Raw genomic sequence first — 51403 nt, 5'->3', positions numbered from 1 at the left:
CGCAGGCGCTGGCCGCCGTGCCGGACGCCCCGCCGGTGCTGTCGGTGCGCGGCCATGTGCATCTGCTGGAGCGCCCTGCCATCGCCATCGTCGGCGCCCGCAACGCCTCGGCCAATGGCCGCACGCTGGCCGAAAGGCTGGCACGCGACCTGGGCGAGGCCGGCTATCTCGTCGCATCCGGCCTGGCGCGCGGCATTGATGCGGCGGCACATCGCGGCGCCCTGCCCCAGGCCACGGCGGCGGTGGTGGCCGGCGGCATCGACGTGATCTATCCGGAGGAGAATGCCGGCCTGTATGAGGAAATCTGGCAACAGGGGCTGCTGGTCGCCGAATCCCCGCCCGGCACGCAGCCGACGGCGCGGCATTTCCCGCGCCGCAACCGCATCATCTCCGGCCTGTCCTACGGCATTGTGGTGGTCGAGGCGGCGGAGAAATCCGGCTCCCTCATCACCGCGCGCTTTGCCGGCGAACAGGGGCGCGAGGTGATGGCCGTGCCCGGCTCGCCGCTCGATCCGCGCTGCCGGGGTGCGAACCGGCTGATCCGCCAGGGTGCGACGCTGGTGGAGAGTGCGGCCGACATTATCGAGGCGATGGCCCCGATGCTGCGCCGGCCGCTGGGCGAGCGCGAGCCCGACCTGTTCGACCTGCCGCCGGTTGCCGGCGCGGGCGACGGAACGGTCGCCAAAGCCCGTGAACAAGTCCTTGAACTCCTAGGGCCTTCCGCCGTCGCTGTTGACGAACTGATCCGCCAATGCCAATTGTCAGCATCGATCGTCCTGACGATCCTGCTTGAACTTGACCTCGCGGGACGGCTGGAACGTCATCCGGGCAACCAGGTCTCGTTGCGGTTCACGACCGACTGAAAACGGGATGTGAGCCAGTGCCGGCCCGACCCGTAAACGAGAAGAGGCTACGCGGCCCTGTCATGAATCTTGTCATTGTCGAATCTCCCGCGAAAGCCAAGACGATCAACAAGTATCTCGGTGGCGACTACAAGGTCCTGGCCAGCTTCGGCCATATCCGCGACCTGCCGCCGAAGGATGGGTCGGTCGATCCGGAGCGCGATTTCCAGATGATCTGGGAAGTCGATGGGCGCTCCGAAAAGCATGTGAAGGAAATCCTGAAGGAGGTGAAGGGCGCTGACCGCGTGTTCCTCGCCACTGACCCGGACCGCGAGGGCGAGGCGATCTCCTGGCATGTGAAGGAGGTGTTGGAGCAGCGCAAGGCGCTGAAGGGCGTCGAGGTGAAGCGCGTCACCTTCAACGAGATCACCAAGAATGCCGTGCTGGAGGCGATGGCCAACCCCCGCGAGCTGAACCGCGAGATGGTGGACGCCTATCTGGCGCGCCGCGCGCTGGACTATCTGGTGGGCTTCACCCTGTCGCCGGTGCTGTGGCGCAAGCTTCCGGGCAGCCGCTCGGCGGGCCGCGTGCAGTCGGTCGCGCTGCGGCTGATCTGCGAGCGCGAGGCCGAGATCGAGATCTTCCGGCCGCAGGAATACTGGTCGGTCGCCGCCGAGATGACGACGAAGGCCGGCGACAGATTCACCGCCAGCCTGACGCAGCTGGACGGCAAGAAGCTCGGCAAGATGGAGCTGAAGGACCAGGCCGCCGCCGCGCGGGCTGTCGCCGCCATTGAGGCAGGCCAGGGCCGCTATGCCGTCGCCGAGCTGGAGAAGAAGACGGTCAAGCGGCACCCGCAGCCGCCCTTCACCACCTCGACCCTGCAGCAGGAAGCCTCGCGCAAGCTGGGCTTCTCCGCCAGCCGCACCATGCAGGTCGCGCAGCGCCTCTATGAGGGCGTGGATATCGGCGGCGAGACGGTCGGCCTCATCACCTATATGCGCACCGACGGCGTGCAGATCAGCCGCGAGGCGGTGGGCGCCGCCCGCAGCCTGATCGGCCGCGACTATGGCGACAAATACGTCCCCGAGGTGCCGCGCGCCTATTCCACCAAGGCGAAGAACGCCCAGGAGGCGCATGAGGCGGTGCGCCCGACGGACCTGTTCCGCCGGCCGAAGGATGTCGCCCGCACGCTGGAAGGCGACCAGCTGAAACTGTACGAGCTGATCTGGAAGCGCACCGTCGCCAGCCAGATGGAAAGCGCCCTGCTGGACCAGACGGCGGCGGACATCACGACGCCGGACGGCAAGGTCACGCTGCGCGCCACCGGCTCCATCGTCGCCTTCGACGGCTTCCTGACGCTCTATCAGGAAAGCCGGGACGAGCCGGCCGAGGACGATGAAAGCCGCCTGCTGCCGCCGATGGCGAAGGGCGATGCGATGGGCCTGGGCACGGTCACGCCGAGCCAGCATTTCACCCAGCCACCGCCGCGCTATTCCGAGGCCAGCCTGGTGAAGAAGCTGGAGGAGCTGGGCATCGGCCGCCCCTCCACCTATGCCAGCATCCTGCAGGTGCTGCAGGACCGCGACTATGTGCGGCTCGACAAGCGCCGCTTCGTGCCGGAAGACCGTGGCCGGATGGTGACCGCCTTCCTGTCGAACTTCTTCGAGCGCTACGTCCAGTACAATTTCACCGCCGAGCTGGAGAACCAGCTCGACGACATTTCCGGCGGACGCATCGACTACAAGCAGGTGCTGCGCGACTTCTGGAACCATTTCCACAGCGCCATCGACGGCACCAGGGAACTGACCATCACCCAGGTGCTGGATGCGCTGGACGCCGATCTGGGGCCGCATTTCTTCCCCGACAATGGTGACGGCAAGAACCCGCGCGCCTGCCCGACCTGCGGCACCGGACGGCTGGGGTTGAAGCTGGGCCGCAATGGCGGCTTCATCGGCTGCTCCAACTATCCGGAATGTCGCTACACACGGCCGCTGGCGGTACCGGGCGATGGCGACGGCGCCGAGGGTGGCCTGCCCGATGGCGGCACGCGGGAACTGGGCAGCGAGCCCGGCACCGGCCTGCCGGTCACCGTGCGCAAGGGCCCCTATGGCTATTACATCCAGCTGGGCGAGGCGGTGAGCAAGGAGGAGAAGCCGAAGCGCGTCTCCCTGCCCAAGGGCGTCTCGCCCGCCGATATCGACCTGCAGCGCGCGCTGTCGCTGCTTTCTCTGCCACGGGAGATCGGCGCCGACCCGGAATCGGGCGAGGCGATCAGCGCCGGCATCGGGCGTTTCGGCCCCTATGTGAAGCGCGGCTCGACCTATGTGAACATCCCCAAGGACGAGGATGTGCTGACCATCGGCATGAACCGCGCGATGGACCTGCTGGCCACCAAGAAGGGCAGTGCGGCCAAGGCGCTGGGCGAACATCCGGAGACCGGCAAGCCGATCACCCTGCACAAGGGCCGCTTCGGCCCCTATGTGCAGCATGACGGGGTGCGCGCCAACCTGAAGAAGGACATGGACTCCGACGCCGTATCCCTCGACCAGGCCATTGAGCTGCTGGCTGCCAAGGGTCCGGCGAAGGGCGCCAAGGGGGGCGCCAAGGGCAAGAAGGCGGCACCGAAAAAGGCCGCCGCCAAGAAAGCCCCCGCTGCGAAGAAGGCCGCGCCAAAGAAGGCTGCGGCAAAGAAGGCTGCGGCAAAGAAGGCACCGGCAAAAACAGCGGCCGCAAAAAAGAAAGCTGATGCCGCCGGCGATGAGGGGCAGTCTCCGCCCTGGAAGGCCGACTAGGTGGCGAAGAAACCGCACGCCTCTTTCCCCACGCGCGAGCAGATCGCCACCTTCATCCGTGAAAGCCCGGTGCCGGTCGGCAAGCGCGAGGTGGCGCGGGCCTTCAGCATCACCGGCAATGACCGGATGCTGCTGAAGAAGGTGCTGCGCGAACTGGAATCGGACGGCACCATCGACCGGGGCCGCAAGCGCAAGGTGGCGAAGCCCGGCAGCCTGCCCGAGATCGCCGTGGTCGAGGTGACGGAGATCGATTCCGATGGCGAGCCGGTCGGCGTGCCGGCCGTCTGGAAGGAGCCCGGCAAGCCGCCGCGCATCCTGCTGGCGCCGGACCGGCCGGGCAGCCCGTCCGTCGCCACCGGCGAGCGGGTGCTGGCGCGGCTGCGCCGCGTTGGCCCGAACCTCTATGAAGGCCGCGTCATCCGCAAGCTTGGCGGGCCGGCCAACCGGGTGCTGGGCGTCTATGATCTTTCCGGCGATGGCGGCGTGCTGCGCCCGACCGACCGCAAGCACCGCCAGGAATACCGCATCGAAAAGCGCGACGCCGCCGGCGCCAAGCCGGGCGACCTGATGCTGGCGGAGATCATCCGCGCGCCGCGCCTGGGGCTGCACAGCGCCAAGGTGATCGAGCTGCTGGGCTCGACCGGCAATCCGCGCTCGATCAGCCTGATCTCGATTTACACCAACGACATCCCGACGGAATTTCCGGCCGCCGCGCTGGAACAGGCGGAAAAGGCGAAGCCGGTCGCACTCGGCAAGCGCAAGGATCTGCGCGGCATTCCGCTGGTCACCATCGACGGTGCGGATGCGCGCGACTTCGACGACGCGGTGTTCGCCGAGTCCGACCCCGACCCGGCCAATCCCGGCGGCTGGCACCTGATGGTCGCCATCGCCGATGTGGCGCATTATGTCCGTCCCGCCGACGCGCTGGACAAGAGTGCCTTCGAGCGCGGCAATTCGGTCTATTTTCCCGACCGGGTGGTGCCGATGCTGCCGGAGGCGCTGTCCAACGATCTGTGCTCGCTGCGCCCGCACGAGGACCGCGCCTGCATGGCTGTCCATATGTGGGTCGATGCGAAGGGCCGGAAGCTGAAGCACCGGTTCGTGCGCGGGCTGATGCGCTCCGCCGCCCGGCTGACCTACGAGCAGGCACAGGCGGCCATGGACGGCCGCCCGGACGAGACGACGGCCCCGCTGCTGGACAGCGTGCTGAAGCCGCTCTACGGCGCCTACAAGGCGCTGGACGAGGCACGGCGGGCACGCGGCACGCTGGAGCTGGACCTCGCCGAACGGCAGGTGGTGCTGGGCGAGGATGGCAGGGTGGCAGCGATCCGTCTGCGCGACCGCTTCGACAGCCACAAGCTGATCGAGGAATTCATGATCCTCGCCAATGTCTGCGCGGCGGAGACCATCGAGAGCCTACGCCTGCCCTGCATGTACCGCGTCCATGACGAACCGGACCCGGAAAAGCTGGAGGGGCTGCGCGAGGTGCTGCACGGCATCGAGGTGAACCTCGCCCGGGGCCAGGTCATGACGCCGAAGCAGTTCAACGGCATCCTGCGGCAGGTGAAGGGCGGCCCGAACGAGCAGATGGTGAACCAGCTCGTGCTGCGTTCCCAGGCGCAGGCGGTCTATAGCCCGGACAATCTGGGGCATTTCGGCCTGGCCCTGCAGCGCTACGCGCATTTCACCTCGCCGATCCGGCGCTATTCCGACTTGCTGGTGCACCGCGCGCTGATCCGCGGCCTGAAGCTCGGCACCGGCGCCCTGTCCGACGAGGAACTGCCGCGCTTCAACGAGATGGGCGAGCATATCTCGATCACCGAACGCCGCGCCGCGCATGCCGAGCGTGACGCCATCGACCGTTTCGTCACCGCCTTCATGGCCGACCGGGTGGGCGCCAGCTTCGAGGGCCGGATCAATGGCGTGACGCGCTTCGGCCTGTTCGTCACGCTGGACGAGACCGGGGCGGACGGCTTCATCCCGATCCGCACCCTGCCGGCGGATTATTACGATCATGACGAGGCGCATCACCGGCTGATCGGCCGGGCACGCGGGCTGACGCTGACCATGGGCGACCGGGTCGAGGTGCGGCTGGCGGAGGCTGATCAGGTGACCGGTGGCCTGCTGTTCGAGCTGCTGGGCGGCGGCACCCAAGGCGCTGCCGGCGGCCCGCTGACCGGCAAAAAATCCGTTCGCAAGCTGCAGCGCGGCAAACCACCCGCCGCGCGTGGCAAGGGCGGCCGGCAGGGTGGCAAGAAGGCACCGAAACGCGGGCGGTAGGAAAGCGCGGAAGGGCTTTTACAGAAAGCTTCCCTCTCCCCTTGCGGGAGAGGGTTGCGCAGCCTTGGCGAGGCGAAGCCGAGACTAGGCGAAGCTGGGTGAGGGGTGCCGCACCGGCAGAGCCGCCCCCTCACCCGGTTCGCTGACGCTCACCACCCTCTCCCGCAAGGGGAGAGGGTTAGAGAGTTCCCCTCGCTCTATAGCCGTCACCCCCGCACTTGTTGCCCAAGGGCGCATCGGGGGTCCAGGGTTCAGCTTACTGGATCAGTGCCGGAGCGAACGGAAGCCTGGATTCCCGGGACAAGCCCGGGAATGACGGTCTGAGAGAAGCAATCGCCGAGATATAAACCTTTAAGCCCGCTCAATGCGCCATGAAGACCGGGATTTCGGCGTTTGCCAGGATATGGCTGGTGGCGCCGCCGAAGATCATCTGGCGCACGCGGCTCTGCGTGTAGCCGCCCTTCACCAGCAGGTCGGCACCTGCTGCCATCGCCTCGCGCAGCATCACCTCGCCGGCCGGCTTGTCCGGGTTCAGGATGTCCTTGTGCTCGGCGGCGATGCCCTTGCGGGTGAGGTACTGTGCCAGCTCCGCCCCGGTTGGGCCGGGCACCATGGCGCCCTCGACCGACAGCACGACGACTTTCTTCGCCGCCTTCAGGAAGGCATCGGCGAAGGCGATGGTGCGCGCCGTCTCCGTGCTGCCGTTCCAGGCGATCACGACGGTCTCGCCCAGCGCCTGCGGGGCCGAGGGCGGGGCGATCAGCAGCGGCCGCCCGCTGTCGAACAACCCGGCCTCCAGCGTACTCATGCGCGGCGTGGACGTGTCGCGGGCGGGCCGGCCAACGACGATCACATCGAACAGGCGACCGCGATTGCCAACCACGGCATCGCCGGGTGCGCCCTGCTCGTTCCAGCTCGCCGTGACGTCTTCCATCGCGGTCAGCGGCTCCACCAGCGTGATGCCGTGATCCTTCATGAAGCCGGTGAACTTGTCCTTGCAACGCTGCGCGCGGGTCGCCTCGTCGCGCTCGAAATCCTCGACCAGATGCGCGGTCGCGCCGACGAACCCGTCAGGGCCGACGGCCACCACCTCCAGCAGGGCGCGGCGGATCGGCATGCCCTCGATGCTGCCGGCAAAGCGCTTCGCCGTCAGGAAGGCGCACTGCAGCATGGAGGGGAGCAGTGCACTATCCTCGATCGGCACCAGAATATTGCGGAAGGTCATGTCGCCGCTCCTTTATTGTTTTGGTCCGTTCCCCGGCCATTCCCCACATGGAATCCCCACATGGGGTTAGGGGAAGCATATCGCCATTCGTCCGACGCATCACCGGAGAATTCGCCACATGCATGCGCGCATACTCCCGACAGCGGTTGCATGGCGCGCCGGCCTGACGCACCATGCGGCCACTTTCCTCGGCATGGCGCCTCCCGGCGCCGCCCGCCGTTCCATCACCAAGCAAGGGATACGCGACATGAGCATCAAGCGCCTCCAGGCCGGCCCGCGGATGAGCCAGGCCGTCATTCATAACAACACCGTCTATCTCGCCGGCCAGGTCGCCATTGATGCGCCGGGCAAGTCGGTCACCGAGCAGACCAAGAACATCCTGGACCGCATCGACGCGCTGCTGGCCGAGGCCGGCACCGACAAGACGAAGCTGCTGTCCGCCACCATCTGGCTGACCGACATGCGTTTCTTCAATGAGATGAACGCGGTTTGGGATGCCTGGGTTGCACAGGGCAACACTCCGGCGCGCGCCTGCGTGGAATCCAACCTCGCCACCCCGGATTTCTGGGTCGAGATCGGCGTCGTCGCCGCCGTCTGACGGCAGTGAAAACGGCGGTGCGGCAGTTCTTTGGATTCTGCCGCACCGCCCTTCTTAACAGGGGCGCTTGACAGGGGCGGACGATCTCTCTTATATCGCCGCTTCCCACCGGCGGGGCCGTAGCTCAGTTGGGAGAGCGCTAGAATCGCACTCTAGAGGTCAGGGGTTCGACTCCCCTCGGCTCCACCATTTTCCCGCACCATCGCTATCAGCCGACGCTGGCCTTTGCGCCAGGCGGAGAATCTGCGCCATTCGGCACCGGTGGCCGGGCCGACGCAGCGGCCCCATCGCCCGATTTCGTCCCTGGTGACGCCGGTGTGGCGCCGGACTTTTCCCGGGCATCGGTCGACAGCACGCCGATCTCGCCGGCGATCTCGCCGCCATCCTCGATCTCCACACGGCCATAGCGGACCTTGCCGGTGATCTTGCCGGTGGAGCGTACCAGCAGCCTTTCGCGCGCGGTCAGGCTGCCCTCGAAGCGTCCCGCGATCTCCGCCGTTTCCACCGTCGCCTCGCCGTCGAACAGGCCCGCCTCCGACACCTGGATCATGCGGCTGTTCATCGACGCCTCGACCCGGCCTTCGACGACCAGCGTGTCGCAGGCGGTGATTTCCCCCTTCAGCTGGATATTCCGGCCGACGATCAGCCGGCTGCCCTCCTCCTCATTGTCGGCGGACGAACCGCCGAAGGGCTTCGGGATGGCCGGCGGTCGGCGATCCGGTACCGGCATGTAACCGCCCGTCGGGCTGGCGGGCTTCCTGTTTTCCATGGTTGTTGCCTTCTGTGTCGGGGCGGATGAGGTGGTCGGGGTGGGGCTCTGAGCCTCTTGCCTTCCGTCGGAATCGTTCTTGTCTTCCGTCTTGCGACGGCGCAGCGCATCCAGCATGTCACTTCCCTCTCTCGCATGATGATGTCCTGCCGCCGCCCGGCCATTGTTTGGGCGAACTGCCGGCCCGTGCGGCGCATGACCTGTCCCGGATAGGCCTCCGGCATGGCAGGGATAAGGGGGTGGCACGGCAAGTTTGTGGCCGGCTGCCGCAGCCCTGTCACAATGCGCGGTACCCCAATCTATTTGGCTAAGTCTTTGTTAAGAAATACCGTCTATTGTCCCTTTCATGTATGATTCCGGGCAGAGTCCCGGTGCCATTGATTTGTGCCCGCGGTCGGGCGAAAGGGTCCTCGTGTGACGGAGTCGGTATCGATATATCCGGTGACGCATCTGGATGAATTGGCGAGCCAGAACGCCCTGCTGCGCAACCAGCTGCAGGCCGTGGAAAACCGGCTGCGCGACTTTCTGGATGTGGTCGCGGACTGGATCTACGAGACCGACGCACAGCACCGGTTCACGATGATCTCCAGCCGCGGCCTGGAGGTACTGGGCCTGCCGCCGGAGCAGGTCTATGGCCGTTCCGTCTTCGACGTCCTGAACGCGGCCTTCGACCTGCCGCTCTGGCAGCGCCAGCTGGCGACGGCCAATGCCCACGAGCCGTTCCGCGACTTCAATTTCCTGTATATCGACCCGAAGGGCGAACGGCATTTCATCCGCGCCAACGGCAACCCGCGCTTCGACGCGCAAGGCCGGTTTACCGGCTATCGCGGCGTCTGCACGGATGTCACCGACACCGCGCGCTCACAGGCCGTATCGGACCGCAATGCCGCGATGCTGCGGGCCACTTTCGACCATATGGCGGAGGGCATCGCCATCATCGATGGCGACATGCGGGTGACCAGCTTCAACAAGCGGTTCCTTGAGCTTCTGGACCTGACACCGGAACAGTTCGCCATCGGCGACCCGTTCGAAAAGCTGGTGCGCCTGAATGCCGAACGCGGCGAGCACGGCAGCGGCGAGATCGACGCCATCGTCGCCAAACGGGTGGCGAGCGTACGCGAGGCGAAGGCGCGAATCTTCGTGCGCCGGCGGCCGAACGGCACGGTGCTGGAAATCCGCGATACGCCGCTACCCGATGGCGGCTTCGTGACGCTCTATACCGACATCACGGAACGCTACCGCATCGAGCAGAACCTGAAGCTGAGCGAGGAGCGCTTCCAGGATTTCGCGCAGTGCAGCGCGGACTGGTTCTGGGAAACCGACATGACCCAGACCTATACCTTCCTGGAGTTCCGCCGGCTGACCGGACCATTCGCCGAACGCAACTGGTCGAAGGAAACGCTGCTGGGACACAGCCGGCACGACCTGCTGGCCTCCATTGACGCAGACACCGACTTCGTCGGGAAGGTGCAGGCGCATATGGATCGCGGGGAGGCGTTCCAGGACCTGGAATATTCCTTCCTGGGGTCGGATGGCGCGCGCTATTGGGTCCAGGCCTCGGGCGTGCCGATCCGCGATGAGGCGGGCACAATCACCGGCTATCGCGGGGTTGGCCGCGACATCACCGGCCGCAAGCGCGACGAGGCCCTGCGCGATGCCAGCGAACACCGCTACCGCGTGATCTCCGAGCTGACCTCCGACCTGGTCTATTCCTATCGCATAGACCCGGACGGTACGGCCAATCTGGAATGGCACGCAGGCTCGCTGGGCGGCGAGAATTTCATCCCCCTGGCCGACAAGGTACCGGACGTCTGGTGGGGCAACCACGCCCATCCGGAAGATATCGGCATGCTGCGCCAGCGCCGGCAGCGCATCATGGAAGGGCATCCCGCCACCGACGAATTCCGCATTATCGACCCCAGCGGCGTCATGCGCTGGCTGCGTGTCTATGCCCGACCCGACATCGACCCGGACAGCGGCCGTGTCATCCGTCTGATCGGCGGCGCCACCGACATTACCGAACGCAAGCTGGCCGAGCAGGCCCTGCGGCGCAGCGAGGAGCGGCACGCGCTGCTGCTCGCCGGAGCGAATGAGGGCGTCTATGAATGGGTGCAGAGCCAGGGCGACGTGCTGTTTGTCTCGTCGCGCTTCCGGGAGGTGGCGGGCATCCTCGGCGACGAGGCGGTGATCCCCCGGGCACACTGGCTGGAGCGCGTGCATGACGAAGACCTGCCGCGCTACCGCCATGCCTGGGAGGCGCATCTGGCGGGCGTCAATCAGCGCTTCTCCTGCGAATACCGGATTCACGGCGACGATGGCGTCATCCGCTGGGTACATGACCGCGGCGCCGGGCTGCGCGGGCCGGAGGGTGTCTATCGCACGGTCGGCGCGCTGACCAATGTCACCGCCCGCAAGATGACCGAGATCCAGCTCTACGAGGCCAAGGACCGCGCCGAGACCGCCAGCCGTGCCAAGTCAGAGTTCCTGGCCAATATGAGCCATGAGCTGCGCACGCCGCTGAACGCGGTGATCGGTTTCTCGGAAATCCTGCGCGACGAGCTGTTCGGGCCGTTGGGCGATTCGCGCTACCGGGAATATGCAACCGACATCAATGACAGCGGCAATCACCTGCTGCGTATCATCAACGACATCCTCGACCTGTCCAAGGCCGAGGCCGGCAAGATCGACATGATCGACGAGGTGGTTGATTTGTCGGAGCTGTTCGCATCCTGCACGCGACTTCTGCAACCGCGCCTGCAGGGTGCCGAGCTGACGCTTGAGCAGTCGCTGCCGGCGGATACGCCCGGCCTGCGGGGCGACCGTCAGCGGCTGCGGCAGATTTTGCTGAACCTGCTGTCCAATGCGATCAAGTTCACCGGGCCGGGTGGCACGGTGACGCTGTCCGCTCAGCTTGAGGCGGGCGGGATTGTCATGAAGGTCGCCGATACCGGCGTCGGCATGAGCGAAGCCGACCTGAAGAAGGCGATGCTGCCCTTCACCCAGATCGACAGCAGCCTGCACCGCAAATATGACGGCACCGGCCTTGGCCTGCCGTTGACAAAGTCCATGGTTGAGCTGCATGGCGGCAGCATGGTGCTGGACAGCACCCCGGGCACCGGCACCACCGTTACCGTCCGCTTCCCGGCGGAACGCACCTTCGTGCCCGCCGCCCAGAACTGAGGAAACCTCTAGAGCGTCGCCACCAGCGGCCGTGATGTCGGGGAAGCCCCCTGCCCTGCCTGGCGGGCGGTGACCGTCACCTTCACTTCCATATCGATGAAGTCGCTGGCGGCACCGAAGAAGGAGCCCTGCAGCGGAACCGCCTGGGACGGATCACGCGCCACCGCGACGCGGATCAGGTTGGCGCCGCCGATCAGCCCGTTCGTCGGGTCGAACTCCACCCAGCCGGCACCCGGCAGATAGACCTGGACCCAGGCATGCGTCTCGCCGGCGCCGACCATGGACTCGCTGCCGCCATCCAGGACCGGATCATAGAGATAGCCGGAGACGAACCGGGCAGCGAGGCCGAGGCTGCGTACCGCTTCCATCATCAGCAGCGCGAAGTCCCGGCAGCTGCCGCTACCCTTGCGCAGCGTCTCCAGCGGCGGCTGGGTGCCGAGATCGTAGCGCCGTGCGTAGGAGAATCGCGCATTGATCGCCGAATTCATCGCGATCAGCATATCGTAGGTGTGGGTTTCGCCTTCCCGGTTCAGGAACTGGCGGGCCCACTCCAGCACTTCATGCTCCGGATCCTCGTAATGCCGCTCCAGCGTGCGGCCGAGATCCGCCATCTCCTCCCCCGAATAGGTGAAGGGGAAAATCCGCGCATAGGGCGCCAGCGTCAGGTCCGGATAATCGCCGCCATAATGCTCCAGCGTGATGGTGCTCACGAATTCCAGCGTGTCCGCCATGTCGGAGAAGGAGGCAATCGCGATGGAATTGTTGAACACATCGTGCAGCCAGCGGATTTCCGCCGGTGGCGTGATCTTGATGCCGGTCGAGATCAGCCGGATATCATGGCTGTCCCGCGGGCGGAACATCAGCCGGTGCTCGCCGAACCGCACGGGACGCGCGTAGCGATAGATGGTGCTGTGCTCGACAGTGAGATGTTGCATGCGGGCGTCGCCAATGGGTGGTGGATAAATGCGTCAGCCGCTATGAATGGTAGGGTTAGCCTATTCCCCCTACTACATAAAGAAAAAACGGCACTTCACGCCTCCGGCTCGGCATTTCCGGGCCGGATCAGGCGGATAATAATCCTGGCTACTTTAAAGAAGTGTAAATCCCGGGGCGCCACTACAAGCAAAAAAGCGAAGGGCGCCGGCAAGCCGGCGCCCTCCTGCATTTTTTATGAAGCAAAGACAGCGATCAGGCCGCCTTCACCATGTTGCGCAGCACATAGTGCAGGATACCGCCATTGCGGAAATACTCGACCTCGTCGGCGGTATCGATCCGGCACAGTGCGGTGATCTGCTTCGTGCGCCCATCGGCGTAGCGGATCGTCACCGGCACATCCATGCGCGGGCTGATGCCCGTGCCGATGCCCGAAATGTCGATGATCTCGTCGCCGGTCAGGCCCAGGGTCTTGCGGGTGTCACCATCCTTGAACTGCAGCGGCAGCACGCCCATGCCGACCAGGTTCGAGCGGTGGATACGCTCGAAGCTCTCCGCCAGCACAGCCTTGATGCCCAGCAGGTTGGTACCCTTCGCCGCCCAGTCGCGCGACGAGCCGGTGCCGTATTCCTTGCCGGCCACCACGACCAGCGGCGTGCCCTCGGCCTGGTACTTCATCGAGGCGTCGTAGATCGACATGACCTCGCCCGAGGGCACATATTTGGCGAAACCGCCCTGCGTGTTGCCGGCCGCCTCGTTCTTCAGGCGGATATTGGCGAAGGTGCCGCGCATCATCACCTCGTGATTGCCGCGCCGCGCGCCGTAGGAGTTGAACTCCGCCGGCGGGACGCCATGCTCCATGAGGTAGCTGCCGCCCGGGCTGTCCTTCTTGATCGACCCCGCCGGCGAGATGTGGTCGGTGGTGATCGAATCGCCCAGCAGCGCCAGCACGCGGGCGCCGGAGACGTTGGAGAAACCGCCTTCCACAGTCTTCGACATGCCCTTGAAGTAGGGCGGGTTCTTCACATAGGTGGAGCGGTCATCCCAGCTGTAGGTCAGGCTTTCCGGCGTATCGATGGCCTGCCACTGTTCGGGACCCTGGAAGACGTTCGCATAGCGCCGCTTGAACATCTCGGCGGTCAGCGACTTCTCCATCGCGTCCTGGATTTCCTTGTTCGACGGCCAGATGTCCTTCAGGTACACCGGCTTGCCATCCGACCCGGTGCCCAGCGGCTCCGTGGTCAGGTCCAGCTTCATCGTGCCGGCCAGCGCGTAAGCGACGACCAGCGGCGGCGAGGCGAGGTAGTTTGCCTTCACCTGCGGGTGCACGCGGCCCTCGAAGTTACGGTTGCCGGACAGGACGGAGCAGACCAGCAGGTCGCCCTCATCCACGGCATTCGCAATCGGCTCCGGCAGGGGGCCGGAATTGCCGATACAGGTGGTGCAGCCATAGCCGACCAGGTTGAAGCCCACCTGGTCCAGCGACTTCTGCAGGCCAGCGGCCTCCAGATAGTCGGTCACCACCTGGGAGCCCGGCGCCAGCGAGGTCTTCACCCACGGCTTCGCCTTCAGGCCCTTCGCAAGCGCCTTCTGGGCGACGAGGCCGGCGGCGATCAGCACCGACGGGTTCGAGGTGTTGGTGCAGCTGGTGATTGCGGCGATGACCACGCGGCCATCCTCCAGCTTGTAGTCGGCACCCTTCACCGGCACCTGCTTGCCGCTGGCGCCGATTTCCGCCATCGCCTTGCCGAAGGAAGCCGCCGCGTCGGACAGCAGCACGCGGTCCTGCGGGCGCTTCGGGCCGGCCAGCGAGGGCTGCACCGTGTCCAGATCCAGCTCCATCGAATCGGTGAAGACCGGATCGGGCGACTTCTCGTCGCGCCACATACCCTGCGCCTTGGCATAGGCCTCGACCAGCTTCACGCGCTTGTCGTCGCGGCCGGTGAAGGCAAGGTAGCGCAGCGCTTCCTTGTCGATCGGGAAGAAGCCGCAGGTGGCGCCATATTCCGGCGCCATGTTGGCGATGGTGGCACGGTCGGCCAGCGACAGATTGTCGAGGCCCGGACCATAGAACTCCACGAACTTGCCGACCACGCCCCGGGCACGCAGCATCTGGGTGATGGTCAGCACCAGGTCGGTCGCGGTCATGCCCTCGCGCAGCTTGCCGGTCAGCTTGAAGCCGACGACTTCCGGGATCAGCATGGACACCGGCTGGCCCAGCATGGCCGCCTCGGCCTCGATGCCGCCCACGCCCCAGCCCAGCACGGCCAGGCCATTCACCATGGTGGTGTGGCTGTCGGTGCCGACCAGCGTGTCGGGATAGGCGACGGTGCGGTTGCCGTCCTTGCCGGTCCACACGACCTGCGAGAGATATTCCAGGTTCACCTGATGGCAGATGCCGGTGCCCGGCGGCACCACGCGGAAATTGTCGAACGCCTTCTGGCCCCAGCGCAGGAAGGCATAGCGCTCGCCATTGCGCTGGAACTCGTGATCGACGTTCTCCTCGAAGGAGGTCATCGTGCCGAAATTATCCACCATCACCGAATGGTCGATGACCAGATCGACCGGCGAGAGCGGGTTGATGGTGCGCGGATCGCCGCCCATCGCGGCAACGGCGTCGCGCATCGCGGCCAGATCGACCACTGCCGGCACGCCGGTGAAGTCCTGCATCAGCACGCGGGCCGGGCGGTAGGCGATCTCGCGCGTGGACTTCCGCTCCTTCAGCCAGGCGCCCATGGCCATCACGTCATCGACCGTGACGGTACGGCCATCCTCGTAGCGCAGCAGGTTCTCCAGCAGAACCTTCAGCGACATCGGCAGGCGGGAAACATCGCCCAGCCCGGCCTTCTGGGCCGCTTCGATGCTGTAATATTCGTACTCGTCGCCATCAACCACCAGGGTACGGCGGGTTTTCAGCGTGTCGGTGCCTGTCACGGTCGCGATTCTCCATGGCTGCGGATCGGGGCGGATGACGGCATAGAATACCGCTTCCGCGATCCTTTGCGTAGCGTCGGGCGAGACATTAACGGACTGTCCGGCAGAGTCCAGCCGAACGCGACGGGATTACGCGCTACCGGTACTGTTTTGGCGGCATTCCCGCAAGTCCGTTATGCGCGAAATCGCGTATTCCGATATCGGGTCGGCATCCCTGAAGGAGCGTTCGGCCCCTTCAGGGGCCAGGCTCTGCGCTAATGGCGCGTCAGTCGGGTGATTTCGTCCTTGAGCCTCAGCTTTTCTTTCTTCAGCGAGGCGATGGCATTGTCGTCGGGAAACGGTCGGCTGGCTTCGGATTGGAGCGTGTTGTCGATCTGCTGATGCTTGACCTTCAGGGCGTCGATCCGGCTATCGGCTGTTGCCATATCCAACCTCCTTGGTTCGCAGGAACTCTACAAACTCGACGTGGGTATGGTACGCCTCCTGTGCAAGCGTCACAATCGGGCTTTCCGCCCTATTCGGCAGGCTGGACCCGGGCACGGTTCCGCGCTAGGTGATGACCATGGAAAGCTCCTTGGAAAAGCCTCTCGAAAAGCAGCGCCTCATCGTCGGTATTTCGGGCGCATCCGGTGTCCTCTACGGCATCCGGCTGCTGCATCTGCTGCGCGACCATCCGGTCGAGACGCATCTGGTGATGTCCCGGTCAGCGGAGATCACACTGGCGCACGAGACCGACTGGAAGCTGCGCGACGTCCAGGCGCTGGCCAATTACTGGCACCCGCAGGAGGATATCGGCGCGGCGATTTCCAGCGGCTCCTTCCGCACGCTGGGCATGGTGGTCGCCCCCTGCTCGGTAAAGACGCTGGCGGAGATCGCCAGCGGCGTCACCTCGGGCCTTTTGACCCGCGCCGCCGATGTGGTGCTGAAGGAACGCCGCCGGCTGGTGCTGATGGTGCGCGAAACGCCGCTGACCGCCGTGCACCTGCGCAACATGCTGACCGTGACCGAGATGGGCGGGATCATCGCGCCGCCGGTCCCGGCCTTCTATGCCAGGCCGGAGAACATCGGGGCCATGGTCGATCACAGCGTCGGCCGCGTGCTCGACCTGTTCGGTCTGGAGGTCGGCGCTGTCCGCCGCTGGGGCGAGGTGCCGTCCGATGAGAAGCCGCGGCGCCACCGCAAGGGCGTGTAAGTACCCAGAAACGACCCAGAAAACGAAAAAGGCCGCCCGGAAGGCGGCCTTTCATCGAAAGCGCGGATGGACGCGCTTACTTGATCTTCGATTCGCGGAACACGACGTGCTTGCGCACCTTCGGATCGTACTTCTTCAGTTCCAGCTTACCCGTCATGGTGCGCGGATTCTTCTTCGCAACGTAGAAGAAGCCCGTGTCGGCGCTGCTGACGAGCTTGATGAGCAGAGTGTTCGACTTCGCCATGACGGCAGATCCCATTTCGCTTGGGTTGCGTGAGAGGCCGAGAACATACAGGCCGGAAACTTCCTGTCAAGCCTTATACAGCGTGATAGCGCGGCTCAATCCGCCTTCAGCGCCACCGCCATGACCGACATGTCGCGCATGCGGCCCAGCAGTTCGCCATCGCGCAGCAGCAGCCGGGCGACATCCATGTCGATCTTCTCGTTATGCGCCGGCTTCGAGGGGCAGGCCTCGCGCAATTCCTGCTGGCGCCGGGAATCCAGTTCCGAGACCACCCGGCGCGCAACCAGCAGATTGGCCGGGCGCACCGCACCGCGTCGGAGGTCGCTGATCACCTGCGCCGGATCGTCGGTATAGCTGGCGGTGCAGACCGACGGCAGCACGCCATAATCAGACAAGGCATAGCCGGACGGCGCGAAGAGTTTGGCCCAGGTCAGCATCATCTCGCCATCATTAGGCAGGCGGACAACGGTCTGCACCGAGCCCTTGCCGAAGGAGCGCGAGCCGATGAGCACCGCCCGCCCACTATCCTGCAGGGCGGCGGCCACCACTTCCGAGGCGGAGGCGGAGGCCCCGTTGATCAGCACCACCAGCGGCAGCCCCTGCGCAATGTCGTCGCTGCGCGCGTCATAGCGCTGCAGGCTGTGCGGATGCCGGCCGCGGGTCGAGACGATCTGGCCATTGGAGATAAACAGGTCGGCCACTGACACCGCCTGATCGAGCAGACCGCCCGGATTGCCGCGCAGGTCGAGGATCACGCCGGACAGATTTGCCCCGGCGGAACGCCAGGCCTCCGCCATCTCGCGGCTCAGGCTCGACGCGGTATCCTGGTTGAAACCGTGCAGCTTGATGATCGCAATATCATCGACCCGCTCTAGGCTGACCGTGGTCGGCACGATACGGGCACGGCGCAGCGTGACATGCAGCGTATCGACCGTGGCATCGGCGCCATGGCCGCGCGGCCGCGCCAGCCCCAGATCGACCGGGCTGTGAATGCCGCCGCGCAGGTGCCGGACCACGTCATGCACACTCATGCCCTCGGTCGGCAGGCCATCGATCCTGGTGATCCGGTCGCCGGCCCGCAGCCCTGCCTGGTCGGCCGGGGTGTCCTTCATCACATTGGCGATGGTGATCTGGCTGTCGTCCGGCAGCAGCGAGATACCGATACCGCCGAAGCCTTCGCGCTGGGCCCGGTTATCGAGCGCGGTCGTGTAGTCGGCATAGCGCGAGAACCGGTCGAGGTCCTTCAGGCTGGCCTCGAACACCGTGCGGTAGAGCCGCTCCGGTTCCACCTTAGCCAGTTCCGGAGAGGATGAGCGGCCGGCCAGGATAACGGCGGCGGTCAGCATCCCCCAGCGCACAGAATCATTTTCCGGCGGCACCGGGAATTCGCCGATCACCGCCCGCCCGACAGTCAGCTGCAACCGGTCGTTCAGCGGTGTGACGGCAAAGCTGGGGTCGAGCTGGGTCAGGCCCTGCATGCCATGCACGGCCAGGCTGCCGAGATCGACCGGCTCCAGATAATATTCGCCGATATTGTCGTAGCCGGCGGTAAAGACGCGCGCGGCGTCGCGGGCCAGGAAATCGCGCGGCGGCTCCGCCATATGCGCCGGCCCGGCGCAGGAATTGGTCAGCAGAAGCACGGTCGAAACGACCGCCATCATCTTCACGCGCCTAAAGCATCCGACCATCAAAACACAGCCTCATGGGCATCCAACAACCGTCAGCCGGCTGACCCTCGGATCGGGCCGCACCGGCCGCATGACCACCAAGCAAGAAGCAAGCCACCTGAAAAGGCTATATTCGCCATAGTCAGGCGCCTGCACGCGGCTTCCTAATATTGTTCGCGCAAACCAGACCGGATGGCCAGAGGATTCCTGCATTTACCGCAAAAACCACAGCCTCGCGCAGACGGGGGTGCTCATTCCGCCTCTGCCAGGGCCATGAGGGCGCCCTCATCCTCCGCCTCGATGACCCGGCGCGCGATGTCGTAGGAAAATCCTGCCCGGGCCAGGGCGGCAAGGTCGCGGTCACGGTAGTCTGCACGCACGCTGGCTGCACGATAGACACCAAGCCGCCGTCTCCGCACGAGGGCGATGGCGGCCTGCATCTCCGCATCGCCTTCCACCCGTTCGTCCAGCTCCTCCAGCGCTGCATCAACGGTGTCCGCCGCCACCCCCTTCTGGGCCAGGCTCAGCCTGATCTTGCGCGCCGATGCGCCTCGCCGGTGCAGGCTGGTGGTGCGCGCCTCGGCATAGGCCTTGTCATCCAGCAGGCCGGCGCGGCGATAGCGGGCGATCAGATCGTCGATCCAGCCCGCCGCCGCCTCGCGGTCGATATCCTCATGATGACGGGCCGCCCGCTCCACCTTGCGCAGCAGCACCCGGCGCAGATTTTCCGCCGAGCTCGCGAAGCGCTCCAGATAATGCAGGGCGGCACGCTCCAGCGAGGCAGGGCTGGGCTTGCGGGGAATTTTCCGGGCCGGCCTGTTCGGCTTGGGGGCGCTGTCGGTCATGCCGCCATGCTGCCATCTTCCTTCTGCTCCGGCCAGATGGCGACGGCAGGACGGGTTGTCCCGCACGGCCGGAAGGACTATTTCTGCGCCTCCGTCTCTGTCGGACCCGCAACCGAGAGCCAGCATGCCGCATCCTGCTCCGCACCAAATCACCCCCAGCAGCGCACCCAAGGGAGTTGCCCCGAGGGCCATCGGCCGCGTCAACTGGCTCGGCCTGTGGACGCTGTACCAGAAGGAGGTGCGGCGCTTCCTGAAGGTGTTCGTGCAAACGGTGGCGGCGCCGATGGTGACCTCGCTACTGTTCCTGCTGGTCTTCACCCTGGCGCTGGGCCGGGGCGACATGGTCATCGGCGGCGTCCCCTACTCCGAATTCCTGGCGCCGGGCCTGATCATGATGGCGATTGCCCAGAATGCCTTTGCCAACACCAGCTCCTCCCTCGTCGTCGCCAAGGTGCAGGGCAACATCGTCGATACGCTAATGCCGCCGCTGGGGCCGGCAGAACTGACCGCCGGCTATGCGCTGGGCGGTGTGACGCGCGGGCTGGCCGTGGGCTGCTCGACCCTGCTGGCGATGTGGCTGTTCGTACCGGTGAGTGTCGCGCATCCGGCCTATGTGCTGTTCCATGCGCTGTCCGCCGCCCTGCTGCTGTCGCTGCTGGGCATCATCGGCGGCATCTGGGCGGACAAGTTCGACCATATCGCCGCCGTCACCAACTTCGTGATCGTGCCGCTGACCTTCCTGTCCGGCACCTTCTATTCGACCGAGCGGCTGCCCGGCATCTGGTACGAGCTGGCCCATGTGAACCCGTTCTTCTTCATGATCGACGGCTTCCGCTATGGCTTCATCGACCATGCCGACGCCCCGCCGCTGGTCGGCATTGCGGTCATGACGGGCTGCAACCTCGTGCTGCTGGCGATCAGCTACGCGATGCTGAAAAGCGGCTACAAGCTGAAAGCTTGAGCGCTACCTAATAAAGCAACGCAACTGTAATTGACATGGGCGGGGCGGGCGCGGATACTCGCGCCCTTTCGCGAAATTCCGTCGCGCTGCAACCCTTTTACCGATGGGAAGGGATAAATCGATGCTTCCTGCCGTCATGCCCACATACAACCGGCTTGACCTCAGCTTTACGCATGGCAAGGGGGCGTATCTGTACGCGACGGATGGCCGACGATATCTCGACTTTGCCGCCGGCATTGCCGTCAACTCGCTGGGCCACTGTCACCCGCATCTGGTGAAGGCGCTGCAGGCGCAGGCCGAGAAGCTGTGGCATGTCTCCAACCTGTACCGCGTGCCGGAGCAGGAGAAGCTCGCCCAGCGGCTGGTGGATTCGACCTTCGCCGACACCGTGTTCTTCGGCAATTCCGGCGCCGAGGCGATGGAGTGCGCGATCAAGGTCGCGCGCAAATACCATTCCGCCAATGGCCAGCCGGAGCGCGTGCGCATCATCGCCGTCGAGGGAGCCTTCCACGGCCGCACCCTGACGACGCTGGCCGCCGCCGGGAACAAGAAGTATCTGGACGGCTTCGGCCCGGTCGCTGGCGGTTTCGACCATGTGCCGTTCGGCAACATGAACGAGCTGCGCAACGCCATCACCCCGGAGACCGGCGCCATCATCGTGGAGCCGGTGCAGGGCGAAGGCGGCATCCGCCCGGCGGCGCTGGATTATCTGCGCCAGCTGCGCGCCGTGGCCGACGAATACGGCCTGCTGCTGATCTTCGACGAGGTACAGTGCGGCGTCGGCCGGACCGGCAAGCTGTTCGCCCATGAATGGGCCGGTGTCGCCCCAGACATCATGGGTGTCGCCAAGGGCATCGGCGGCGGCTTCCCGATGGGCGCCTGCCTTGCCAACGAGAAGGCGGCCAAGGGCATGACCTATGGCACGCACGGCTCCACCTTCGGCGGCAATCCGCTGGCGATGGCGGTCGGCAATGCGGTCATGGATGTGGTGAACGACCCGGCCTTCCTGGCCCAGGTGGAGCGCGTCGGCCGCGATTTCTGGACCCGCCTGGAAGGGCTGGTCGCCAGCCACCCCACCGTCTTCGCGGAGGTGCGCGGCGCCGGCCTGATGCTTGGGCTGAAATGCGTGATGCCGAACGGCGACGTACAGACCGCCTTCCGCGAGCAAGGCATGCTGACCGTCGGCGCCGCCGACAATGTGCTGCGCCTGCTGCCGCCGCTGACCATCGGCGATACCGAGGTCGGCGAGGCGATGGAGATGATGGAAAAGGCCGCCCGCAAGCTGGCGGGCTGAGGACCGGACGATGAACAAGCTGTTGACCCAACCAAAGCACTTTCTCGACCTAGACCTGATCGACACTGGCACCCTGCGGCAGATCCTGGACAGCGGCCGTGCCATGAAAGAAGCGCTGAAGGCCGGCGAGGAAGCCGACAAGCCGCTGGCCGGCAAGACGCTGGCGATGATCTTCGAGAAGCCATCGACCCGGACCCGCGTGTCCTTCGAGGTCGGCATGAAGCAGCTGGGCGGCGATGTCGTCCTGCTGAACACCGCAGACATCCAGTCCTCGCGTGGCGAGACCATGGCCGATACGGCGCGCGTGCTGTCGCGCTATGTCGATGCGATCATGATCCGCACTTTCAGCCCGGCGATCCTGCAGGAGCTGGCGGATAATGCCAGCGTGCCGGTCATCAACGGGCTGACCGACCGCAGCCACCCCTGCCAGATCATGGCCGATGTGATGACCTTCGAGGAGCATCGCGGGCCGATCAAGGGCAAGGTCGTGGCCTGGAGCGGCGACGGCAACAATGTCGCCGCCTCCTGGATTCATGCCGCCGCACGATTCGATTTCGAGCTGCGCATCGCCTGCCCGGAAATGCTGACCCCAGACGCCGGCCTGATCGAGTGGGCCCGCGCGCAGGGTGCACGAATCACCGTTACCCACGATGCCGAGAAGGCGGTCGCGGGGGCGGATTGCGTGGTCACCGATACCTGGGTGTCGATGGGCGACGCGGATGCGGGCAGCCGGCACAATATGCTGAAGCCCTACCAGGTGAATGCGGAGTTGATGCGCCACGCCAAGCCGGAGGCCATCTTCATGCACTGCCTGCCCGCCCATCGCGGCGAGGAGGTCTCGGCGGAGGTCATCGACGGGCCGCAATCCGTGGTCTGGGATGAGGCGGAAAACCGGTTGCACGGCCAGAAGGGCATCCTGCGCTGGTGCCTGACGTGACGGCATATGCCGGCGGCGGCCTGCGCGGCGTCACCGACGACATGCTGCTGCCGTTCCAGATCGAATCGCTGGGCCTGCGCGGTCGCATGGCGCGGCTGGGCGGTGAAGTCGATGCCGTGCTGCAGCGGCACGACTACCCCGAGCCGGTCGCCCGCATGCTGGGCGAGGCGCTGGCGCTGGCGGTGCTGCTGGCCGGCGCGCTGAAATATGACGGCGTCTTCACCCTGCAGATCCAGAGCGACGGGCCGATCAGCCTGCTGGTGGCCGACGTCACCTCGGATGGGCATCTTCGTGGCTATGCGCAGTTCGACGCCGAGCGATTCGCCTCGGCGGCAGCGGCACGCGCACAAAGCGGCGCCGGCATCGAACGATCGGTACCGGGTTTGCTGGGGGCGGGCTACCTCGCCTTCACGGTCGATCAGGGCGCGCATACCGACCGCTATCAGGGCATCGTCGAACTGACGGGCGCCACGCTAGCCGATTGCGCCCATACCTATTTCCGCGATTCCGAGCAGATCGAGACCTGCCTGAAAACCGCCTGCGAGCGCGTCGCCCTGCCCGGTGGCGGCAGCGTATGGCGCGCGGCCGGGCTGATGGTACAGCGCATGCCGGCCGAGGGCGGCAGCGCCAGTGAGGCCGACCGCATCTGGCAGTCGCTGACCGAGGATGAGGCGGAGGATGGCTGGCGCCGCATCGTCATCCTGACCAGTTCCGCCCGGAACGAGGAGTTGCTGGCCCCGGAGCTGTCGCCGCATGAGTTGCTGTTCCGGCTGTTCCACGAGGATGGCGTGCGGGTATTCGAGCCGCATGCCGTGACTGACCGCTGCCGCTGTTCGCGCGAGCGGGTCGATGCCGTGCTCAGCGCCCAGCCGCGTGCCGAGCTGGACGATATGAAGGAACCGGACGGCGCCGTGGTCGTTACCTGTCAGTTCTGCAATCGCGCGTACCGGTACGACGATTCCGATCTGGATGCTCTGGCAGACGCGACCCGGCACTAGCGTGCCTCACGGCGCATCTTGCCAGAACAGGGCCGCCACCCCATTGTTGGCCCAACGCGCGCCGGAGAGGTTCCCCGCAACCACGCCCGATGCCGCGCAGATGCCCGCGAATCTCTGAGGAATCCGCCATGTTCCGCCCCACCCTGTCACGCTCCCTTGCCTTCTCCTCCATGGGCTTCCTGGCCCTGGTGCTGGCCGCCTGCGCCACGCCCGACCCGGCGCCGCGCTATGCCGACATCACCTTCCAGGGCGGGCAGAAGATCGGGCTGGATGTCGGCTCCATCGAGGTGGTGAACGAATATCGCGAGCCGCTGTCGCGCCCGCATGTGGAGCATCTGGTGCCGGTCAATCCCGGTCGCACGATGGAACGCTGGGCGAGCGACCGGCTGACGGCCTCCGGCACTCAGTTCAACCGGGCGGTGCTGCGCGTGAAGGAAGCCAGCATCGTCGAGGAGAAGCTGCGCACCACCACCGGCCTGCGCGGCACCTTCACCAACGAGCAGGCGGAGCGCTACACGGCGACCGCTGAAGCGGTGCTGGAAATCCTCGACAACCGCGGATCGCGGATCGGCATGGCGGAGGCGCGCGTCCAGCGCAGCCGCACCGTGCCGGAGGACATCACGCTGAACGACCGCGAACGCGCCTGGTACGAGCTGACCGAGACCACCCTGCGCGATCTAGACGCCACGCTGACCCGCAACGTCCAGACCCATCTCGGCCGATTCCTGCGTTAGAGCCGGGGTGCGCTAAAGATGGGCGGTGATGTCCATCCGCTGATGCAAGATGCGGACGAGTTCTAAACGCTGTTCCGCAGGTTTTGTGTAGAACAGCACATGCGAACCGACCCGAAGTTTCCAGTAGCCGGGCCGGATCGCAGAGACGTCGCTGCCGATCAGCGCCCCTTCTGAGAGGCGCTGGCAACACTCGGCAATCTGCCGGACATAGGCGTCGGCCTGTGCCTCGCCCCATCGTCCGTTCGTGAACCGCCAGATATCCGCCAGATCCCGCCGCGCCCTCGGCGTCAGGACATAAGCCATACCGGCCTATCGGTCCTGCCGCCGGTCGGCGAGAAACGCCTCGATATCCAGCGGCGCGGCAACACCGCTTTCCTCCCCCTCCATGAGGGCGGCCCGAAGTGCGGCAAGGCCGGCCTCGCGCTCTTCCAGCAAGCGCAGGCCGGCGCGAATGACATCGCTTGCGGAACCGTACCGGCCTTCATCGACCTGGCGGTCAACGAAAGCCGCGAAATGCGGCCCGAGAGATACCGATGTATTGCGGGACATGGCAGTAGCCTCCTGATTGACAGCAGAGTACCAGAATTTGGTACTCTGCTCAATTCTCAGGGCTCAATTCTCAGGCTGCTAAAGCGCCAGCGCGTCCTCGGCCGGGGTGTAGGGCAGCTTCAGCGCGTCGGCGACGGCCTTGTAGGTGACCCGCCCCGTATGGATGTTCAGGCCGTTGCGCAGATGGACGTCGTCCGCCAGCGCCTTGCGGTAGCCCTTGTCGGCCAGCGCCAGCGCGAAGGGCAGGGTCGCGTTGTTCAGCGCCACGGTGGAGGTGCGGGCAACGGCACCCGGCATGTTGGTGACGCAGTAATGCACCACCTCATCCACAACATAGGTCGGCTCGGCATGGCTGGTCGGGCGCGAGGTCTCGAAGCAGCCGCCCTGGTCGATGGAGATGTCCACCAGCACGGAGCCGCGCTTCATCCGCTTCACCATGTCGGCGGTCACCAGCTTGGGCGCCGCCGCCCCCGGCACCAGCGCCGCGCCGATGACAAGGTCGCTGGACAGCACATGCTGCTCGATGGCGTCGCGGGTGGCGAAGATGGTGTGCAGTTCGGAGCCGAAGCGCTCGTCAAGCTGGTAGAGCCGGTCGAGGCTCTTGTCGATGACCACGACATGCGCCTCCATGCCCATTGCCATGCGCGCCGCATTGGTGCCGGCAACACCGCCGCCCAGCACGGTCACCTTGGCCGCCGGCACGCCCGGCACGCCGCCCAGCAACACGCCCGCACCGCCACGCTCCTTCTCCAGGCAGTGTGCGCCGACCTGGATCGACATGCGCCCGGCAACCTCGCTCATCGGCGACAGCAGCGGCAGGCCGCCGCGCTGGTTGGTCACCGTCTCATAGGCGATGGCGATGCAGCCGGACTCCATCAGCCCTTTTGTCTGCTCGGGATCGGGCGCCAGATGCAGGTAGGTGAACAGCACCTGCCCCTCACGCAGCATCTTGTATTCGGCGGGCTGCGGCTCCTTCACCTTCACGATCATGTCGGCCTTGGCGAAGATGTCCGCAGCACTGCCGGCGATGCTGGCGCCCGCCGCCTCGTAATCCGCATCGTCGAAGCCGATGCCGTGCCCGGCCATGGTCTCGACCATCACCTGATGGCCATGCTCGACCAGTTCGCGCACCGAGGCCGGCACCAGCCCGACCCGGTATTCGTGGATTTTCACCTCTTTCGGCACACCGACAAGCATGGCAGGCAGCTCCCTTGTTCTGACTTATTTGTAAGGATCAGTTACAGGTTATGGGTAGCATTCCGGCTGCTGAATGCCAAGGGCAGCGTTCGATAGAGCATGCAACCCTTTGCTTAGAGACTTCCCCCGAGACGCCCCCCGATACGACCCAGGCAGGCCGTCGCCACCGCATCGATAAGCGCCTCCGCATCCAGCCCGTGCACGCGGTAGAGATCGGGCAGATCGGCGGACTGGCCGAACTTGGTAACGCCAAGCGCATGCACAGGACGCCCTGCCGCCGCGCCAATCCAGGACAGCGCCGCCGGATGACTGTCATGCGCCGTGACCAGCGCTGCCGCCGGCGCCTGTGCCAGCAGCCTGTCGAGATGCGTCGGCTGTACCTTCTGGCCCTTGCGGCGCGCCTCAGTCTGCCGGTTCCAGTCGCTGTAGAGCCGGTCCGGCGAGGTGACGGCCAGCACGCCGAGGCCCGGCATGTCCTCGGCCAGCGCAGAGTGCGCCTCCATGATTTCCGGCGCCACCGCGCCGCAATAGACCAGGGCCACCTCCGAGTCCGGCGACGGTTCGACCAGCCAGTAGGCGCCGGCCACCACCTGTGCTGCGAAATCCGCATCGAGGCTGCGCTGCGGCTGCTCCAGCCCTCGGGTCGAGAGCCGCAGATAGAGCGAGCCGCCATCCGCCGCCTGCATATGGCCGAAGCCCCAGCGCATCACCGCCGCCAGCTCGTCGGCATAGGCCGGCTCGAAATAGGTCAGGCCCGGCTGGCCCATGCCGATCAGCGGCGTGGAGATCGACTGGTGCGCCCCGCCCTCCGGCGCCAGGGTGATGCCCGACGGGGTGGAGACGAGCATGAAGCGCGCATCCTGGTAGCAGGCATAGTTCAGCGCATCGAGGCCGCGCGCGATGAACGGGTCATACAGCGTGCCGACCGGCAGCAGCTTCTCGCCGAACAGCGGCCCGGCAAGGCCAAGTGCGGCCAGCATGATGAACAGATTGTTCTCGGCGATGCCCAGCTCGATATGCTGGCCGGTCAGCGAGCGCGCCCATTTCTGCGCCGAGACCACCTTTTCCGCGCGGAAGATGTCGTCGCGCGCCCGGCGGCTGAAGATGCCGCGCTGGTTCACCCAGGCGCCGAGGTTGGTGGAGACGGTGACGTCCGGCGAGGTCGAGACGATCCGCCCTGCCAGGTCGCTGCGCCCCTTACCGAGGGCGTTCAGGATATGGCCGAAGGCGGCCTGGGTGGAAATCCTGTCAGCCTTCACGGTGGGGAAGTCGTCCGGCACGGCGACCCGCGCACTCTCCTTCACCCGGCTGCCCGGCTGGTTGAACGGCGCCTTGGCGATGAAGTCGCGCAGCTTGGCCACCGGCAGGTCGCGGTCGTCCAGCGCCTCCCATTCGGCGCCATCGGCGATACCCATCTGGCTCTTGAAGCTGGCCATCTGCTCCACGCTCATCAGCCCGGCATGATTGTCCTTGTGGCCGGCCTGCGGGGTCTGCGCGCCCTTGATCGTGTAGGCGATGAAGCAGTGCGGCGTGTCATCCTCGGCCTGGGCGAAGCCTTCCAGCACGGCTTCCATGTCATTGCCGCCCAGATTGGTCATCAGCCTGTGCAAGCCTTCATCATCATATTCGGCCAGCAATTGCGGGATGCCGTTATGGCCCGCCAGATCGGCCAGCACATGCTTGCGCCAGCCGCTGGGGTCGCCATTCTGGCCCTTGAAGACCAGCGCCGAATACAGATCGTTCGGGCAATCGTCGATCCAGTTGCGCAGGGCCTCGCCGCCGGGTTTCTTGAACGCCTCCTCCAGCAGCTTGCCGTACTTGATCATCACGACCTTCCAGCCGACCGCGGCGAAGAAGCCCTTGATCTTCTGGAACAGCTGGTCGTTCACCACGCCGTCCAGGCTCTGGCGGTTATAGTCGATTACCCACCAGGTGTTGCGGATGTCGTACTTCCAGCCTTCCAGCAGCGCCTCGTAGATATTGCCCTCGTCGAGCTCGGCATCGCCCATCACGGCGATCATCCGGCCCGGCTTGGCAGCCTTCTCCCGCTCCGGGAAATGCTGGCGCACATAATCCTGAGTGATCGAGCCGAACAGCGTCATCGCCACGCCAAGGCCGACCGATCCGGTGGAGAAATCCACCTCATCCTTGTCCTTGGTGCGCGACGGGTAGGATTGCGCGCCGCCCAGCGCCCGGAAATTCTCCAGCGCATCACGATCCTGCCGGCCCATCAGATACTGGATGGCGTGGAAGATCGGGCTGGCATGCGGCTTCACCGCCACCCGGTCCTCAGGCCGCAGAATATCGAAATACAGCGCCGTCATCAGCGTTGCCACCGAGGCGGAGGAGGCCTGATGACCGCCGACCTTCAGCCCGTCGCGCGACGGGCGGACATGGTTGGCGTTATGGATCATCCAGTGCGAGAGCCACAGCACGCGGCGCTCCAACGCCTTCAGATAGGCAAGCTTGTCTGCCGGCGCGTCCTTCTTGTCACCGGAAACCAGCGCCAGTTGCGTCGCCTTGCCCGCCATGCCCGTCACTCCCTCGCTCTTTTGTGCGGTCTTTGACCGTGACCTGCCGAAATATGGCCCAAGCCGCCGGTGAAGACCAGAGACAGCGGCCCCTCTCCGGCGCGCATCAGATGGTCACGCGGCGGTTACCGCCCCTTCATCGCTGGAATCGATACGGCTTCAAATTCATGCAATATTCAAGAAACACCCCATAAAGGATTGTTCTTTCACTGATTCATCTGTTATATCTGCTCTAGGCAAAAGTTGCCTAGTTGCAACAGTTGGAGTAAAATCAGCAAAAGCTGGTTCGTGGGGCACGCAAATCACTTCATTATAATTAAAATTTTAGGTAATTTGCTGAGTACCGGATCTGCAGCCGTCTGGATCACCGATATCGCGGCTGGATAACGCGACCGAGCGCCCCTCAAGAGCCACGAGAGCGGGCGCGGCGGTCAGGAAAGCGGGACCGGGAAAGCAAAGCCAGAACTGAAGCCGGGTCATCCCGGCGATGGCAGGGTCAGAGACGATCAGGCTCCCCCCGATATGGGGAACAGACAAGGGGCCATAGCGGCGAGGAAGGGCGAACCGTGAACCCAATTATGCAATTCTTCCGTAATCTCGGTGCTGTGCGCCTCGCCGTTCTCGGCGGCGTCGCGGTTGCCCTTATCGCCTTCCTGTTCTTCCTGACCAGCCGCCTGGCCTCGCCCAGCATGCAGTTGCTCTATTCCGGGCTGGAACCGGGAGATTCCCGCGAGGTGGTGAACTACCTGTCGCAGAGCGGCGCGCAGTTCGAACTGCGCGGCCAGAACGGCAGCGAGATTTACGTGCCGGGCGACCAGATCAACAATCTGCGCATGGCGCTGGCCCAGCAGGGCCTGCCGACCGAAGGCTCGATGGGCTATGAGATCTTCGACAAGTCCGACGGTTTCGGCACCACCAATTTCGTCCTGAACATCAACCAGCTGCGCGCGCTGGAAGGCGAGTTGGCCCGCACCATCGGCTCGATCCGTGGCGTGCGCTCGGCGCGCGTCCATCTGGTGATGCCGCGCCGCGAGCTGTTCAGCCGCGAACGCATGGAGCCCAGCGCCTCCATCGCGCTGCGCATGCAGGGCGCGCAGCGCCTCGATCGCGAGCAGATCAAGGCGATCCAGTATCTGGTCGGCGCGGCGGTGCCGGGGCTGACCCCGACCAAGGTGTCGATCATCGATGACAAGGGCAGCCTGCTGGCGCGCGGCGTTGATGACCCGAACGACCCGAACCATCTGGCGGCCACTGCCGAGGAACGCCGCATCGCCTACGAAAGCCGCACGGCGCGCGCCATCGAAATGCTGCTGGAGCGCTCAGTCGGCTATGGCAAGGTGCGCGCCGAGGTGCATGCCGACCTCGATTTCGACCGCATCGTCACCAACCGCGAGGAATATGATCCGAACGGCCAGGTCGTGCGCTCCACACAGAATGTGGATGAAAGCCGGGAGAGCACCGAGAGCGGCGCCAACCAGGCGGTCACGGTACAGACCAACCTGCCGGAAGCGCAGCAGGGCCAGCCCGGCGGCGGTGCCAGCAGCCGCGATTCGCGGACCGAGGAAACCGTCAATTACGAGATCACCCGTACCGTGCAGAACATCGTGCGGGAGACTGGCAATGTGCGCCGCCTGACCGTGGCGGTGCTGGTGGACGGCACCTATACACGCGGCGATGGCGGCGAGCCGGTCTATCAGGAGCGCAACGAGCAGCAGCTGCAGCAGATCGAGGCGCTGGTGCGCTCGACCATCGGCTTCGATGCCAATCGCGGCGACCAGATCGAAGTCGTGAACATGCGCTTCGCGCCGCTGGACGATATCGGCGTGGGGGCGGATTCCACCCTGTTCGGCCTGTCCAAGAACGACTTCCTGCAGCTTGCCGAGATCATCGTGCTGGCGGTTGTCGGCCTGCTGGTCATCCTGCTGGTCGTCCGCCCGGTGCTGAGCCGCCTGTTCGAATCGCTGCCGGCCGCCGGCGCGATCCTCAGCGGCCCGACCGGCATGCTGCGCGACCAGTCCGGTGCCACCGCTGCCCTGGCCGGCCCCGGCATGCCCGGCATGGAAATGGCGCCGGAAGGCATGGGCGCGCTGGCCCTGCCGGAAGAAGAGGAGGAGGATATGCTGGACACGATGATCGATATCAGCCGTGTCGAGGGCCGCGTGCGCGCCTCCTCCCTGCGCAAGATCGGCGAGATCGTGGACAAGCATCCGGACGAGGCGGTCTCGATCATCCGCAACTGGATGTACCAGGAACAGAACTGACCCCGTTTGGCCATGGGCAACCATGAGGCCGCGTGACATCAGGCCGCGGCCGGGAGAATGAGACGATGCGCGTAAGAGAAGACTACCGCTCGCTGGGCGGCCCCGAGAAGGCAGCGATCCTGCTGATGAGCCTGGGCGAGGAGCATGCCGCCAAGATCTTCGCCCTGATGGAGGACGAGGAGATCAAGGAAGTCTCCCAGGTCATGGCCAATCTCGGCACCGTCAGCTCCAACATCGTGGAGCGGCTGTTCGTCGAGTTCGCCGAGCAGATTTCCTCCACCGGCTCGCTGGTCGGCAGCTTCGATTCGACGGAACGCCTGCTCTCCAAGGTCCTCGACCCCGACCGGGTCGGCGACATCATGGAGGAAATCCGCGGCCCGGCCGGCCGCACCATGTGGGACAAGCTCGGCAATGTGAACGAGCTGGTGCTGGCGAACTATCTGAAGAACGAATATCCGCAGACCGTCGCCGTGGTCATGTCGAAGATCAACCCGGCGCACGCCGCCAAGGTGCTGGCGCTGCTGCCGGAAAACTTCGCCATGGAAGTGGTGATGCGCATGCTGCGCATGGAATCGGTGCAGAAGGACATTCTGAATGACGTCGAGCGCGTGCTGCGCACCGAGTTCATGAGCAACCTCGCACGGTCCAACCGCCGCGATCCGCACGAGATGATGGCGGAAATCTTCAACAGCCTGGACCGCGCCACCGAGACGCGCTTCGTCACGGCGCTGGAAGAGCGCAACCGCGACGCGGCCGAGAAGATCAAGTCACTGATGTTCACCTTCGAGGATCTGGCCAGGCTCGATCCGGGCGGCGTGCAGACGCTGCTGCGCACGGCGGAGAAGGACAAGCTGGGCCTTGCCCTGAAGGGCTCCACCGAGGATCTGCGCGACCTGTTCTTCTCCAACATGTCGGAACGCGCCGCCAAGCTGATGCGCGAGGACATGGCGGGCATGGGCCCGGTGCGCCTGAAGGAGGTCGAGGAGGCACAGACCTACATGGTGCAGCTGGCGAAGGACCTCGCCAACCGTGGCGAAATCGTCATCGCCGAGTCCGGCGGCGACGATCAGCTGATCTACTAACGGCCTGGAAGCACAGCACACGGCATGAAACCCTTCCTGTTCGAACGCGACTTCGACATCGACCCGGCGGAGCTGAAGCGCCGGCGTGAGGCCGAGCGCGCGGCCCAGCAGAAGGCGGAACAGGAAGCTGCCGAGGCAGCCGCCGAACCGCCGCCGCCGAGCTACAGCCAGGAGGAGCTTGATCAGGTCGCCACTGACAGCTTCCAGCGCGGCGTCGAACAGGGGCGCGCCGAGGCGATGACCGGCGTCGAGCAGCGGCTTGCCGACAGCTGGCAGAGTGTCGGCGACCGCTTCCGGCAGTTGCAGACTGCGCATCGGGCGGCGCTGGATGCGCTGTCCGCCGACCTGACCGAGCTGGCCTATACGATGGTCCGCCAGCTGTCGCCCACCCTGGCAAAAAGCGGCGGCATGGCGGAGATCGAGGCGATGATCGCCGAGGTGTTCGGCTCCCTGCGCGACGAGCCGCGCATCATCGTGCGCGTCCATCCCGATCTGGCCGAACAGGTGCAGACAAGGATGACAGAAATCGCCGCCGACAATGCCTTCGAGGGCCAGATCACGGTCCGCCCGGATGCCGAGCTTTCGGAAGGCGACTGCCGGCTGGAATGGTCCGAAGGCGGTGCGGAACGGCTGCAGCGGGACATCTGGCGGCGCATGAGCGCCGCGATGGAGCGCACGCTGGGACGCGCGCCGCGCGACCTTGCGCCACCGCCCGAAACTGAAATACCCGAAGAGATGGCTGAGGAGATGCCGGCCCCGACCGGCGACGAGCCATCCCCCGAAACGCCCGGCCCAAGGCCGAATAGCCCCTAAAGCCGCATAGCCAGGGAGACAGACATGGCTGACGACGACGATCTCGAACTCTCCGAACTGGAAGGTCAGGAGCAGCCCTTCGCCGACGATGATGGCGGCAGTCAGGACGACGATATCCAGCGTTCCGCCCGCGACCTGGAGGCGGTCTATGACATTCCCGTCCAGGTCTCCGCGGTGCTGGGCAAGGCCACCATGCAGGTCAGCCAGCTGCTGAAGCTGGGCCGCGGCGCGGTGGTCGAACTGGACCGCAAGGTCGGCGAAGCCATCGACATCTATGTGAACAACCGGCTCGTCGCACGCGGCGAAGTGGTCATTGTCGATGAACGGCTGGGCGTGACCATGACGGAAATCATCAAGTCCGACCGGTCGAGCTGATCCGCATCTGACGTAAGGATTTTCGTGCATGTCGGATGTTTCCAGCAAGACGGAAGCCGCCGCCGGAAGGGCTGCGCCCGCTGCCGGTATCAGGATGGCGACGAACCGGGCCGATCTGGTGCCGCCCGGATCGCGCATGGTCGTCGATTTCGCGACCATCCTGGGTCTGGTCGGCGGCTTCGGGATGATCTTCGCGGCGATGAGCATCAGCGGTTCATCCGCCGCCTTTCTCGATATCCCGTCGGTGCTGATCGTGCTTGGCGGCACCTTCGCCGTAACGCTGGTGTGCTATTCGCTGCGTGATGCGCTGCGCGCGCATGAGGTGATCGGCAATGTGCTGCTGCGCCCGGCGCGTAACGCGCAATCGGCCGCAGTCTGGATGTTGCACCTGTCGGAGATCGCCCGCGCCAAGGGCGTGCTGGCGCTGGAGAGCGGGCTGTCGGAGATGCAGCGCGAACCCTTCCTGCACAAGGCGGTGCAGATGGTCGTCGATGGCTCCCCGGCCGATGAGGTGGAGCGCATCATGCGCCAGGAGATGGCGGCCACCGCGATGCGCCAGACCCAGACCGCCGGCATGCTGCGCAAGGCGGCGGAAGTCGCACCGGCCATGGGCCTCATCGGCACGCTGGTTGGCCTGGTGCAGATGCTGGGCAGGCTCAGCGATCCGTCCTCCATCGGACCGGCCATGGCTGTCGCCTTGCTGACCACCTTCTATGGCGCGGTGCTGGCCTACATGGTGTTCGCGCCGCTGGCCTCCAAGCTGGAGCGCAACATGGGCGAGGATCAGATGGTCTCGCAAATCTATCTGATCGGCGCCGCCTCCATCGCCCGGCAGGAACATCCGCGCCGGACGGAAATGCAGATCAATACCGTGCTGCCGCCCGCGCAGCGCATCGATTTGTTCGACTGAACGAAGACATCCCAGGCCCTTCCGGGGGCAACCGGGGTCAATGGAGAGTTAGGTATGCGTTTGCTCATTCTCGGCGCCCTTGAAGGGCATCTGACGGCCGCAAGCCAGATCGCGCTGACCCGCGGTGCCAAGGTCAGCCACGCCGATACCATCGACAAGGGGCTGCAGGCGCTGCGCGCCGGCCAGGGCGCTGACCTGGTGATGATCGATGTCAGGCTGCCGATTGCCCGCTTCATGGAGAGCCTGAAGACGGAACGCATCACGATTCCCGTGGTTGCCTGCGGCATCGGCACCGATGCCGATACCGCCGTGAGGGCGATCAAGGCCGGCGCCAAGGAATATGTGCCGCTGCCGCCGGACGCTGCCCTGATCGCCGCCGTGCTGGAGGCCGTCGCCGAGGAATCCAACGCTGTCATCTTCAAGGATGTGGCGATGGCGCAGGTCATCAAGCTGGCCGAACAGATCGCCCCGTCCGACGCCTCCGTACTGATCACCGGCGAGAGCGGCACCGGCAAGGAGGTGATGGCCCGCTACCTGCACAGCAAGAGCCGCCGGGCCGACCAGAAATTCGTCGCGCTGAACTGCGCTGCCATCCCGGAGAACCTGCTGGAATCCGAACTGTTCGGCCATGAGAAGGGTGCCTTCACCGGCGCCGTCGCGCGCCGCATCGGCAAGTTCGAGGAAGCCAATGGCGGCACCTTGCTGCTGGACGAGATCAGCGAGATGGACCCGCGCCTGCAGGCCAAGCTGCTGCGCGTCATTCAGGAACGCGAGATCGACCGCGTCGGCGGCACCACACCGGTCAAGGTGAATGTCCGGCTGATCGCCACCTCCAACCGCAATCTGGAGGAGGAGGTGAAGAACGGTAATTTCCGCGAAGACCTCTATTTCCGCCTGAACGTCTTCAACCTGGCCTTGCCGCCCCTGCGCAAGCGACCGCAGGACATCCACGTTCTGGCCGAGCATTTCGTGAAGAAATATTCGGAGGCCAACGGCATCGACATTCGCCCGCTGTCGGCCAAGGCCATTGCGCGGCTGCAGGGCCATCACTGGAAGGGCAATGTGCGCGAACTGGAAAATACCCTGCACCGCGCCGTGCTGCTGGCCAGCGGCACCGAGATCGGGCCGGAGGCGATCATGCTGACCGGCGAACAGCCGGGGACGGCCCCCGTCGCCGAGGTGCCTTCCTTCCAGGCCGCGACGGATGATGGCGACGATGACACCCGCTCCACGGTGGAAGCGCTCGGGCTCGGCAAGCTGGTCGGCCGCACCGTCGCCGATGTCGAACGCGACCTGATCATCGACACGCTGAAGCACTGCCTGGGCAACCGCACCCATGCGGCCAACATCCTGGGCATCTCGATCCGCACCCTGCGCAACAAGCTGCGGCAATATACCGAGGAGGGCGTCCCCGTGCCGATGCCCGGAGAAGCGGAAACCGCATGACGCCGCACCGCCACTGGATGACGGGCTGAGGCATGGCTGACACCTCGCAACAGGATTCGGGCGGAGGCTCCGGCGGCGGCATACAGGCGCTGCTCGGCCGCTATGGCGGCATTGTAAACCGCCCGGATATCGCCGTTGCGCTTGGCATGATCGGCATCCTGTCGGTGCTGATCCTGCCCATGCCGACCTGGCTGCTCGACATCGCGCTGGCGTTGTCGATCACCTTCTCGGTCCTGATCCTGATGACGGTGATGTTCATTCACCGGCCGCTGGACTTCAACGCCTTCCCCACGGTGCTGCTGATCGCCACCATGCTGCGGCTGGCGCTGAACCTGGCCTCCACCCGCCTGATCCTTGCCGAAGGCCATACCGGGCCAACAGCGGCGGGCGACGTCATCGCCGCCTTCGGCTCCTTCATGATGAGCGGCAATTTCGTCATCGGCGTCATCGTGTTCGGCATCCTGGTGATCGTGAACTTCATCGTCATCACCAAGGGTGCTGGCCGTATCGCCGAAGTCGGCGCGCGCTTCAGCTTGGACGCCATGCCCGGCAAGCAGATGGCGATCGACGCCGACCTTTCCTCCGGCCTCATCAACGAGGATGAGGCGCGCACCCGCCGCAAGGAGCTGGAGGAGGAAAGCGGCTTCTTCGGCGCCATGGACGGTGCCTCGAAATTCGTGCGCGGCGACGCCATCGCCGGCCTGCTGATCACCTTCATCAATGTCATCGGCGGCATGATCATCGGTGTGGCGCAGCAGGGCATGAGCTTCAGCGCGGCGGCGCAGACCTATACGCTGCTGACCGTCGGCGACGGGCTGGTCAGCCAGATTCCGGCGCTGATCGTCTCCACCGCCGCCGGCATGCTGGTCTCCAAGTCGGGGACGCCGGGCACTGCCGACAAGCAGCTGATGAAGCAGCTGGGCGGCTATCCGACGGCACTCGGCCTGTCTGCCTTCCTGATGCTGGTGCTGGGCGTGCTGCCCGGCCTGCCCTTCCTGCCCTTCGCGCTGCTGGCCGCAATCACCGGCGGTGCCGCCTATCTGCTGACCAGGCAGAAGAAGGCCGAGACGCTGCGCAAGGCCGAGGCCGTCGCCACCGAGACGGCGGAGATGCCGGTCGCCGAGGAGCCGATCTCCACGGCGCTGCATATCGACCTGATCCGCCTGGAGCTGGGCTACGGTCTGCTACCGCTGATCAACAGCACCGATGGCCAGCGCCTGACGGAGCAGATCAAGGCGTTGCGCCGGCAGCTGGCCAGCGAGATGGGCTTCATCATGCCCTCCGTGCGCATTCAGGATAATCTGCAGCTGCCGCCCAACACCTACATGATCCGGGTGAAGGAGATCGAATCCGGGCGCGGCGATATCCGCCCCAACATGCTGCTGGTGATGGACCCGCGCGGCCAGAAGATCGACCTGCCGGGCGAGAACACGCGCGAGCCGACCTTCGGTCTGCCGGCCATGTGGATCAATCCGAGCCACCGCGAGGAGGCGATGTTCCGCGGCTATACCGTTGTCGATCCGCCGACCGTCATCACCACGCACCTGACCGAGATCGTGCGCGACAACATGGCGGACCTGCTGTCCTACACCGAGACCCAGAAGCTGCTGGACGAGCTGTCGGGCCAGCATCAGAAGCTGATCGGCGACATCGTGCCGACGCATATCTCGGTCGGCGGGCTGCAGCGCCTGCTGCAGAACCTGCTGTCGGAGCGGATTTCGATCCGCGACCTGCCGACGATCCTGGAAGGCGTTTCGGAGGCCAGCACCTACACCCGCAACATCACCATGATCACCGAGCATGTGCGCTCCCGCCTCGCCCGGCAGATCAGCGAGCAGTATGTCAACGAGGAAGGCCATATCCCGATCGTCACCCTGTCGCCGGACTGGGAGCAGGCCTTCGCGGAGTCGATTGTCGGCCAGGGCGACGACAAGCAGCTCTCCATGCCGCCCAGCCAGCTGCAGCAGTTCATCGGCGCGATCCGCCAGACCTTCGAGCAGCTGGCAGCACTGGGCGAGGCGCCGGTACTGTTGACCAGCCCGGCCATTCGGCCTTATGTGCGGTCGATAATCGAACGGTTCCGACCGGCGACCGTGGTATTGTCGCAGAGCGAGATTCACCCCAAGGCCAAGATCAAGACCCTGGGACAGATATGAGATTGGCGCGTCAGGTCGCCCCTCACGCTATCCCGGATGGCGTGACCATGGACATGATCGGGGACGGGCGACCGACGCACCGGAGGGCCAGGACGAAGCATGCGTCTTAAGACTTTCAAGGCTCCGTCGATGGCCGAGGCGATGCGGATCATCCGCGACGAACTCGGCGAGGATGCCATCATCGTTTCCACCCAGAAGGGCGAGGAAGGCGGCGTGCGCGTCACCGCCGCGCTCGACATCGTGGAAGACCTGGACCCGCTGGACGACCACCATCATCACAGCCCGGAAGTGGCCGACCTCGGCGATATTCTCTCGGAGGCGATGGAACAGCACAGCGTGCCGGGGCGGCTGGCCGACCGGCTGCTGCGCGCGGCCTCGGGCCTCAACACCGACGATCCGGCGCTGGCGCTGGCCGGCGCGCTGGACAGCCAGTTCCGCTTTGCCCCCATGCCGGAGAATGATTTCCGCCGCCCGATCATGCTGATCGGCCCGCCGGGTGCAGGCAAGACCCTGACCGTTGCCAAGCTGGCCACGCGCTGCGTGATGGCACGCCGGACGGTACGGGTCATTACCACCGATACGGTGAAGGCCGGCGGTGTGGAGCAACTTTCCGCGCTGACGTCCGTTCTTAAACTGAAGCTGCAGACCGCGGACAATCCGGGCGACCTGAAACGGTACTGCGCGGAACGCGGGAAATATCTGCAGCTCATCGACAGCGCCGGCATCAATCCGTTCGACCCGGCCGAACTCAAGGAGTTGAAGAACCTGATCGACGCGGCCGAGGCCGATCCCATGCTGGTGCTGCCCGGTGGCGGCGATGTGCATGAGGCGGCAGAAATTGCCGAGATGTTCAAGACGCTGGGCACCAGCCGCCTGATCGCCACGCGGCTTGATCTCGCGCGCCGTCTTGGATTCATGCTGGTGGCCGCGGAAATCGGCCAGTTCCGCTTTTCCCATGTCAGCACCTCGCCGCGCGTGGCCGAGGGGCTGGCGCCTCTCAACCCGGTTTCGCTGGCACGTTTGTTGCTTTCTCAGGAAAGGGGGATCAGTACCCCGGCATTTGGTGACAGGGTCTTCGCATGAGCAACGCCATACCTCCCGTTTCCGACCCGGTTCGCCTGCCCCGCGCCCTGGGCAAGACGCAGAACATGATCGCCATCGCCTCCGGCAAGGGTGGGGTCGGCAAGACCTGGCTGTCGGTGACGCTGAGCCATGCGCTGGCCCTCAGCGGCGAAAGTGTGCTGCTGTTCGACGGCGACCTCGGGCTGGCCAACATCGATGTCCAGCTCGGGCTGATGGCGAAGCGCGATCTCGGCGCCTTCATCGAAGGCAAGGTGACGTTGAGCCAGACCATCACCCCGCATCCGGAAGCCTCCTTCTCGGTGATCGCCGGCCGCTCCGGCTCCGGCAGCCTTGCCGCCCTGCCCGTCCCGCGCCTCACCCATCTGGGCGAGGAGCTGCAGCAGCTTGCGCTTGGCTATGACCGGGTGGTGCTGGATCTGGGTGCCGGCATCGACCGCACGGTGCGCACGCTGGCCAGCTGGGCCGGCACGACGCTGGTGGTGACCACCGCCGACCCGACGGCGCTGACCGACGCCTATGCCTTCATCAAGCTGACCCTGCAGGGCGACCCGAACGCGGATGTCCGCATCATCGTGAACATGGTGGATTCGGTCGGCGAGGGGCAGCGCACCTATCAGACGCTGCTGAAGGCCTGCCAGAGCTTCCTGAAGGCCTCGCCGCCGCTGGCCGGCATCATCCGGCGCGACCGCAAGGTCGCCGACGCCATCCGCAACCAGACATCGATCCTGCTGCGCTCGCCAAACAGCGACGCCGCCCGCGACGTCGAGAAGCTGCTGGAAAGCCTGCTGGAGCCGCAATGAGCTTCGTCCCGCCGACATCACCCGTCGGAGTCGCCGGTACGGCGCCGGCGGCGACCGTCGGCACGCTGGTCAATGCGCCGGAATCGCTGAAGGCGGCCGATCCGGGCACTGTCGTCAAGGGCACGGTGGAAGGCCGCGACCGCCAAGGCAATCTCATCGTCCGCACCGAGCAGGGGGCCGTGGCGCTGCGAACGGCAGCCAATTTCCGGCCCGGCACGGCCCTAACCATGGAAGTCCGCGCCGTCGGCGACAGCCAGCAGGTGGTGATCCTCTCGGTCGACCGGAGGGCAGCACCCACCCAGCAACCAACGCAGCAACCACTGCCGCAACAGCCAGCGCAGCCTGCCCAGCCTCCTGCACAGCAAGCGGGCCAACAGGTAGGCCAGCAGCCGGCTGCACAAACACCTTCCGTACCGGCGCAGGGTGCGGGGCAGGTACCGGGTGGCACCCCCACGCAACCCGCCAGCCCGGCCGGAACGCCGCAGACCGGAACGGCCACACCCGCTCCCCAACAGGGAACTTCCCAGCCGGCAGCCCAGCAGCCGGCGGTTTCCGTCGCCTCCTCCCCCGTCATTGCGGCCAGCATCCAGCCACCGCAGCCCTTGCAGGCCGGGCAGACGGTCCAGGCCCTGCTGGTGCAGACCTTGACTGGCCAGGCCCAGGGCCAAGCGCAGGGGCAGACGATTCCGGGAGCCCCCCCGACCACGCCAACGCAGGCCGCGCCGGCACAGGCAACACCACCACAGGCCGCATCGCCGCAGGGAGCGCAAGCTGCTGCGGGGACACCTCCAGCACCATCATCGGCCACGCCAGCAACGACGCCCGCGAACACCACCATTCCCACGACTGGCACACCCGCAATTGGCACGCCGACACCGGCATCCGCGCCAACTCCTGCAACGCCGCCGGCATCCGCGCCGCTACCCACTCAGGCCGGCGGCACCGCGCCTTCGGCGCCAACAGCAGCGGCACCAGCAGCGCCAGCCGCAACGCCACAAGCCGCGGCTCAGTCAGCAGGCGCGCCCGCCGCAGCCGGCCCGACACCGCCCCCGGCGGGTCAGCCGGTCCAGACGCCAGCACTGCCCCCCTCCCTGACCGCGCCCGCGACAAGCGCCAGCCTCACGGCGCTGCCCGCTGGCGCACCCGCCGCCCAGATCCTGCAGGCCTTGCCGGCCGGCAGCACCATCGCCGTCACGGTGAATGCCATCCAGCAACCGGCACAAGCGGCACCGCAGTCCTCCCCACAGGGGCCAACGGCACAGGGCGCAGTACAGGGTGCGGCAGCGGGGCAAGTAACACAGGCTGGTCAGGCGACAGCGGGTCAGGCGCCAGCGGCACAGCCCCCCGGCCTGCAGCCGTTGCCGACCGGCGGCGCGACGATCACTGCCACGGTCGTCGGCAGCACGGCGGCGGGCCAGCCGCTGCTGCAGACCAGCTTCGGCCTTGTCACCATTCCGGGCGCGCAGGGCCTGCCAACCGGAACCGGCGTCACGCTGGGCCTGTCGCCCAGCGCCCTCGGGAATGCGGAAGCCACCGCCCGCGCGGCCCTTGGCCTGCCACCGGGCAACGCCACCGGGACGGCGGCGGCAGGCGGGCAACCGGCAAGCCTCGGCCGGGCCTGGCCGGCCCTGAACGAGGCCTTCGTCCAGCTGTCGCAGACCAATCCCGCCCTGGCGCAGACCCTGCTTCAAACGGCGATCCCGCAGCCCAGCCCGCAGCTGGCCGGCGCCCTGCTGTTCTTCATGGCGGCGTTGCGCGGCGGCGATGTGCGGAGCTGGATGGGCGATCAGACCGCCCGCGCGCTGGGTGGGCGCGACGGGCGCAGCCCGCTGCTGTCGCGCCTCAGCGACGATATGGGGCAGATGACGCGTACCGGCACTGATGCCGCCGGCAATGAATGGCGCGGCTTCTACATCCCGTTGTTCGACGGGCGCGATCTGCAGCAGATCCGGCTGTTCATGCGCGATCCCACGGAAGAAGGCGACGGCGGCGCGGAGGGTGGCTCAGGCCACCGTTTCCTCATCGACCTCGACCTCAGCAAGCTGGGCGCATTGCAGCTCGACGGACTGGCCCGCACGGAGCGGCTGGACCTGATCGTGCGCACTCACCGCGCCCTGCCGCGCGACATCAAGGCAGAGATCGTCCGGCTGTTCGAGGAAACCGCCGAGCGGGTCGGCCTGAAGGGCCAGGTCAGTTTCCAGGCGACGCCGCATTTTCCGCCCCTGCCCTTCGTCGAGCACAACGAGATCATCGAGGTGCACAGCGAGATCGAGGCGTAGCGTTTCTTACGCCTTGGCGGGCGACAGCCGGTCCAGCGGGCGTTCGTCGATCGGCCAGTGCACGAGGCCAGCGAAGATGCCCAGCGCGATCGAGCAATACCAGACGACATTATAGGAACCGGTGGTGTCATACAGATAGCCGCCGCCCCACACGCCCAGGAAGCTGCCGATCTGGTGGCTCAAGAACACGATACCGGTCAGCATCGACATGTATTTCGGCCCGAACACCTGCGCCACGATGCCGGAGGTCAGCGGCACAGTGGACAGCCACAAGAGGCCCATCGCGGCGGCGAAGATCAGCACCGTGGTCTCGGTCATCGGGAAGGAAATGAACAGCACGATGACGGCGGAGCGCGTCACATAGAGCATGCTCAGCAGGTACTTCTTGCTGTACTTGCCGCCCAGCACGCCCGACGTGTAGGAGCCGATGACGTTGAACAGCCCGACCAGGCCCAGCGCCCAGGCGCCGATCCGCGGATCCAGCCCCCGGTCGATGACGAAGGACGGCAGGTGCGCGGCGATGAAGGCGACATGGAAGCCGCAGACGAAGAAGCCGGCGGTCAGCAGCAGGAAGCCGCGATGCCGGCTGGCCTCGCGCAGCGCCTCGCCCAGGCTCTGGGTGCTGGCCGGCCCGGCCGAGAGTCCGCCACGCTGGCCGATACCCCAGAAGGCGCCAGCCAGCGGGAGCATGGCCAGCGAGCTGATGCCGAGGATCAGCACCGTGGTCTGCCAGCCATAGGCGGACAAGAAGGCCTGGCCCAGCGGCACCATGGCGAACTGGCCGAAGGAGCCGGCCGCTGTGACGATACCCAGCGCCCAGGAGCGCTTCTCCGGCGCCACCACCTTGCCGACAGCGGCCAGCACGATGGAGAAACCGGTGCCGGACAGGCCGAAGCCGACCAGCACGCCGGTCGAGAGGTGGAACAGCATCGGCGTGGTCGAGACCGACATGATGAGGACGCCGGCGCTGTAGAGCAGACCGCCGCCGATCACCACCTTCATCGGGCCGAACCGGTCGGCCAGCGCGCCGGCGAAGGGCTGCCCCAGACCCCAGAGCAGGTTCTGCAAGGCAATCGACAGGGCGAAAATCTCGCGCCCCCAGCCAAGTTCGCCGGAGATCGGCACCATGAACAGGCCGAAGGCGGAGCGCACCCCGAAGGACAGCGCAACGATCAGGCTGCCGCACAGCAGGATGGCGAACAGCGGCATCTGCCAGCCCCGTCCCGACTCTATCGTCTTTTCCGACATTGCCGGCTCCTCCGCGAAGATATTTCCAAGTTGATCTTATCGGTTCCGTCGGCCGCAACCAGCGGCCAGCCGGAATGGCCGGAATGCACCCCATACTGTGGTGGTGACAATTCCGGCCCCCAAAACGGCCCCCGATACGCATCCCTCAAAACTGGCGGCACTATGAAATCAAAACGCCCGGCGAAACAGTACCGGGCGCGACATACTCTTTTTCAAATTGAGTGGGTAATCGCCTCAATAGGCATCGCAGCGCATGGTACGGCCATCGCGCTCCACATACAGCATCACAAGGGCGGCGTGCTTCACCGAGCCGTCGCAATAGCGCCGGCCAGCGGTCACGTCGGAAACGATGGACATGGCGAGCCGCGTGCCCTTGGCGCGTTCGACGCTGGCGGCATCCAGCGTGCGTTCGGTGCACAGCTCATAGCCGGGCATGATTCTGGCTTCCCAGGCATAGGCCCCGGCCAGCGTGGCGCGCACCGGCTCGGTCAGCTGGTTGCGGATGCATACGGCCTCCGCCGGCCCGCCAAGGGACAGGCCCGCCAACAGCACCGCTCCGCCCAGTAACAACGGCGCTGAGAACAGCCGCACCGGCATTTTTGTCATGCGATCCCCCAACCCCTGTATTCGGCAGGAATATTACCCTTTTTGCGGCTTCTGCCGCAAGCGGCCCAGCCGGGTCTCGCGGTGCAGGATATAAAGCCCGCTGGTGATTACGATGGCCGAGCCGACGAAGACCCAGTGGTCCGGCAGCTCGCCGAACAGCCAGTAGCCGAACAACCCGGCCCACAGGATGCCGGAATATTCCAGCGGCGCGATCAGCGAGGCCGGTGCCTTTCGGAAGGCCTGGGTCAGCAGATATTGCGCCGTACCGCCGATGATCCCCATGCCAACGAACAACCCCCAGTCGAACCCGGTCGGCTGCACCCAGCCGGACAGCAGGAAGGGCGCCGTCGCCAGCGCGCCGGCCGTCGTCATGTAGGTCATCAGGGCGATGTTCGTCTCCGTGCGTGTCAGTAGCCGGACCTGCAGCATCGCCAGCGCCAGGAACAGGCTTGCAATCAGCGGCAGGAAGGCAACCGGCTGGAACAGCTCCGTACCGGGCCGGAGGATGATAAGCACGCCGATAAAGCCGACCACCACCGCCGACCAGCGGCGCGGCCCCACCCGCTCGCCCAGCAGCGGCATCGACAGGGCGGTGATGAACAAGGGCGCGGAGAAGGCGATGGCCACCACCTCAGCCAGCGGCATCAGCGCGAAGGCGTTGAAGAACAGGATCATCGAGGTCAGCCCCAGCGCCGCGCGGATCAGATGGCCCTTCCAGTTGCGCGTGCGCAGCGCCGCCAGCCGGTCCTTCCGGGCGGCCAGCATCAGTGCGATGGGAATGAAGGCGAAGAAATTGCGGAAGAACACGATGTGCATGACCGGGTAGGTGACGGCCAGCCACTTGATAGTCGCGTCCATCACCGAAAAGGCGAAGATCGACGCCAGCATGAACAGGGCGCCCGCCGCATTGGCGCGCTCCTCGGTCTCGGCGGCGGAAAGCAGGGGGGCTGGCTTGTCGGTCATGGCGCCCTTGTGCCACGCCCGGCACGGCAGGGAAAGGGCGGGGGCAGACCGCCATGAAAGATTAACGCGCAGGCGTTGCCTCATACTCCAATCGTCACCCCCGGTCTTGTACCGGGGGTCCAGGGTTCAGCCTGCTGGATCGATGCCGAAGCGAGCCGAAGCCTGGATTCCCGGGACAAGCCCGGGAATGACGGTTTGAGAGGGGCTTCTACTGTCACGACAAGTTAGCATCCGTCATGCAGCGACCATGACGCGCAGAGCAAAAAACACTATCCAAATCCGCCGCGAAGCCCCACTTAGGAGAAAACCCATCGAACGGAAATCGACATGACCCAGGCCCATGGCGCGGCAGCATCCGCCGCGCGCAGCGGTTCCGACCTGAAGGCGGACGCGAAGGCGATCCGCGCGCTTGCGCCCTATCTCTGGCCGAAGGACGAGCCGGGCATGCGGGCGCGCGTCATCGTGGCCATCGTGTTCCTGGTCATCGCCAAGATCGCCACCGTCTATATCCCCTATGTCTATAAGCTGGCGGTCGATGCGCTGACCAATCCCGACCTTGCGGCGATTGCCGTGCCGGTCGGCCTGCTGGTCCTGTACGGCCTGGTGCGTGTCGCCTCCTCCGGCTTCAACGAGTTACGCGATTTCGTGTTTGCCAGGGTGGCGCAGCGCGCCATCCGCAATGTCGCGCTGAAGACCTTCCAGCACCTGCACGACCTGGCGCTGCGCTTCCATCTGGACCGGCAGACCGGCGGCCTGTCGCGCGTCATAGAGCGCGGCACCAAAGGCATCGAGTTCCTTTTGAACTTCATGCTGTTCAACATCGTGCCGACGATCCTGGAAATCCTGCTGGTCTGCGGCATCCTGTGGGTGCTGTACGATTTCTGGTTCTCGCTGGTCACCTTCGCGACCATCGCCGGCTATATCGCCTTCACCCTGTCGATCACCGAATGGCGCATCAAGTTCCGCCGCGCCATGAACGAGACCGACCAGGAGGCCAACACCAAGGCCATCGACAGCCTGCTGAACTACGAAACGGTGAAGTATTTCGGCAATGAGGCGCATGAGGCGCGGCGCTTCGACGATGCGCTGCGGCGCTACGAATTCGCGGCGGTGAAGAGCCGCACCACCCTGTCGCTGCTGAATGTCGGTCAGGGTGCGATCATCGCCATCGGCCTGGTCGCGGTCATGGTGATGGCCGGTTACGGCGTAAAGAATGGCAGCATGACGGTCGGCGACTTCGTGCTAGTGAATGGCTATCTCATCCAGCTCTACATGCCGCTGAACTTCCTGGGTTTCGTCTATCGCGAGATGAAGCAGTCGCTGATCGACATGGAGGCGATGTTCCGCCTGCTGGGCGTCGAGCGCGAGGTGAAGGACCGGCCGGATTCCGTCGATCTGGTCACCGCCAACGCCACCGTGGAATTCCGCGAGGTCGGCTTCGGCTACCGCCCGGACCGGCCGATCCTGAAGAATGTCAGCTTCAAGGTGCCGGCGGGCAAGACCGTTGCCATCGTCGGCCCCAGCGGGGCGGGCAAGTCCACCATTTCACGGCTGCTGTTCCGCTTCTACGATGTGGATGGCGGTTCCATCCGCATCGACGGGCAGGATGTGCGCGAGCTGACGCAATCCTCCCTGCGCGCCGCCATCGGCATCGTTCCGCAGGACACCGTGCTGTTCAACGACACGATCTATTACAACATCGCCTATGGCCGCCCCGGCGCCACACCGGCGGAGGTGGAGGAGGCGGCGCGCCTCGCCCAGGTGCATGATTTCGTGCTGGGCCTGCCGGACGGCTACACCACGCGGGTCGGCGAGCGCGGGCTGAAACTGTCGGGCGGCGAGAAGCAGCGCGTGGCGATTGCCCGCACCATCCTGAAGCGTCCGGCCATCCTGCTGTTCGACGAGGCGACCAGCGCGCTCGACACCCATACGGAGCGGGAAATCCAGGGCGCGCTGCGCGAGGTCTCCAAGGGACGCACCACGCTGGTCATCGCGCACCGCCTGTCCACCGTGGTCGATGCCGACGAGATCATCGTGCTGCAGGCCGGCGAGATCGTGGAACGCGGTGCGCACCGCGAACTGATCGACCGCGATGGTATCTATGCCGCGATGTGGCGGCGCCAGCAGGAAGGCTTCGATCTCGACCGCGGCCTGCCGGCCGGTGTGGAGGATATGACGGCGGCGAAGCCGGGGACGGCCTGAGCGGACAACTCGGCAAGGCGCACTCGACTCTCCCCTTACCTCAGACCGTCACCCCCGCACTTGTTGCGGGGGTCCAGGCCTCAATCTGCTGGATCGTCGGTCGAGTAAGCTGAGACCTGGATTCCCGGGACAAGCCCGGGAATGACGGGGAGAAAATGCAGGAAACGCCGGGAGGAGAATTAGCCGCAGCATAGAGCAAGGAGTGACCTAACCGCAGGCCTAGCCCTCGCCATTGTTGCGGCGGTGCATGGCGAGGCCCATCTCGTCCAGCAGCTCCTGCTCGCGGCGATTGGCCTCCTCCATCTCGCGGCGTTCGCGGTTGACCTTGGTGATCTCGTATTTCTTCAACTCCGCGAAGGCCTCGGCCACCGCGTCGCGGGCCTCGCCGGCCGCCTTTTCCAGCACCGCGATCCCGGCATCGATGGCTTCGCGCCGGCGTTTGGCCGCCTGCAGGTAGGCGCCATAGGTATAGGCCCCCTCCCCGCCCTTGGCCGCCGTTTCCTTCTCCGCCACCATTTCCTCATCCAGGGCGGCACGCTGCGCCCTGGCATTGTCCAGCCGGCGTTCCGCCTCGGCAAGCGCGCGGCGCTTATCGTCTAGCTGATGCGTGTGCAGGCGGATCAGCGTGGAAAGCGCCTTCATGGCCTAGCTCACTCCACCGCTTCCAGGATCGTCGCCAGCCGGTCATAGCCTTCGGACAGGCCGGCACGCTCATAGGGGTCCTGGCGCAGGAAGGTTTCCAGCGGCTCGTGATAGCGGATGGCCTCGTCCACCGCCGGATCGGTGCCCTGCCGGTAGGCGCCGAGGCGGATCATCTCGGCCATATCCTCATAGGTGGACATCAGCCGCCGCGCCTGGCCCAGCAGCTTGTTCTCCTCCGGCGAGTTGCAGTTGGGCAGCGCGCGCGAGACGCTGCGCAGGATGTTGATCGCGGGATAGCGGCCGCGCTCGGCGATCTGGCGTTCCAGCACGATATGCCCGTCCAGGATGCCGCGCACCGCGTCGGCGATGGGCTCGTTATGATCGTCGCCTTCCACCAGCACGGTGAACAGGCCGGTGATGCTGCCGCGGTCCACGCCTGGCCCGGCGCGTTCCAGCAGGCGCGGCAGCTCGGCGAAGACGGTCGGCGTATAGCCCTTGGAGGCCGGAGGCTCCCCGGTGGAAAGCCCGATTTCGCGCTGCGCCATGGCGAAACGGGTGATCGAATCGATCATGCACAGCACGTCGCGGTCGGTGTCGCGGAAATATTCCGCGATCGACAGGGTGATCTGCGCCGCCTGCCGGCGCATCAGCGGCGATTCGTCGGATGTCGCCACCACCACGACGGAACGGGCCAGCCCTTCCGCCCCCAGCTGTTCGTGCAGGAATTCGCCGACCTCGCGGCCGCGCTCGCCGACCAGCCCGATGACATTCACATCGGCCTGGGTGAAGCGCGCCATCATCGACATCAGGATCGACTTGCCGACGCCGGAGCCGGCAAAGATGCCCATGCGCTGGCCCCGGCAGGTGGACAGGAAGGTGTTGATCGCCCGCACGCCGAGATCAATCTTCTCGCCAATCGGCTGGCGGGCATGCGGCGAGGGCGGGCGGTTGCGCAGCGGGATCGCGATCTTGCCCTGCGGCAGCGGCCCCTTGCCGTCCACCGGTTCGCCCAGCGCGTTAACCACACGGCCCAGCCAGCCCTCATGCGGGTAAACCATGGGCTCGGCATTTTCCAGCTCGGCCTTGCAGCCGATGCCGATACCGTCCAGCGTGCCGAACGGCATCAGCAGCGCGCGTTCGGCCCGGAATCCCACCACCTCGCACGGCACGCGGCGGCCCTGGCGGGTGACCAGCCGGCAGCGGTCACCAATGGACAGCGACCGGTGCGCGCCGGCCACTTCGACCATCATGCCCAGCACCGCCGAGACGCTGCCATACATGGTGTATGAGGGCACCCGTTCCAGCTCTTCGCGCAATTGCCGCAGCGGCGATTCCATCGGCTTGCCAGCTCCCATCGTGATCGGCCGCCTATTGTAGCGCAGCGGCGACGTTGGGGCGAATTTGTTAATTCGTTAACGTTCCCTTCAATTTTTCATGTTAACCTTTCCTTATTGTCGCGGAAGAAAACCGTGACGACGGGAGAAGGAGAGTGCCATGCGCGTACTGTTGGTCGAGGACGATCAGGTCGTGGCCCGCAGCGTCGAGATGATGCTGCAATCGGCGAATTTCATCGTGGACGTAACCGACCTCGGCGAGGACGGGCTGGAGATCGGCAAGCTTTACGACTACGACATCATCATTCTCGATCTCATGCTGCCCGACATGGATGGGTATGAGGTTCTGCGCCGGCTGCGCCAGGCGAAGGTCGAGACGCCGATCCTTATCCTCTCCGGCCTGACCGAGATGGATAACAAGATCAAGGGTCTCGGCTTCGGCGCCGACGACTACATCACCAAGCCCTTCGACAAGCGCGAGCTGGTGGCCCGGATCAATGCCATCGTGCGCCGCTCCAAGGGCCATGCCCATTCGGTGATGAAGACCGGCCGCATGGTCGTCGATCTGGATGCGCGCACCGTGGAGGTGGAAGGCAAGCCCGTCCACCTGACCACCAAGGAATACGGCATCCTGGAACTGCTGTCGCTGCGCAAGGGCACGACGCTGACCAAGGAGATGTTCCTCAACCACCTCTATGGCGGCATGGACGAGCCGGAGCTGAAGATCATCGACGTGTTCGTCTGCAAGCTGCGCAAGAAGCTGTCCGTCGCCCTTGGCGGCGACAATTACATCGATACGGTCTGGGGACGCGGATATGTGCTGCGCGATCCGGAAGGCCAGAGCGACTCGGATGTCGCGGCGGCCGGCAAGGGCAAGAAGACGAAAACCCCAGCCAGCGCCACGGCCTGAAGCCCATACAAGCGGAAACAAAAAAGGCGGCCTTCCGGGCCGCCTTTTCTTTTGTCCTGTCGTTTGCTGCCTAGCGTCCGCCGGCCGCCGCATTCAGCGTCGGAGTGGCGGGCTTCGCGCCCGACACGGCCTGCGTCAGGCCATACAGCCCACGCTCGCCAGGGATCGGCTGGAACTTGTCGGAAATGCCCAGCACCGTCTCCGCACCGCCCAGATACAGCACGCCATCCGGCGCCATGCGCTTGGCAATCGCCTCCAGCACCTTGGTCTTGGTCGGCTGGTCGAAATAGATCAGCACGTTGCGGCAGAACACCACATCGAACTGGCCGAGCGGCGTCAGATCATGCAGCAGGTTGTAGGTGCGGAACTGGATGTTCTCGCGCAGCGACGGGTCGACGCGCCACTTGTCGCCTTCCTGCTTGAAATACTTCACCAGCATGGTGATCGGCAGGCCGCGCTGCACCTCGAACTGGGAATAGACACCTTCCTTCGCCCGGTCGATCATGTTCTGGGCAAGGTCGGTGGCCAGCATCTCCACCTTCCACGCGCCGAAGGTCGCCTTTTCCTCGCGCAGCATCATGGAGATGGAATAGGGCTCCTGGCCGCTGGAGCAGGCAGCGCTCCAGATCCGGATGCGCTTCGTTGACTGCCGGGTTTCCATCAGCTTCGGCAGCACCAGGCGCTTCAGCTGGTCGAACGGCTTCATGTCGCGGAAGAACAGCGATTCGTTGGTCGTCATCGCCTCGACGACTGCCGGCACGATGCGGCTGTCCTTCTTCAGGCGGATTGCCTGGGCCAGCTCCTCCAGCGACTTCATGCTGAACTGGCGGGCGACCGGCATCAGCCGGCTTTCCAGCAGATAGACCTTGTCCGTCGTCAGCACGAGGCCGGACTGGTCCTTCAGCAGGGTGGCGAGCAGCGAGAAATCGTCGGGCTTCATGCTGCACTCCTCAGCGCGCGCTCGTAGAGATACGCGCTCATCCGATCAAGCGGCAGCACGGCGCTGCACAGACCGGCCGTCGCGACCGCGCCGGGCATGCCCCAGACGACACTGGTTTCCTCATCCTGCGCGGCGACGGTGCCACCGGCCTGGACAGCGACTTCCGACCCGGCCTGCCCGTCCTTGCCCATGCCGGTCAGCATCAGCACCAGCAGGCGGCTGCCATAGGCCTTGGCCAGGCTGCGCAGCATCGGATCGACCGACGGGCGGCAGAAATTCTCTGGCGGGTTCTGGTTGAGGCGGATGATCTTCCGGCCGCCTTCCACCTCGATCACCATGTGGTAATTGCCGGGCGCCAGATAGATGCGGTTCGGTGTCACCACCTCGCCATCCTTGCCCTCGCGGCAGTCCCAGCCGCTGGCACGCGACAGATGCTCGGCCAGGATCGGCGTAAAGGTCGCCGGCATGTGCTGGGTGATGAAGATGGGCTGCGGCAGATCGCGGCGCAGATTGCCCAGCACCTTCATCAGCGCCTGCGGACCGCCGGTCGAGGAGCCGATGGCAATCGCCTCCGGCTGCTGGCGGTTGGTTTCTGTGCGCAGGGCAATCCGGGCGGCGGGCTTCGCCACCGGTGCGGCAGCGGCGGGG

The 51403-nt window shown here is 65.6% G+C and carries 42 protein-coding genes and 1 tRNA gene; 24 read left to right on the top strand and 19 right to left on the bottom strand.

Translation table 11 applies throughout. The features are described from left to right. The 3 genes from dprA to rnr form a co-directional block, all read left to right on the top strand. Positions 1–863: DNA-processing protein DprA (gene dprA, locus P24_RS15645; RefSeq protein WP_008945714.1), on the top strand; the 863-nt coding region annotated here is incomplete at its 5' end. A 62-nt stretch (positions 864–925) separates the two neighbouring features. Next, complete coding sequence (gene topA / locus P24_RS15640) at positions 926–3637, top strand: type I DNA topoisomerase (protein WP_008945713.1); 2712 nt, start codon at positions 926–928, stop codon at positions 3635–3637. Continuing rightward, complete coding sequence (rnr, locus tag P24_RS15635; protein WP_008945712.1) at positions 3638–5917, top strand: ribonuclease R; 2280 nt, start codon at positions 3638–3640, stop codon at positions 5915–5917. It begins immediately after the preceding gene. A 361-nt stretch (positions 5918–6278) separates the two neighbouring features. Here rnr and P24_RS15630 read toward each other — a convergent pair whose 3' ends face one another. Beyond that, a complete protein-coding gene (locus P24_RS15630; protein WP_008945711.1) occupies positions 6279–7142 on the bottom strand; it encodes a universal stress protein in 864 nt (287 codons plus the stop codon). A gap of 247 nt (positions 7143–7389) precedes the next feature. On the opposite strand from P24_RS15630, the gene P24_RS15625 reads away from it, so the two are divergent. Next, on the top strand, positions 7390–7740 hold the full coding sequence (locus P24_RS15625; RefSeq protein ID WP_008945710.1) for a RidA family protein: 351 nt from the start codon (positions 7390–7392) through the stop codon (positions 7738–7740). A gap of 113 nt (positions 7741–7853) precedes the next feature. Continuing rightward, a tRNA-Ala gene (locus P24_RS15620) sits at positions 7854–7929 on the top strand. 19 nt (positions 7930–7948) lie between these two features. Here the strand turns inward: P24_RS15620 and P24_RS15615 are convergent. Next, positions 7949–8509, bottom strand: coding sequence for a bactofilin family protein (locus P24_RS15615; protein ID WP_156816339.1), 561 nt, complete (start codon positions 8507–8509; stop codon positions 7949–7951). A gap of 441 nt (positions 8510–8950) precedes the next feature. Between P24_RS15615 and P24_RS19425 the strand changes: the two genes are divergently transcribed. Then, the gene (locus tag P24_RS19425; RefSeq protein WP_192813255.1) at positions 8951–11689 is read left to right on the top strand and encodes a PAS domain S-box protein; all 2739 of its coding nucleotides are present in this window, start codon (positions 8951–8953) and stop codon (positions 11687–11689) included. Positions 11690–11697: 8 nt separating this feature from the next. On the opposite strand, the gene P24_RS15605 is transcribed toward P24_RS19425, so the two are convergent. The 3 genes from P24_RS15605 to P24_RS19880 all read right to left on the bottom strand — a co-directional run bounded on the left by P24_RS15605 (position 11698) and on the right by P24_RS19880 (position 15981). After that, complete coding sequence (locus tag P24_RS15605; RefSeq protein WP_008945707.1) at positions 11698–12624, bottom strand: transglutaminase family protein; 927 nt, start codon at positions 12622–12624, stop codon at positions 11698–11700. A gap of 253 nt (positions 12625–12877) precedes the next feature. Next, entirely contained in the window at positions 12878–15565 is a 2688-nt protein-coding gene (gene acnA, locus P24_RS15600) for an aconitate hydratase AcnA (RefSeq protein WP_040708026.1), read from the bottom strand. A 245-nt stretch (positions 15566–15810) separates the two neighbouring features. Next, the gene (locus P24_RS19880) at positions 15811–15981 is read right to left on the bottom strand and encodes a YdcH family protein (RefSeq protein ID WP_008945705.1); all 171 of its coding nucleotides are present in this window, start codon (positions 15979–15981) and stop codon (positions 15811–15813) included. A 131-nt stretch (positions 15982–16112) separates the two neighbouring features. Between P24_RS19880 and P24_RS15595 the strand changes: the two genes are divergently transcribed. Next, positions 16113–16748, top strand: coding sequence for a UbiX family flavin prenyltransferase (locus tag P24_RS15595; RefSeq protein ID WP_008945704.1), 636 nt, complete (start codon positions 16113–16115; stop codon positions 16746–16748). Positions 16749–16824: 76 nt separating this feature from the next. Here P24_RS15595 and rpmG read toward each other — a convergent pair whose 3' ends face one another. The 3 genes from rpmG to P24_RS15580 form a co-directional block, all read right to left on the bottom strand. Continuing rightward, on the bottom strand, positions 16825–16992 hold the full coding sequence (gene rpmG, locus P24_RS15590) for a 50S ribosomal protein L33 (RefSeq protein WP_008945703.1): 168 nt from the start codon (positions 16990–16992) through the stop codon (positions 16825–16827). 95 nt (positions 16993–17087) lie between these two features. Beyond that, on the bottom strand, positions 17088–18653 hold the full coding sequence (locus tag P24_RS15585) for a S41 family peptidase (protein WP_192813254.1): 1566 nt from the start codon (positions 18651–18653) through the stop codon (positions 17088–17090). 257 nt (positions 18654–18910) lie between these two features. Then, positions 18911–19504 (bottom strand): regulatory protein RecX, encoded by a 594-nt coding sequence (locus P24_RS15580; protein WP_008945701.1) that lies wholly within the window; start codon positions 19502–19504, stop codon positions 18911–18913. A gap of 124 nt (positions 19505–19628) precedes the next feature. On the opposite strand from P24_RS15580, the gene P24_RS15575 reads away from it, so the two are divergent. The 5 genes from P24_RS15575 to P24_RS15555 all read left to right on the top strand — a co-directional run bounded on the left by P24_RS15575 (position 19629) and on the right by P24_RS15555 (position 24428). Next, a complete protein-coding gene (locus tag P24_RS15575; protein ID WP_008945700.1) occupies positions 19629–20465 on the top strand; it encodes an ABC transporter permease in 837 nt (278 codons plus the stop codon). 121 nt (positions 20466–20586) lie between these two features. Next, positions 20587–21759, top strand: coding sequence for an aspartate aminotransferase family protein (locus tag P24_RS15570; RefSeq protein ID WP_008945699.1), 1173 nt, complete (start codon positions 20587–20589; stop codon positions 21757–21759). A gap of 10 nt (positions 21760–21769) precedes the next feature. Beyond that, complete coding sequence (argF, locus tag P24_RS15565; RefSeq protein WP_040708023.1) at positions 21770–22696, top strand: ornithine carbamoyltransferase; 927 nt, start codon at positions 21770–21772, stop codon at positions 22694–22696. Beyond that, positions 22693–23694 (top strand): Hsp33 family molecular chaperone HslO, encoded by a 1002-nt coding sequence (gene hslO / locus P24_RS15560; RefSeq protein ID WP_008945697.1) that lies wholly within the window; start codon positions 22693–22695, stop codon positions 23692–23694. The genes argF and hslO overlap by 4 nt, the downstream gene beginning before the upstream one ends. A 128-nt stretch (positions 23695–23822) precedes the next feature. Next, positions 23823–24428 carry a hypothetical protein gene (locus tag P24_RS15555; RefSeq protein WP_008945696.1) on the top strand — a complete coding sequence of 202 codons (606 nt, stop codon included), beginning with the start codon at positions 23823–23825 and terminating at the stop codon, positions 24426–24428. A 12-nt stretch (positions 24429–24440) separates the two neighbouring features. Here P24_RS15555 and P24_RS15550 read toward each other — a convergent pair whose 3' ends face one another. The 4 genes from P24_RS15550 to P24_RS15535 form a co-directional block, all read right to left on the bottom strand. Next, complete coding sequence (locus P24_RS15550; protein WP_008945695.1) at positions 24441–24731, bottom strand: type II toxin-antitoxin system RelE/ParE family toxin; 291 nt, start codon at positions 24729–24731, stop codon at positions 24441–24443. Between the two features lie 6 nt (positions 24732–24737). Then, on the bottom strand, positions 24738–24977 hold the full coding sequence (locus P24_RS15545) for a type II toxin-antitoxin system ParD family antitoxin (RefSeq protein ID WP_008945694.1): 240 nt from the start codon (positions 24975–24977) through the stop codon (positions 24738–24740). 78 nt (positions 24978–25055) lie between these two features. After that, on the bottom strand, positions 25056–26174 hold the full coding sequence (gene ald / locus P24_RS15540; protein ID WP_008945693.1) for an alanine dehydrogenase: 1119 nt from the start codon (positions 26172–26174) through the stop codon (positions 25056–25058). 113 nt (positions 26175–26287) lie between these two features. Then, positions 26288–28705 carry a hypothetical protein gene (locus tag P24_RS15535; RefSeq protein WP_008945692.1) on the bottom strand — a complete coding sequence of 806 codons (2418 nt, stop codon included), beginning with the start codon at positions 28703–28705 and terminating at the stop codon, positions 26288–26290. 566 nt (positions 28706–29271) lie between these two features. On the opposite strand from P24_RS15535, the gene fliF reads away from it, so the two are divergent. The 10 genes from fliF (at position 29272) to P24_RS20160 (ending at position 41910) form a co-directional block, all read left to right on the top strand. Further along, on the top strand, positions 29272–30966 hold the full coding sequence (fliF, locus tag P24_RS15530; protein ID WP_040708021.1) for a flagellar basal-body MS-ring/collar protein FliF: 1695 nt from the start codon (positions 29272–29274) through the stop codon (positions 30964–30966). Between the two features lie 65 nt (positions 30967–31031). Beyond that, a complete protein-coding gene (fliG, locus tag P24_RS15525) occupies positions 31032–32048 on the top strand; it encodes a flagellar motor switch protein FliG (protein ID WP_008945690.1) in 1017 nt (338 codons plus the stop codon). 24 nt (positions 32049–32072) lie between these two features. Further along, entirely contained in the window at positions 32073–32861 is a 789-nt protein-coding gene (locus tag P24_RS19420) for a FliH/SctL family protein (protein WP_008945689.1), read from the top strand. 24 nt (positions 32862–32885) lie between these two features. Continuing rightward, entirely contained in the window at positions 32886–33236 is a 351-nt protein-coding gene (fliN, locus tag P24_RS15515; RefSeq protein ID WP_008945688.1) for a flagellar motor switch protein FliN, read from the top strand. A 28-nt stretch (positions 33237–33264) separates the two neighbouring features. Continuing rightward, complete coding sequence (locus P24_RS15510) at positions 33265–34146, top strand: motility protein A (protein WP_008945687.1); 882 nt, start codon at positions 33265–33267, stop codon at positions 34144–34146. A 54-nt stretch (positions 34147–34200) separates the two neighbouring features. Beyond that, a complete protein-coding gene (gene flbD, locus P24_RS15505) occupies positions 34201–35592 on the top strand; it encodes a sigma-54-dependent transcriptional regulator FlbD (protein ID WP_008945686.1) in 1392 nt (463 codons plus the stop codon). Positions 35593–35624: 32 nt separating this feature from the next. Next, a complete protein-coding gene (flhA, locus tag P24_RS15500) occupies positions 35625–37748 on the top strand; it encodes a flagellar biosynthesis protein FlhA (protein WP_008945685.1) in 2124 nt (707 codons plus the stop codon). Positions 37749–37877: 129 nt separating this feature from the next. After that, positions 37878–38831, top strand: coding sequence for a flagellar biosynthesis protein FlhF (locus tag P24_RS15495; protein ID WP_008945684.1), 954 nt, complete (start codon positions 37878–37880; stop codon positions 38829–38831). After that, the gene (locus tag P24_RS15490) at positions 38828–39631 is read left to right on the top strand and encodes a MinD/ParA family protein (RefSeq protein ID WP_008945683.1); all 804 of its coding nucleotides are present in this window, start codon (positions 38828–38830) and stop codon (positions 39629–39631) included. The genes P24_RS15495 and P24_RS15490 overlap by 4 nt, the downstream gene beginning before the upstream one ends. Beyond that, the gene (locus P24_RS20160) at positions 39628–41910 is read left to right on the top strand and encodes a hypothetical protein (RefSeq protein WP_156816337.1); all 2283 of its coding nucleotides are present in this window, start codon (positions 39628–39630) and stop codon (positions 41908–41910) included. Before P24_RS15490 ends, P24_RS20160 begins: the two co-directional genes overlap by 4 nt. 6 nt (positions 41911–41916) lie before the next feature. Here the strand turns inward: P24_RS20160 and P24_RS15475 are convergent, their stop codons facing one another. The 3 genes from P24_RS15475 to P24_RS15465 all read right to left on the bottom strand — a co-directional run bounded on the left by P24_RS15475 (position 41917) and on the right by P24_RS15465 (position 44727). After that, positions 41917–43158, bottom strand: a complete 1242-nt coding sequence (locus P24_RS15475) for an MFS transporter (protein WP_008945681.1) — start codon at positions 43156–43158, stop codon at positions 41917–41919. 234 nt (positions 43159–43392) lie between these two features. After that, on the bottom strand, positions 43393–43764 hold the full coding sequence (locus P24_RS15470) for a hypothetical protein (protein ID WP_147430975.1): 372 nt from the start codon (positions 43762–43764) through the stop codon (positions 43393–43395). Between the two features lie 33 nt (positions 43765–43797). After that, complete coding sequence (locus P24_RS15465; protein ID WP_008945679.1) at positions 43798–44727, bottom strand: DMT family transporter; 930 nt, start codon at positions 44725–44727, stop codon at positions 43798–43800. A 327-nt stretch (positions 44728–45054) separates the two neighbouring features. On the opposite strand from P24_RS15465, the gene P24_RS15460 reads away from it, so the two are divergent. Then, complete coding sequence (locus tag P24_RS15460) at positions 45055–46929, top strand: ABCB family ABC transporter ATP-binding protein/permease (protein ID WP_008945678.1); 1875 nt, start codon at positions 45055–45057, stop codon at positions 46927–46929. Positions 46930–47148: 219 nt separating this feature from the next. Here the strand turns inward: P24_RS15460 and P24_RS15455 are convergent, their stop codons facing one another. Together P24_RS15455 and fliI are read right to left on the bottom strand one after the other, a co-directional pair. Next, complete coding sequence (locus tag P24_RS15455; RefSeq protein ID WP_008945677.1) at positions 47149–47571, bottom strand: flagellar FliJ family protein; 423 nt, start codon at positions 47569–47571, stop codon at positions 47149–47151. Between the two features lie 8 nt (positions 47572–47579). Next, positions 47580–48908 (bottom strand): flagellar protein export ATPase FliI, encoded by a 1329-nt coding sequence (gene fliI / locus P24_RS15450; RefSeq protein ID WP_008945676.1) that lies wholly within the window; start codon positions 48906–48908, stop codon positions 47580–47582. A gap of 157 nt (positions 48909–49065) precedes the next feature. Here fliI and ctrA point away from each other — a divergent pair, with 157 nt between their 5' ends. Further along, a complete protein-coding gene (gene ctrA, locus P24_RS15445; protein WP_008945675.1) occupies positions 49066–49815 on the top strand; it encodes a response regulator transcription factor CtrA in 750 nt (249 codons plus the stop codon). A gap of 70 nt (positions 49816–49885) precedes the next feature. On the opposite strand, the gene P24_RS15440 is transcribed toward ctrA, so the two are convergent. Together P24_RS15440 and P24_RS15435 are read right to left on the bottom strand one after the other, a co-directional pair. Next, positions 49886–50755 carry a CheR family methyltransferase gene (locus tag P24_RS15440; protein WP_008945674.1) on the bottom strand — a complete coding sequence of 290 codons (870 nt, stop codon included), beginning with the start codon at positions 50753–50755 and terminating at the stop codon, positions 49886–49888. Then, positions 50752–51403: CheB methylesterase domain-containing protein (locus P24_RS15435; protein WP_008945673.1), on the bottom strand; the 652-nt coding region annotated here is incomplete at its 5' end. The genes P24_RS15435 and P24_RS15440, both read right to left, overlap by 4 nt.

It is taken from the genome of Oceanibaculum indicum P24 (assembly GCF_000299935.1).
Classification (GTDB): domain Bacteria; phylum Pseudomonadota; class Alphaproteobacteria; order Oceanibaculales; family Oceanibaculaceae; genus Oceanibaculum; species Oceanibaculum indicum.
The sequence above is the reverse complement of the archived record's forward strand: the minus strand, read 5'-3'. Positions and strand labels throughout refer to the sequence as shown.

What these genes read in the sequence shown, in the direction of transcription:
- fliN (WP_008945688.1), top strand. Translation starts at nt 32,886, where the DNA reads ATGGCTGACGACGACGATCTCGAACTCTCCGAACTGGAAGGTCAGGAG.
- P24_RS15615 (WP_156816339.1), bottom strand. Translation starts at nt 8,509, where the DNA reads ATGGAAAACAGGAAGCCCGCCAGCCCGACGGGCGGTTACATGCCGGTA.
- P24_RS19880 (WP_008945705.1), bottom strand. Translation starts at nt 15,981, where the DNA reads ATGGCAACAGCCGATAGCCGGATCGACGCCCTGAAGGTCAAGCATCAG.
- P24_RS15465 (WP_008945679.1), bottom strand. Translation starts at nt 44,727, where the DNA reads ATGACCGACAAGCCAGCCCCCCTGCTTTCCGCCGCCGAGACCGAGGAG.
- P24_RS15470 (WP_147430975.1), bottom strand. Translation starts at nt 43,764, where the DNA reads ATGACAAAAATGCCGGTGCGGCTGTTCTCAGCGCCGTTGTTACTGGGC.
- fliI (WP_008945676.1), bottom strand. Translation starts at nt 48,908, where the DNA reads ATGGAATCGCCGCTGCGGCAATTGCGCGAAGAGCTGGAACGGGTGCCC.
- P24_RS15510 (WP_008945687.1), top strand. Translation starts at nt 33,265, where the DNA reads ATGTCGGATGTTTCCAGCAAGACGGAAGCCGCCGCCGGAAGGGCTGCG.
- rpmG (WP_008945703.1), bottom strand. Translation starts at nt 16,992, where the DNA reads ATGGCGAAGTCGAACACTCTGCTCATCAAGCTCGTCAGCAGCGCCGAC.
- fliG (WP_008945690.1), top strand. Translation starts at nt 31,032, where the DNA reads ATGCGCGTAAGAGAAGACTACCGCTCGCTGGGCGGCCCCGAGAAGGCA.
- flhA (WP_008945685.1), top strand. Translation starts at nt 35,625, where the DNA reads ATGGCTGACACCTCGCAACAGGATTCGGGCGGAGGCTCCGGCGGCGGC.
- topA (WP_008945713.1), top strand. Translation starts at nt 926, where the DNA reads ATGAATCTTGTCATTGTCGAATCTCCCGCGAAAGCCAAGACGATCAAC.
- ctrA (WP_008945675.1), top strand. Translation starts at nt 49,066, where the DNA reads ATGCGCGTACTGTTGGTCGAGGACGATCAGGTCGTGGCCCGCAGCGTC.
- P24_RS20160 (WP_156816337.1), top strand. Translation starts at nt 39,628, where the DNA reads ATGAGCTTCGTCCCGCCGACATCACCCGTCGGAGTCGCCGGTACGGCG.
- P24_RS15625 (WP_008945710.1), top strand. Translation starts at nt 7,390, where the DNA reads ATGAGCATCAAGCGCCTCCAGGCCGGCCCGCGGATGAGCCAGGCCGTC.
- P24_RS15585 (WP_192813254.1), bottom strand. Translation starts at nt 18,653, where the DNA reads ATGATGGCGGTCGTTTCGACCGTGCTTCTGCTGACCAATTCCTGCGCC.
- argF (WP_040708023.1), top strand. Translation starts at nt 21,770, where the DNA reads ATGAACAAGCTGTTGACCCAACCAAAGCACTTTCTCGACCTAGACCTG.
- P24_RS15490 (WP_008945683.1), top strand. Translation starts at nt 38,828, where the DNA reads ATGAGCAACGCCATACCTCCCGTTTCCGACCCGGTTCGCCTGCCCCGC.
- P24_RS15545 (WP_008945694.1), bottom strand. Translation starts at nt 24,977, where the DNA reads ATGTCCCGCAATACATCGGTATCTCTCGGGCCGCATTTCGCGGCTTTC.
- P24_RS15570 (WP_008945699.1), top strand. Translation starts at nt 20,587, where the DNA reads ATGCTTCCTGCCGTCATGCCCACATACAACCGGCTTGACCTCAGCTTT.
- P24_RS15595 (WP_008945704.1), top strand. Translation starts at nt 16,113, where the DNA reads ATGACCATGGAAAGCTCCTTGGAAAAGCCTCTCGAAAAGCAGCGCCTC.
- P24_RS15555 (WP_008945696.1), top strand. Translation starts at nt 23,823, where the DNA reads ATGTTCCGCCCCACCCTGTCACGCTCCCTTGCCTTCTCCTCCATGGGC.
- P24_RS15495 (WP_008945684.1), top strand. Translation starts at nt 37,878, where the DNA reads ATGGCCGAGGCGATGCGGATCATCCGCGACGAACTCGGCGAGGATGCC.
- P24_RS15440 (WP_008945674.1), bottom strand. Translation starts at nt 50,755, where the DNA reads ATGAAGCCCGACGATTTCTCGCTGCTCGCCACCCTGCTGAAGGACCAG.
- P24_RS19420 (WP_008945689.1), top strand. Translation starts at nt 32,073, where the DNA reads ATGAAACCCTTCCTGTTCGAACGCGACTTCGACATCGACCCGGCGGAG.
- P24_RS15550 (WP_008945695.1), bottom strand. Translation starts at nt 24,731, where the DNA reads ATGGCTTATGTCCTGACGCCGAGGGCGCGGCGGGATCTGGCGGATATC.
- P24_RS15580 (WP_008945701.1), bottom strand. Translation starts at nt 19,504, where the DNA reads ATGACCGACAGCGCCCCCAAGCCGAACAGGCCGGCCCGGAAAATTCCC.
- P24_RS15535 (WP_008945692.1), bottom strand. Translation starts at nt 28,705, where the DNA reads ATGGCGGGCAAGGCGACGCAACTGGCGCTGGTTTCCGGTGACAAGAAG.
- P24_RS15475 (WP_008945681.1), bottom strand. Translation starts at nt 43,158, where the DNA reads ATGTCGGAAAAGACGATAGAGTCGGGACGGGGCTGGCAGATGCCGCTG.
- flbD (WP_008945686.1), top strand. Translation starts at nt 34,201, where the DNA reads ATGCGTTTGCTCATTCTCGGCGCCCTTGAAGGGCATCTGACGGCCGCA.
- P24_RS15605 (WP_008945707.1), bottom strand. Translation starts at nt 12,624, where the DNA reads ATGCAACATCTCACTGTCGAGCACAGCACCATCTATCGCTACGCGCGT.
- P24_RS15460 (WP_008945678.1), top strand. Translation starts at nt 45,055, where the DNA reads ATGACCCAGGCCCATGGCGCGGCAGCATCCGCCGCGCGCAGCGGTTCC.
- P24_RS15575 (WP_008945700.1), top strand. Translation starts at nt 19,629, where the DNA reads ATGCCGCATCCTGCTCCGCACCAAATCACCCCCAGCAGCGCACCCAAG.
- P24_RS15630 (WP_008945711.1), bottom strand. Translation starts at nt 7,142, where the DNA reads ATGACCTTCCGCAATATTCTGGTGCCGATCGAGGATAGTGCACTGCTC.
- ald (WP_008945693.1), bottom strand. Translation starts at nt 26,174, where the DNA reads ATGCTTGTCGGTGTGCCGAAAGAGGTGAAAATCCACGAATACCGGGTC.
- P24_RS15455 (WP_008945677.1), bottom strand. Translation starts at nt 47,571, where the DNA reads ATGAAGGCGCTTTCCACGCTGATCCGCCTGCACACGCATCAGCTAGAC.